Origin of the sequence: Maricaulis sp., from assembly GCF_030149235.1 — a bacterium.
Taxonomy (GTDB): Bacteria; Pseudomonadota; Alphaproteobacteria; order Caulobacterales; family Maricaulaceae; genus Maricaulis.
In genome coordinates, this window is sequence record NZ_JASBRW010000027.1 from 1 (window position 1) to 52,508 (window position 52,508).

Below are 52,508 nucleotides of genomic sequence, written 5' to 3' on the forward strand. Positions count from 1 at the left end.
CTATACCGCCGCAAACCTTGTCCAGGGCCTTTCAACACCGGGAGAGATGATGAGCCGCGCGGCCTTCACCTACGACTTTCCCCACCGCCACCTGATTTCGGTGGCTGACCTCAATCCCGTTGACATCCAGATGATCTTCGAGCGCGCCGAGCATTGGCGTGCAGTCAACAAGACCACGCAGAAGACATCCGATGCCCTCAAGGGCATGACGGTGCTCAACCTCTTCTTCGAAGCCTCGACCCGGACCCAGGGCAGTTTCGAGATGGCGGCTAAGCGGCTCGGCGCCGATGTGGTCAATTTCGCGATTGCCCACTCCTCCGCCAAGAAAGGTGAGAGCCTGTCTGATACGGCGCGCAACCTCGCGGCCATGCAGCCCGACATTCTCGTGGTGCGCCACAGCGCGACGGGAGCACCGCAATACCTGGCCGATCGCACCCATCTTGCGGTGCTCAATGCCGGCGACGGCATGCATGAACATCCCACACAGGGCCTGCTCGACGTTTTCACCCTGACCCGGCATTGGGGCGGCGTTGGCGGCAAGCGCATTTTGATTGTCGGCGATATCCTGCATTCCCGTGTCGCCCGCTCGAATATCGGCCTGCTCAATATTCTCGGCGCCGAGATCCGCCTCTGCGCCCCGCCGACCCTGCTACCGACCGATGTCGATCAATGGGGTGTGGATGTCTTCCATGACCTTGATGAAGCCATGACCGATTGTGACGCGGTGATGGCGCTGCGCCAGCAGAAAGAGCGCATGTCCGGCGGCTTCGTGCCGTCCGAGCGCGAATTCTTCCATCTGTATGGCCTGTCCCATGACCGGATCCGGCGGGCCAAGCCGGACGTTCTGGTCATGCACCCCGGCCCGATGAATCGCGGTGTCGAAATCCACTCCAGGCTCGCCGATGACCCGGAGCATTCCGTGATCATGGACCAGGTTGAAAACGGGGTTGCGGTGCGCATGGCCGCGCTGGAGCTGATCGGTGCCAATCTGCGCAAGGAGGACCGGGCATGACGAGCTTCGCCATCACCAATGCGCGTCTGGTGGATCCGGCATCGGGCTATGACGGCCCCGGCGGGGTTTTGATCGAGAACGGGCGCATTGCGCAGATCGGCGAGAGCCTGGACCTGAGCGGAGCCGAGACGGTGATCGATGCCGGCGGCAAGATTCTCGCTCCGGCCCTGATCGACCTGCGCGCGGCCAAAGAGCCCGCCCTCACCTCCGATGGGGAAACCCAGTCCAGCTTGGCGGCTGGAGCCGCCGCAGGCGGTTTTGGTACGGTCGTGCTCGCGCCCAACGAGACCTCACCGCTGGATGTGGCGGGTGGTTTCGCCGGCATGGTGCGGTCGCTCAGCCAGCATGGCGTGCGGGTTCATTCCGCCGCTGCGGCAACCCACCGCCTGCAAGGCGAAGCCATGGCCGAGATCGGTCTGATGGCCAAGGCCGGTGCGGTCTATGTCGGCCAGGGCGATCACACCATCGCCGATAGCCGCACCCTGCGCCGGGTGATGAGCTATGCCAGCCAGTTCGATCTCTGGCTCGCCCTGCGCCCGGAAGATGCCGAGCTGTCGCATGGGGCCGTGGCCACGGAGAGCGACTGGTCGGCGCGCATGGGCCTGCCGGCAGAGCCGACCATGGCCGAGCGCATGGCGATTGACCGCTACGCCTCGATTGCTGCCCTGTCCGGCGGCAAGCTGATGATCGACCGCTTGTCCACGCGCGACGGCCTCGAGGCCCTGCGCTCTGCACGCAAGCGCGATATCGAGGTTGCGGCCACGACGGCCATTGCCCATCTCAGTCTCAATGAAGTCGACGCAGGCGCCCTCGACAGCGCCATGCGCATGCTGCCGCCGCTACGGCTGGAAGAAGACCGGTGCGCGCTGATCGACGCGGTAGCGCGCGGCGAGATCGACGCCATCGTTTCCGATCACCGGCCGACCCCGTTTGATGACAAGGGCGAACCTTTCGCCATGGCCATCGCCGGCACCATGGCTCTGGAAACCCTGCTCGGCTCGCTTCTGGCCCTGGTCCATGATGACGAGCTGACACTGCTGGAGGCCCTGCGCCCCGTAACCTGCGGACCGGCTGATCTGCTCGGCCTGCCGCAGGGCCGGATCAAGGAGAATGCCCCGGCTGACCTGGTCCTGATTGATGGCGACAAGCCCTGGGTCTGCAACCCGGATGACTTCCACTCCCCGCGCGGCAACAGCTCCTGGGCCGGCCGCCGTTTCATCGGCCGGGCCATACAAACTTTTGTCGACGGGCAATCGATTTACAACTATAACGAGTAACGCCATGGATATCCTGTTTCTGACCCTGTCCGCCCTGGGCGGCTATTTTCTGGGTTCCATTCCCTTCGGCCTGGTGCTGACGCGCCTGGCGGGGTTGGGTGATATCCGCGACATCGGGTCCGGCAATATCGGTGCAACCAATGTCCTGCGCACCGGCCGCAAGGACCTTGCTGCCGCCACCTTGCTGCTGGACGCCGGCAAGGCCGGTATTGCCGCCGCGATATTCGGAGCGCTCTTCGGCACGGTTCCGGGGCTGGTTGCCGGAGCCCTGGCCTTTGCCGGTCATTGCTTCCCGGTCTGGCTCGGATTCAAGGGGGGCAAAGGCGTTGCCACCTTCGTCGGTACTATGCTGGTGGTCTACTGGCCGGTGGGGCTCGTTGTGATCGGCAGCTGGCTGGCGACCGCGGCCATATTCCGGGTCTCCTCCCTGGGCGCGCTGGTCGCTGCCCTGGCTGCGCCGTTTGCGGCGCTGGGCTTTGGCCGCACCGATGTTGCCATCATGGCCGGGACGCTGACGCTGCTGATCTACTGGCTGCACCGCGCCAATATCGGCCGCCTCCTCAAGGGCGAGGAGCCACGCATCGATGCCAAGAAAAAGGCGCAAGAGACGGAAGACGGGGCAGAAACGGAGGCGGATTGAACAGCCCGGACTTCACCGGCGAGGCTCGCCTCGCAGCCCTGAGACTGGCGAGGACCCAAGGGATCGGACCGGTCAACTTCAGACGTCTGCTGCAACGCTATGGCGATGCGGTCAGCGCCCTTGAAGCGCTGCCTTCGCTGACCGGCGCCAAACACCTCAAAATCATCCGCCGCGACACCGCCGAGCGCGAACTCGCAGCGATAGACCGTGCCGATGCCCGGCTCTTTCTCTGCGGCGAGGCTTCCTATCCCGAAATCCTCACCTTCATTGCCGATCCGCCGGCTGCATTGATCGCGTTCGGCCGGATCGAACTCCTGCACCGCCCCGCCTGCGCCATCGTCGGCTCGCGCAATGCCTCTGCCATCGGTCTGCGGCTCGCTCGCGATCTCGGTGCACCCCTCAGCGCCCAGGGCTTTACCATCGTGTCCGGCCTTGCGCGCGGCATTGACGGCGCGGCCCACCGGGGCGCGCTGGACACCGGGACAATCGCGGTTGTCGCTGGCGGCGTGGATCACATCTATCCGCCCGAACACGCGGGCCTTCATCAGGCGATTGCCGAGACCGGCCTGATCCTGTCGGAAACAGCCCTCGGGACACGACCAACCGCGCGGGATTTTCCGCGTCGCAACCGCATCATCTCGGGCCTCTCCCTGGGAATACTGGTGGTGGAAGCGGCGATGAAATCAGGCTCCCTGATCACCGCTCGATTGGCCGGCGAACAGGGGCGCGAGGTGATGGCTGTACCCGGTTCGCCGCTGGATCCGAGAGCCAAGGGCACCAACCATTTGCTGCGCGAGGGCGCACACCTGGTGGAAAGCGCCGAAGATGTCTCCCACATCCTGAGCCAGGTACGCTTGCCCTCTCCACCCGATACGGTTCGCGATCAGGAACTCGATTTCGACAGCTTCGCCCATCCGGACACCAGGGCGCGGCCTGTCGAAACAGCTGGCGGAACCGATAATGCGAAACCCGAGTGCTCCTCGCTGATGGATCTGATTTCACCAGTGCCGGTCTTCGTCGATGAACTGGCCCGTCAGGCCGGCAGACCGGCCGGGCAGATACAGGCGGAAATCCTGGAGCTCGAATCGGCGGGAGAGGTCGTGCAATTGCCCGGCGGCCGGGTTCAGCGTGTCTGAGCCTCACCTTCAACGACACCGACGCCCGCCTCAAGCTCCACCATCAATGCCGTGACCTCAATCAGGCTACAGCAGCGATCCAGCCCAGCGTGATAGGCCTCTTCGCTCAAGGCGCGCAACTGCTCCGCAAGCGCCAGCATGTCACCTTCGGCGTGGACCGCAGGATCAAGCGGTTGTCCGAACAGGTCATGGCCGGGCTTTGGCCGGACGGGCCGAAAACGGCTGGTAAAGGGTAGGCGAAGGTTCATCTCGATCTCTCCCACACCGAAAAATACTACCTATTGGTGTGCAGAGCAATCCCCGCCCGTTTCAGGATTTGTTCCTGAGTTGCTCGAGCAGGAGATCACGGGCCGTCTGCACCTGACGTGTCAGCTCGGCCGAGCCCTCCCCGGTATCGGGATGCAGCTTCTTCATCAGGCCGCGGTAAGCCGCCTGGATTTCACTCTCGTCCGCCCCGGCACTGATGCCGAGGACCTCGCGCGCCTGCGCGAGCGTCATGACCGGGCCTGCGTTCCGGGCCGAACTCCTCTCACCCTGCGGTCCCGGCCCAGCCCCCCCGCGAGACGCCGGGCGCACAATGTCGCGCATCATCGCGAGGCCGAACAGACCAATGGGAATACCCAGCGCGGGGACGCCACGAAGGGAGAGCACCACGCCGGCGATCAGGGCCCCAGCCATCAAGACCCACCGTGTCGCCCGTACCGCATCAGAGGTTTTCTGGCGGGCGAACCACCATCCTGCAGCAAGCAGGGCCATGCCGGCGAAAAGGCTGAAAAGCATGTTCATGATCAGAACGGGATCGTCGCGCCCTCAAGTTCGGGCAATTTGAGCACGATCAGCAGGTCGCGCAATTCCTGGCGGGCCGCGACATGGCTCATGGTGAAAGCGATGGTCGAGCCATCCTCGGTCAGGTCCAGCAGGGTGAGGCCGAGCGGGAATAGTTCACGATAGACCACGCGCTCGGCAAAGCCCGGGGCCAGACGGAAACCGATACGCTGGGACAGGCGTTTGAGCCCTTCCCCGACCCGCCGCTTGTTGCGCGCATCGAGCATGGACATGCGGTTTCGCATCACGATCCAGTCAATCGAACGCTTCTCCAGCGAGGCTTTGCGCTTGCGGCATTCCCAGACCATTTCGCTGTAAATACTCGGCTTTCCGACCTCATAACTCTCGGGGTCGATCTCCGCGAGCAGGTCAAAATCGACGAAACTGTCATTGACCGGGGTGATGATGGTGTCGGCGGACGCATGAGCGAGCCGCGAATAGTGGGTATCGGCACCGGGCGAGTCGATGACGATAAAGTCGTAATGCTGCTTCAGATCGGTCAGCAAAGCGGAGAAACGCTCGGTCTCTTCCATCTCGGCCAGGTCCAGATCGCGCTGCGCACTCGGCGCCAACCGGACTTCAGCCGGTTGCGGCAGCTCGATACCATGACGGTCGGACCAGTCGCGGCGGTTGGACAGATATCGTCCGAATGTTCGCTGGCGCAGATCGAGGTCCAGCGCTCCGACGGTCTTGCCCATGCGTAACAGGGCTACGGCCAGGTGCATGGCGACGGTCGATTTTCCCGCCCCGCCCTTCTCATTGCCAACGACGATGACATGGGCGGCCTTGGTGCCGGCGCGCGCACGTCCGATGGGTTGTGAAGGAAGCTTGAATGCAGAGTGGGTGGTCATGTCCCGAACATTATCTCGCACGCGCCCGCTTCAATAGCCTGAGGACGCATAATTGGCTGTTATTCGTGCGCCTCGCCAGCGACACGATCAAGCCCCTGCCCGGTAAAATCGCCAGCCAGACAATAGCCGCCGCCGGCTTCGATGTCTGCACAAAGCTGTCGGGCGTCGCCGGCATTATCGAAAGGCCCGGCCTTCAAACGCAGAAATGTCCCGCGTCCCTCGATCTCGCGCGCCTCAACACGCGCCTGCAGTTCCGCCAGGACCGGATACTGCGCCTGCAGCGTCTGCCAGCCCGCCACGGCATTGTGGGCGAGACGATAGGAAGCGATGTGCACACCATGCTGCAGACTCGGCGCGTCAACCATATCCGCAGGCGGTGCTGCGGGTTCGGCGGCGGCGGGCATAGCGGCCGGGTCGGGCCCGTCACCACGCGCCGTCAGCGCCGCGGCCAGGGCCATGAGTTCCGGTCCGACCTCTTCGATCTGCTGCGGATCAAAGCGGGCCAGATGCGCCAGTTCGCGCGCGGTGGCGTCAGCGAGCCGGGCATTGGCCGTCGGTGCAATCGCCACATCAACCGGCTCGGTTTCGGCCGAAGACAGGGTGGCGCAGCCCGCAAGCGGGAGAAGAAGCAGAGTAAATCCAGTGCGTGTCATGGCAATAGCTGTTAGCGCGAGTCGTGCCGCTTGCCTCCCTCATCGCTTATGAGTAAGCCGATATCTTGCCTGCCCCGGCTGTTTCGGATCCCCAGATGCTCAATCTACAAATACCCCATGCCACGACTGTTTCGGCGCTGCGCGCGCGCATTAAATCCTGGCGCGAGGACGGGCTGACGGTCGGTTTCGTGCCCACCATGGGCTCCTTGCATGATGGCCACCTCTCGCTTGTGCGCCTGGCCAAGGCCCAGAGCGATCGGGTTGTCGCCAGTATTTTCGTCAATCCGGCCCAGTTCGCCGAGGGCGAAGATTTCGATACCTATCCGCGCGAAACCCTGGCCGATGCGGAAAAGCTGGCCAATGCGCAATGCGATCTGATCTACCTGCCCGAGCGCGACGTCATGTATCCGGACGGCTTTTCGACATCGATTGCCATGGCCGGTCCGGCTGAAGGCCTGGAGAGCGATATCCGCCCGCATTTCTTCTCCGGCGTCGCCACTGTTGTGGCAAAACTCTTCAACCAGGTCCGCCCCGACATCGCCGTGTTCGGTGAAAAGGATTATCAGCAATTGCTGGTGATCCGGCAGCTCGTACGCGACCTCGATTTGCCGATCGATATCATCGCCGGGGAAACCGCGCGCGACCGCGACGGGCTCGCCTTGTCCTCGCGCAATGCCTATCTCAGCGAGATCGATCGCAAGCGCGCCTCCGCCCTGCCGCAAATTCTCAAGGCTCTGGCCGAAGCGCTGAGCGCAGGCGGCGATCTTGAGACCACGATCAGCGAAGCCCGCAGCGCTGCCGAGGCGGCTTTTGATGGCGTCGACTATCTGACGGTTCGCGATGCGGCCAGCCTGGCGGAGCTGAAGCCGGGGCAATTACAGCAAACCGGCCGCATTCTCGCCGCTGTGCGACTAGGCGAGACGCGGTTGATCGACAATATTGCTGCCCTGCCTTTCAAGGGCCCCAATCCGAGCTAGACTGACCACAGAATTTATCCCGGGGAGACGAGTTGATGGTGCGTTGGTTGACTTTGCTGGTGCTGCCCTTGGCCTGCGCACTGCCAGCTCAGGCCCAGATCGATATCGTCCGCCCGGAGATTGTCGCGACCTATCCGCATGATACGGGCGCCTTCACCCAGGGCCTCTTCATCTCCGATGGTCAATTGTTTGAGTCGACCGGTCAATTCGGTGAATCAAACCTGCGCCGGGTCGATCTCGAGAGCGGCGCCGTACTCGATCAGCGCGACTTGCCGGATGACGTGTTCGGCGAGGGCAGCACGCGCCTGGGCGATGAGATCTTTGTCCTCACCTGGATGGCCCAGACCGGCTACATCTATAATGCCGAGACACTCGAGCTGGTCGACACCTTCACCTATCCCGGTGAAGGCTGGGGCCTGACGCATAATGGCGAGCACCTGATCATGAGTGATGGTTCGGCTGTGCTGCGCTATCTCGATCCCAGCGATATGAGCCTGGTCCGCGAGCAGACCGTGACGCTGAATGGCCGACCGGTACGCCGGGTCAATGAGCTGGAATGGGTCAATGGAGAGATCTGGGCCAATGTCTGGCAGCAGCCGCAGATCCTACGCATCGATCCAGACAGCGGCGCGGTGACGGGCGTCATCAATATGCGCGACCACATCCCGGCCAATATCGGCAATCCGCGCGATAATGTGCTCAACGGCATCGCCCATGATCCGGAAACCGGACGCACTTTCCTGACGGGAAAACGCTGGCCTGTGCTGTATGAAATCGCTCTGCCCGACAGCAGCGAATAGTCTACCAGGCGCCGATTTCCATCAGCTTGGCACGCAGATCTGCCGGCAAGTCATCACCACCCGCTGCCGCCCCGCCGAGATCGCGCGGTGCATCCTCGGGTTTGAGATAGCGCCAGCCCTGGAAGGGGCGCTTGGGCGATGGCGAGGTCCGGATCAATTCCGGCGACATGATGATGGCGCAGCGCTTGATCCCGTCATCACCCTGGACCTGTTCCAGCGCGACGATCTCGGAGCGGCACTGGATCGAGCCATTGATCACCCAGTAGAGCGATCCGCCATTCTCAACCTCGTCCTTCTTGGCCGGCATCATCCTTGTGACATGGACAATCAACTCCGGTTCGCCAGCGGCACGGCGACGGGCGCATTCCTTTTCACGCCAGGCTTCGAGCTGCTCGATTGAGCTGATACCAACGCAGAGTTTGACGAGATTCATGACCATGGCTCTGAGTTAGTCCGACTCAGCGTCCGGGTCAAAGCGGTGCGCACGCGATAGAGCGGCAAGCCGCCCCACCACCTAGGGGCCGCATCTATATAAAAATACTGTTAAATCAGCTCACACTCGGCGCCTAGTGCCGGTCCTTTCGGAACGGGGGTCGCATTCGTGTTCGACCGCAGCGCCATATCGCCATTCAGCCGCACGACAAGGGCCGTCGCCCTGTTCTTCGGGCCGCAGGCTTTCATCCTGCTTTATGTCGGTGTTGCCATACCCGTATTGGTTTCGGGCCTGTGGCCAGAAAACCTGATGGGGATGGATGGCGCGAACATGGTGCGCAACGCCTCGCCCTTCACGCTGGGCGGCGTCTATGTCCTTCTGGGGCTGACGATTTTAAGCCTGGTGCTGTTGGTGAAACGCTCGGCCTGGGTGTTTCTGACCTACACACTGGCCGTTGTCGGGCACGCCGCGGTTTGGGTGTCCAATACCACCAACCCGTATTATCACGGCGAGATCGGCTTCTTCATCTTCATGATCGAAGTGCCGGCTGGCATTCTCCTGGCCTGGGACTTCCGACCCAAACCCCAGCCGGCCTAGGCCGCCTCGCGGTCCACGAAACCGTCCTGCGCCGCCGGATCGACCTCGAACGTGCGCTCCGATTTCGGCATCGGCTTGACCTTCGCAGGCAGCACCTTCTGCTTCAGCTTCCACATACGGGTCAGCCAGAGCTTGGCTTCGGCGCCAAGACCCGTCTCGGCCAGCGAAGTGGGGTTCATGCCGAACTGACGACGCATCAAGCCATTGGCGAAGTGGATGGCATTGCGGCGGCGCGATTGCGGCGTGGAAATTTCGAACGGCACGGACACATTCACGCCGGACTGGTTCTCGATCCGGTGCGGACCGTGCAACGGCCAGTTGGCGGCCATGCCCGGGTGCAGATCGACCGTGAAGGCCGCCTCGTCCCACTCGGTCTGGAAGGGAATATCCTCGGTCTGCTCATGGTGCAGGATGGCTTCCATGTATTGAGACTTCAGATAAGGCTCTTCCACCGGATAGGTGCGGAAGCGCTTCACACCGCGCATATGCCAGAGCATGGTCTCGGAGACGTCGGAGTGCAGGAAGACCTGGGCCGACGGTGAGGAAATCAGGATGCCCGCCTCGGCGGTCAGCGGCCGGAAGCTCGGATCAGCAGCGCGCATGTCACGCATCATCGCCTCGAAGATCGGGCGGTATTGCTCGTCCTGGTCCATGGCGTGACGCAGATTGATCCACAGCTTGCCATTGCGTACCGCATCGATCAGTTCCAGCCCGGACAAGTCACCCGCCTCGCCGGCACGCCAGCTATCACGGGCGGTGGCATCATCCCCCATCGTGCAGATATCGGTCAGTTCGCGCGGATGCCGCTCGATCAGTGCCGCCAGAGCCATATCCGAAAAGGCCTGGTGCTCATGGTAGTTGTGCCGGACGACCACCGGACGGCTGCGGAAGTCCTGCAGTGCCGTTTCGGTCCAGGTCGAGGAGAACTGTTCCATATAAGTGTCGCGCATTGATCCGTCTCCGCATGGTTCGCGGTCCACGGAGCAAGACGCGTGCCGTTTTCCCCTGAGGCGGGAAGCTAGTCCTCGGCCTCGTCGGCCAGCATCACCAGCACATCACCCTCGGCCACCTGAGCGCCGGCGACGGCTCCCAGTTCACCGATCACGCCATCGCGCGGTGCCGTCAGGGCGTGTTCCATCTTCATCGCCTCCAGCACAACCAGGGCATCGCCCTTGGCGACCGTGGCGCCCGCTTTGACATTGACGGCCAGGACCTTGCCCGGCATCGGCGCCTTGATGACGCCGCCCGCCTCTGCCGCGTCGGCATCCGCTTCGGGGTGCGGGAAGGCGTAGAGACGGGTGTCGCCGCGGCAGGACACCAGGAAACCGGCGTCCATGCGCAGCACATCGGCGCTCAGCGGGCCATCTTCGGCTTCGGCATCAAAATGATACAGGGCCGCGTCGAAATCGCCCTCAACACTGTTGATGCGCAGCTCCGCGTCCGCGGCAGACACCCGCATATCCGAACCGTCCAGGCGCAGACCGACCTCGACCGTCTCCTCGCCGACGACAAAACGGTTGCGCAAGCGCGGCGCCGCATTCAGGCGCCAGCCATCGGCGATGGCAAAGGGGTCGACATCATCGCCCTCGCCTGCCTCGATCATGCTGGCCAGAGCGGCAAAGCCCAGGCCCTTGAGATCGAGCCCCGCCGGAACCAGGGTTTCCAGGCGCTGCTCGATGAATCCGGTATTGACCCGGCCGGCGAGGAAATCCTCGTCCAGTACCGCGCGACGCATGAATCCGGCATTGGTCTTGACCGGGTAGACGCCCACTTCATCCAGGGCATAAGCCATCATATAGGCCGCGCCCTCGCGATCCGCGTCGAAGGTGATGATCTTGGCGATCATCGGATCATAGAAAAGCGACACCTCGCCGCCTTCGGCAACACCTGTATCAATCCGGGTGTGCGCGTCTTCTTCCGGCAGGCGGAGGATGTCGAGCGGTCCGGTGGATGGCAGGAAACCGGCGTCCGGGTCCTCGGCATACAGCCGCGCTTCCATGGCATGCCCACGGATCGAGATCTGGTCCTGCAGCGGTACGGAGCCGCCGGCCGCGACGTGCAGCTGCAGCTCGACGAGATCCAGACCGGTGATCATTTCGGTGACCGGATGTTCCACCTGGAGACGGGTATTCATCTCCATGAAGTAGAAGCCGTCCTCGCGCAGCTCACCGGAGCCGTCGACAATAAACTCGACCGTGCCGGCACCGGTATAGTTGACCGCCTTGGCCGCATTGATCGCCGCGGAACACATGGCCGCCCGGACATCAGGCGTCATGCCGGGTGCCGGAGCCTCCTCGATGACTTTTTGATGCCGGCGCTGCAACGAGCAATCGCGCTCATACATGTGTACGACACGCCCATGGCTGTCGCCAAAGACCTGAACCTCGATATGGCGCGGGCTGGTGATGAATTTTTCGATCAGGACGCGGTCATCGCCAAAGCTCTTGGCCGCCTCGCGCTGACAGCTCTCCAGAGCATCAGCGAACCCCTCTGCCGCTTCGACCTTGCGCATGCCCTTGCCGCCACCCCCGGCGACCGCCTTGATCAGGAGCGGATAACCGATCGTGTCGGCCGCCTGTTTGAGCACAGCCGGGTCCTGATTCTCGCCATGATAGCCCGGCGTCACCGGAACGCCGGCGTCTTCCATCAGCGTCTTGGCCTGGTCCTTCAGCCCCATGGCCCGGATGGCCTGCGCCGGCGGGCCGACGAAAATGATGTCATTGGCCGCGCAGGCCTCGGCGAACTCGGCATTTTCCGACAGAAAGCCATAACCCGGATGGATCGCATCCGCGCCGGTGGCCTTGGCCGCTTCAATGATCTTGTCAGCTAACAGATAACTCTCTGCTGCCGGTGCCGGTCCGAGATGGACGGCATCATCAGCTTCGCGCACATGCAGCGCATCGGCATCAGCATCGGAATACACCGCGATACAGCGGATCCCCATGCGATGGGCGGTGCGGATAACACGGCGGGCAATCTCGCCCCGATTGGCGATCAGAAGCGTCTTGATCATGTCGGTCTTGCAATCCGTTGGAGTGGTTGGCGCCCGTATCGCACACTCCGGGCCGTGAGGGAATGTCCCCGGCCGGGCCCGGCGCAGGTTCAGTTTTTCTCGCGCCGGTATTGGACGGCCGCGACGAGGACGAAGCTGATAATCATCAAAAGGTACCAGGAGCCCAGCTTGGCCAGGGACACCATGTGCCAGCCCGCCTCCTGGCCCGGATAGGTCCAGGCCCGGGCGAATGTGCCGATATTCTCGGCGAACCAGATAAACAGGGCCACCAGGACGAAACCGATGACCAGGGGCATCGGCCGGTGCGCCTCGTCCGGCCGGAACCAGACCAGGCAGCGCCCGTAAATCGCGACCGTGGCGGCAAACAGCGCAAGCCGGATATCGGCCAGATAATGATGGGCGAAGAAGTTGACATAGATCGCGGCCGCCAGCCCCCCCTGTAGCCAGAGCGGTGGAAAGTCGACGAAGCGGAAGTCGAAAATGCGCCAGACCCGAGCCAGATAGGAGCCGACGGCGGCGTACATGAATCCGGAAAACAGCGGCACGCCAGCAATCTGCAACACGCTGGCCTCGGGATAGACCCAACTGCCGACCTGCGTCTTGAAAATCTCCATCACCGTGCCGACCACATGAAACACGGCGATCACCTTGGCCTCTTCCCAGCTTTCCAGCCGGGTCGCAATCAGTGTGATCTGGATGGCCAGGGCGGCCAGGGTAAGGAAGTCATAGCGCGCCAGCACGAAATCGGCCGGGTAGAAAAGATAGGTCAGCAACAGCAGGGCCAGCATCAACCCGCCGAACAGACAGGCCCAGGCCTGCTTGATCCCGAAGGCCAAGAACTCAAACACGCCCTGGGTCCAGGGACCGCGGACAAAGGCGGCGCGCAAGGCTTCACGGCGGTCGTGAAGGACGGTCTTGGGATCGAAACCGTTCAGCAGAGGCCTACTCCGCCCAGTCTGGCTTGCGGCGTTCCAGGAACGCTGTCAGCCCTTCCCGGCCCTCGTCCGACGAGCGACGGCGCGCAATGCCACGGGCGGTGTGGGTCATGAGCTTGTGATCGATTTCCTGGCCGAAGACATCATCGACCAGGACCTTGGCATCGTGAATGGCGCCCGGCGCACCGGCAAAGGCGAGCTTGGCCAGGTATTCCTCCAGCTCCTGCATCTCGTCTAGGCTGGCCACATCATACTGGGCCAGGCCGATCTTCACCGCGAACTCGCCATCGAAACGTTCACCCGTGGCAAAAAGGGCCCGGGCCCATTTCGGACCGATGGCGCGCACCACGAAAGGAGAGATCGTCGCCGGGGTGAGGCCCAGCTTGACCTCGGAGAAGGAGATCTTGGTGTCCTTCATGACGACACCGACATCGCAGGCCGCCAACAGACCAGCCCCGCCGCCCATGGCCGCACCATGAACCAGCGCCACCGTCATTTGCGGCAGGTCGTAGAGCCGCTTGAGCATGGTGGCGAGGTTGAAGGCATCCTCGAAATTATTGTCTTCGGTGTAGTGGGCGGCCGCCTTCATCCATTCCAGATCGGCACCGGCGGAAAAGCTGGGACCATTGCCGCGCAGGAAAACGACACGGACTTCATCGAGATTGCCGCGCAGGGTCTCGAAAATATCCGACAGGCGCGCGATCGTGTCGGCATTGAACGCATTGTGCTTTTCAGGGCGGTTCAAAGTGACGACGGCGACACCGGCGCGGGACACGTCGAGGAGTACGGAATCATCGGACATGGCGGGAGGCCCTTCTCAAGCGAAGCGTGAACGGTAGTACAGGCTTAGCTTGCCCCCGCCCCGTCGCCAAGAGGCGCGTTGCCGCGGCTTATGCCCGGAGCGGTCCTGCGCCGGGTGAATAAGAAAAGGGCTGCGAACATCCGCTCGCAGCCCCCGACAGTCTCGGTAATTGTGTCAGAGCAAGTCGCCCGGGCTTAGTCGCCGCGGAAGAAGATGCCCTTGACGATCGACAGCACGATGATGGCCAGGAAATAGCCAACCGCCAGTGCGCCGAGATAGAGGAGATAATCCTGCTCCAGGAATTGCTGGCCGAAAGCAGCAGCGTCGAAACCGTCAGCACCGCCACCGCGCACCATCGGCATGACCACGTCGACAATGACGTGGATGATAACACCGACCACGGTGAAGATAAGGATGGCGCCAAACTCGCGCATCAGCAGGGCCAGCACCAGGGCGATTACACCCAGCTGAATGCCCAACTGCATCCAATTGACAGCCGCACCGTCACCCGCGTGCACAAGCAGGCCCGGCATAAAGAACTCGAGGGCCATGTTGATGTAGCCCATGATCTGATCCAGAATTTCCATTCGCGGTCCCCTCCCGCAGATAACAACTCAGTGCACCTTACCCCAAGACACACCGTTAATGAAAACTTTCTTCGAAAATCCAGCGTTGAAAAGCGAGTTCTCCTCTCAGGCGAATTTTCTTAACCTTTGATCACTACCCGCTTGACGGCGAAGAGAATTCCCACGGCGATCAGATAGCCGACAAAAAGCAGCCCCAGATAGCGCCAGAAGTACGGTTCAAGCACTTCCGGAAGGCGCAGCGGGCCCACTTCGGCAAACACCGGAGACAGCACATCGAGCGCGACATGCGCGACGACGGCACTCACGGCGACGAAAAAAAGTCGTCCCCAATTGGACATAGCCAAAGCCGCGACGACGGCGACCACCAGCCCCTGGACCGCATTGACCTCATCGAACCCCGCCCGAGCGAAATCGAGAGCGTCACGCAACACATCTTCCATGGATTTACCCCCTTACCCGGAACAACAGCCCGGGATCCACTCAACCATTAACCGATTTTAACATTTGCGTCACGGGCAGAAATGGCGCGCAAATCGGGGAGGTTTGGTGGTGTTCCGGCTCGGTTGCAGAGGAATTCGCGCCAGAAACCGGAGCGATTCACGCCGAATGGGCGCGCTGTTCGAGCGCAAACCCGCGATTAGCCGACGCGAGCGACCTCAAACATCACCTCATTGCGACGGAAGGGCGTCGGCACCCAGGGCGGATCATAACGCGCATACATCGCCGTCGAGACGATTTCGAATCCCTGGGCTGTGAGGTAGTCGCGCAACTCCTCGGTCTTGGCCATGAAACGCGCCTCATTGGCCCCGCCGGAAAAACGGATGGCGGCGACCAGGCGTTCCGGCTGCTCAACCAGCTCGACGCGGGCATCGTCCGGGATCGGCAAAGTGTCCATGGTCCATTCCGGCGGCATCACAAAAGCCACCCGCCAGCTTTCATCGCTGGTCGCCTGCTGTATGACAGGGGTGGTCATGGCGATTTCCTGCGAGCGCTGCTGCATGACCGGTGTCGTCATGGCGATGGCGTTGGATCCGTCGCCGGAGCGGGCTGTATTGCCGCCGAATATGTAATTGCCCAGAGGTCGAAAACCGCGATTGCCAGCGGTCCGCATGGAACCGGTCACTTCGACCTCGGCCAGGATCATCGGGGCGTAGAGCCGCAGCTCGATATTGCCGTCCCGGCCCAGAATGCGGTGCGGCGGTTCGTCAGCCGCCATGGCCGTCGGACCGCCGAAGACCAGAAGAAGGACAGCAGCAATTATGCGAATCATCGGCAGGGCTCCTTGGGATCATGACAGGAGTACGCCGCCAGGCCTGGAACGGATCAGGCTAGAGTGCGCGTTCGCCAAGTTTTTCCACGCGCTTCAGCACGCGGGCCCGGCCCTTGTCACCCAGCCCTTCGACCATGCCGATAATGGTATGGCGTACCGGGTTAAAACCCGCGATCTTCATGATGCCCTGCTCCGTCGCCTTGAGCGAATGCGCCCCGAACAGGAAGCGATAGGCCAGGCCGGGCATGCCCATGGTCACGATCAGGCGGGCCGACTTGCCTTTCATCCGGCCAACCGGAAACGTGTTGGGATCATCCATCTCGCCCAGAAAAAACCCGCCCGCCGCCGCCGCTTCAAGGAAGGCCTTGAGCTTGGCCGGCAAGGCGCCCAGCCAGAGCGGATAGATCATCACCAGATGATCGGCGGCGGCGATTTTCTTGCGTTCACTCAGGACCGGCTCGGCCGGGTCGCGATCAAACTCCTCCGGTGTGCGCAGGAAACCGAGATCCATGGGGCCGATATTGATCCGGCTGACACTGTGGCCTTCCCATTGCGCACCTCGCGCATAGGCGTCGGACAAGGCATCACAGAAATGCTTGCCACCGTTTTCCGGATGCCCGTTGAGAATGCAGATCGACTTTGACATCGCAAATACCCTTTATCGAAGTAAGGGTATTGCAGACTCGCGATGATTTCAGTGTGGCAGGAGCGCGCAGGTCAGCCCGGCTTAGGCCCCATGCATGGTCGCCAAGGCACTGGAGATCAACTCTTCGAGCGAGCCTTCAGCGCCCTCGTCGATATGAAAGCTGATCCATTCCAGCGGGATAATCACGGCCGTGGCCTCTTCCTGCTCACGCGCGACAGCGGGCAGAACCTCGCCATCCGTCTCAACCGCGACCCAGTCATAGCCATGCTCGCGGGCGATCAGATCGCCCATGCCGATGGAGACGCTTTCCAGCAGCTGCATCGCCTCTTCCGGAGCCTCAGGGTCAATGCCGTTATCGAGCACGCCAAAGAAAATCCGGTCGATATCCGCCCAACAGGGCGCGGCACCCTCCGAGAGTTCCGCCGCCTCGAGCAGCACGCCGCGCAGACGCTCAAGGCCTGCACGATCGTTATCATTCATGTCGCGGATCGAGCCCGCCTCGCCGCCCGATTCTGCGCCGGTCTCATCGGATTGGTTATCCATCAATCAATCTCCGTTTCGGCGCAGCCAGGGTCAGGCTCACGGCAAAATTACATCCGGAACACGCCGAACTTGGTTTTCTCAATCGGGGCGTTGAGGGCAGCCGACAGCGACAGCCCCAGAACACGGCGCGTGTCGCGCGGGGCGATAATGCCGTCATCCCACAGGCGCGCCGTGGAGAAATAGGGATTGCCCTCCTCCTCATAGCGCTCGCGGATCGGTTCCTTGAAGGCGACCTCTTCCTCCGCCGACCACTCCTCGCCGCGGTGCTCCATGGCATCGCGCTTCACGGTCGCCAGGACCGACGCCGCCTGCTCGCCGCCCATTACGGAGATCCGAGCATTCGGCCACATAAACAGGAAGCGCGGGCTATAGGCGCGCCCGCACATGCCGTAATTACCGGCACCATAGGAGCCGCCGATGATGACGGTGAATTTTGGCCCGGCATAGGTCGACACCGCAGTCACCAGCTTGGCGCCATCCTTGGCGATGCCGCCCGCCTCGTATTTCGAGCCGACCATGAAGCCGGTGATGTTTTGCAGGAAGACGAGCGGAATACCGCGCTGGGCACAGAGCTCGATGAAGTGCGCGCCTTTCTGGGCGCTTTCGGAAAACAAGATCCCATTATTGGCGATAATCCCAACCGGCATGCCGTAAAGCCGGGCAAAGCCGGTCACCAGCGTCTCGCCATAAAGTTTCTTGAACTCGTCGAACTCTGAATTGTCGACGATGCGGGCGATCACTTCGCGCACATCATAGGGCGCGCGAATATCGGCCGGGATCACACCGCCCAGTTCATCGGGGTCATAGGCCGGGTCACGGGTTTCCTTGACGTCCAGATCAATCGACTTGACCGAGTTGAGATTGGCGACCGCGCGGCGCGCCAAAAAGAGCGCGTGCTCATCATTGGCGGCGTAATGGTCAGCGACGCCCGAGGTGCGGGCGTGAACATCGGCCCCGCCGAGATCTTCAGCGGAAATGATTTCACCTGTCGCCGCCTTCACCAGCGGCGGCCCGCCGAGGAAGATCGTGCCCTGTTTGCGCACGATGATCGTTTCATCCGACATAGCCGGCACGTAGGCCCCGCCAGCCGTGCACGAGCCCATGACAACAGCGATCTGGGGAATGCCCTGCGCCGACATATTGGCCTGGTTGTAGAAGATGCGGCCAAAATGCTCCCGGTCAGGGAAGACCTCGGCCTGATGCGGCAGGTTGGCGCCACCGCTATCGACCAGATAGACGCAGGGCAGACGGTTCTGCATTGCGATTTCCTGTGCCCGCAGATGCTTCTTCACCGTCATAGGGTAATAGGCGCCGCCCTTGATGGTCGGATCGTTACACACGACCATGACCTCACGGCCCTCGACCCGGCCGATTCCGGCAATCACGCCGGCACCATGAACATTACCCTCATACATGCCGTTGGCGGCCAAGGCGCCGATCTCGAGGAAAGGCGCCCCCGGATCGAGCAGACGCTCAACGCGGTCACGCGGCAGCAGCTTGCCTCGGGACAAGTGTTTCTCGCGCGAGCGCTCGGACCCACCCAGTGCTGCCTGCGAGGTCTTCGCTTGCAGCTCCTCGAGCAAACCGTCCATGGCGGCGGCGTTCTCGCGGAAGCTGTCGGAATTCGTATCGATGGCGCTGGTCAGCTGGGACATGAAAAACCTGCTTGGGAAAAAGCGGTTGAGGATGGGGCGTTGCGGCGCTGATTAACCCGGCGCACCGGGCAAAGGCAATCAATCTTGCATCCAAAGCCGGCCGGACACGCATCGAAGGATCGTAACCAAAGGGAACCGACATGATCCGACAAACCGCCCTCCTCCTGCTGTCCTTCGCCATAACGACCAGTGCCCTGGCCCAGGACGTCACTGCCCCGCCACAAGTGATGGTGCTGGGCACATTTCATTTCAATGGCGGCGGCGAGGACATGATCAATCCGGAGGTAGACGACTTCCTGTCCGATACCCGGCAGGCGCAAATCGGCGAGGTTCTCGATCGCCTCCAGGCCTACCAGCCGACGAAGATCTTCGTGGAACTTCGGCCCGAGTTTGAGGAGCGGTTCATTCAGCGCTACCAGGCTTTTCGCCGCGGCGAGAGCCAGCTGACCGTGAATGAGCGCCAACAGCTGGGAATGCGGCTGGCCGGTCGGCTGGGACATGAGCGCCTCTGGGCCGTCGATCACCAGGGCGGGATGGATTTCAGCGCCATGATGGAGGCCGCGAGCGAAGCCGGCCAGACCCGGCTTCTAGCCGATTGGGAGGCTCATATCGGCCCCCTCCAGACGCGCCTGGAGAACCCCGCTGTGATGCATCAGTCAGTCCTCGACCGGCTGATCGATAGCAATACCCAGCAGGTGCGCGATGATCACGCCCTCTATCTACTCCTCGCCCAGATGGGCAGCGCGGAAAACCCCTCAGGGGTCGAGGAAATGACCAATTGGTGGAACCGCAATATGCATATCTACGCCAATATCGCCCGCCTGGCTGAACCCGGCGACCGGATCTTGGTGATCTATGGCGCCGGTCACAAATACCTGCTCGACCAGTTTGTCGATGAGGCGCCCAACCTCACCTGGATCGATCCGCTCGATTACCTGACACGGTAAATAAAATATTCCGCCCAGCCTCCCCAGCGCCCGGGCGGGATGGCCGGCGCCTTATCCTCAACCGGGTAAGGCGCCGACCACTTTCCTGAAAAATCTTAGCGACGGGGACGTGAAGTTGCCACGTTTGACAAGCCGTGTCGCAGTAGGCGAATTTGAGGAGAAATGCGCCGCAGATGTTAACGTCTGATTCAGAGCCGAGGCGCACGCTGACCCGTGAGATGAGGTCCGAAACGGGCCCGACTGGGAGGTGTTCATGCGTCACTGTCTAGCACCGGCAACCCTTGCCATATTGGCAATCTCGCCGGTTACACATGCCGCGCAATCCGTCGACAGCCTGGCCTGGCAGGCCGCCGCCGAGGAAAGCGAAACAGCTACGAATCTGCGCTGGCGTGTTAACGCTGAGTATATTGACCCAACCGGTGTTCTATTGCGTGAAAACGACGACGAAGGCGAACTCGCCGCTGTCACCGGGCAAATCGAGTTTCACCCCTTTGGTGACGAGTTCTACCTGTCCGCTGGCGCCCACCAATTGTTGATCGAAGGCGAGGCACCGGACTGGACCCTGCTGGTCGATATGGAACCGGCGGACCGCTATGCCACCGCCCATCTGAGCGAGATCGACACGACCGGCCGGCTGGAAGAGCTGACCCGGTATTTCGGCGCCGGCTTCACCGTGCGAACGCTGGATGACTGGTCCTTGACCGTTGAGGGCGGTGCCTATTTCCAGGACACAGCTTCGACCCGCATGGAATTACTCAACGACAATACCGGTGAACGGGTATTGCTGCTCGATGATCTCGACAGCATGGACAGCGGCTTGGTCCGCAATACCGATACCCGCTCGGTGAAGCCGGTTGGACACCTGGTGATCCGGCGGCGGTTCTAGCCGCGCAAGAGGTTAGCGCGACTCCGTCCCGCAAATCGAATAGGCGATCCCATTCGCCCGGTGATTCGTCCCCCGCTCGGGGACCGGAATGAGGGAGACATCACCATACCTCACCCCTTCTCCTTACCGGCGAAGCGTCCTAACCTCGGTGCCAATTCAGCTGCTTCACACTGGTCATGGCGCTCAACCTTTCCTTTCTTCCCTTTCTCAGCCGCGTCGAGAAGGCTGCCATCAAGGCGGTCGAGCATGAAGTGGAGTGGTTCTGCCTGCCGGCCGGACAAATGCTCTTCCGCGAGGGCGATGATGCCGATGCCTTCTATCTGGTGCGCTCCGGCGCCCTCGCAGCATTCCGCAATGGTGCGCTCGGACGGTCGGATCTGATCGGCTATATCCGCGCCGGCGAACCCGTCGGCGAGATGTCCTTGCTGGATGAAAGCCCGCACTCCGCCAGTGTCTACGCCCTGCGCGACACCGAACTGGTCCGCCTTCCCAAGGCCAGCTTTGAACGCCTTACCCGCAAGCATGCCAGCCTGATGCGCGAACTTGCCCGCATGATGCTGGCGCGGCTGCGTGGCTATAACCGTCAGACCGGGTCCGAGCCGAAGATCTTCGCCCTCGTCTCCACCTCCCCGACCATCGATCTCGATTTTCGCGCCGGAGAGCTGAGCGCTGCCCTCAAGCGCCTGGGACTGACCTGTTTCGTCGGCGATGAGACTTGCGCGGACTGGTCCGGCCAGAAACTTGATGCGGTTGAGGCCGAACACGACATCGTGCTTCTGATCGCCAAGATGAGCGATCCGGGCTGGGCCCGGCGCGCGATGGGGCGCGCAGACCGCATGTGGGTCTTCGCGAGGGCTGATGCCCGGCCCTCCACACCGCTCCTGCCGGACGATCCCTCACCGGCCACCAAGCTAAAACTGCTCGATATTGTCTTGCTGCACATGGGTGGCATCCGCCAAGCCGCGAAACCGCAGGAATGGGTCGATGCGGCCGATGCCTCGAGGCTGTTCCACTGGCGCCAGGACCATGCCCGTGCCGATTCTGACCGGCTCGCGCGGACCCTCGCCGGCCAGTCGGTCGGGATCATCCTTTCGGGTGGTGGCGCCCGCGCATATGCCCATTTGGGCGCGGTCCGGGCCCTGCGTGAAGCCGGCATGCCGATCGACTTCGTGGGCGGCGCCTCGATGGGCGCGATCATCGCTGCCGGCATCGGGCTGGAATGGTCTGATGACGAGCTCCAAGAGCGTATTCGCAAAACCTTTGTCGACAGCAATCCGCTCGATGACTGGGCCCTGCCGGTCGTCTCCCTGGCCAAGGGCGAAAAGGTAGACCAGCGCCTGCTCAATCATTTCGGGGATGTCGAAATCGCCGATCTTCAGCGCCCCTTCTTCTGTCTCTCCTCCAACCTCGCCACCGGCCGCCCGCATGTGCACCGGAGCGGCCTGGTGCGCGAGGCCTTGCGGGCCTCCATCGCCATACCCGGTCTGTTGCCTCCAGTGGTCGATGGCAATGACATCCTCGTCGACGGGGCGGTCTTCACCAACTTCCCGGCCCAGCAGATGCGGGCCTATCATCGCGGCGCGGTCGTCGGCATCGACGTGACCCGCGCCCAGGGCCTCAACCCGGCCGATTTCATCGACCCTCCCAGCTTTCTCGGCTGGGTGCGCAAGAATGGTCTGAAATCCCCGCCCCCGATTGCCTCGCTGCTGATGCGGGCCGCCACAATCGGTGTGGCCGATCATCGTGATGTTGGCCGCAGCGCCGCAGACATGCTGATCCTGCCCGATACGCCGGTGGATATCCGCGACTGGGGCGAGTTCGAGAGCGTGATCGAGGCCGGCTATGTCGCCGCCCAGGACATGCTCGCCGGCCTGTCAGACAAGATGCGCCGCCGCCTGCACCTGTCGCAGGTGATGCTGTAGCTAGTCCGGCAGGTCCGTCTGCTCAATCAGTTCCAGCGCCCTGTGCCCGGTCTTGTCGAGCATGCAGCCAGCATGGATGATGCGAGCGATTGAACCCCCCTCATAGACCGAGGCCAGATAGGCGCAATCGCTGTCCCGGAAGCTGATCCAGGCCTGCTGGGCTTCCTGGATGGCGTCATGCGCGGCTTGTCCCTGATAACGGTTGCGCAAGACCTGGTAAGCCTGGTTGAGCTGGGCATCCCAGGCCTCAGCCTCCTCCATCGAGCACTGCATCATGCCGACCGTAGTCTGACCGCCCTCGCGATAGGTCATGCAGGCCTCGGCGAACTGGCCGACACACTCCATGCGTCGATCGGCCAAGCCCTGATGCGCGCGCAGACAGGTGCTGATCGTGTCCGGTGCCGACAGGACATCCATCGCCGGCGAGCCCATCGGCTTGGGCTGGATTGCGAGTAGAGCTGCGCTCAGGGCGAGGACGAGCATGGCGGTCTCCTGTTTGACACCGGTCGGAGCCTAGCCAGCCTCGAGGCAACAAAAAAGGCCTCCCTGCTCGGCAAGGAGGCCTTTTTCAATTCTTTGCCCCGGCGGCTACGCCGTTTCGGTGAACAGTTCGCGGCCAATCAGCCAGCGGCGAATCTCCGACGTGCCGGCGCCAATCTCGTACAGCTTAGCATCGCGCAGCAGGCGGCCGGTCGGGTATTCATTAATATAGCCATTGCCGCCGAGCAGCTGGATCGCATCCAGCGCCAGCTTGGTCGCGGTTTCAGCGGCCAGCAGGATGGCACCGGCGGCGTCCTTGCGGGTGGTTTCACCGCGGTCACAGGACTGGGCCACCGCATAGACATAGGCGCGAGCCGCATTGGTCTGCACATACATGTCGGCCAGCTTGCCCTGGACCAGCTGGAACTCGCCGATCGACTTGCCGAATTGCTGACGCTCGCGGACATAGGGCTGCACCACATCGAGGCAGGCCTGCATGATGCCGATCGGGCCGGAGGCCAGGACCGCGCGTTCATAGTCGAGGCCGGACATCAGAACTTCGACACCGCGATTGAGCGGGCCCATTATGTTCTCCTCGGGCACTTCGCAGTCTTCAAACACCAGCTCACCGGTTTCCGACCCGCGCATACCGAGCTTGTCGAGCTTTTGCGCGACAGAGAAGCCCTTGAAGCCCTTCTCGATCAGGAAGGCCGTGATGCCGCGCGAATGCGCCTCCATATCGGTCTTGGCGTAAACCACGAGCGTATCGGCAGCCGGCGCATTGGTGATCCACATCTTGGAGCCGTTGAGGACGTAGCGATCGCCCTTCTTCTCGGCCTTCAGGCGCATGCCGACAACGTCGGAACCAGCGCCCGGCTCGGACATGGCCAGCGCTCCGACGTGCTCACCGGAGATCAGCTTGGGCAGGTAGCGGGTCTTCTGCTCGGGCGTGGCCCAGCGGCGGATCTGGTTGACGCAGAGATTGGAGTGAGCGCCATAGGACAGGCCGACCGAGGCCGAGGCGCGGCTGATCTCTTCCATCGCCACGACGTGCTCGAGATACCCCAGGCCAGAACCGCCGTCTTCCTCGCCGACGGTGATGCCCAGAAGGCCAAGATCACCCATCTTCCGCCAGAGGTCCGGCGGGAAGACGTCACTTTGGTCGATCTCGGCTGCGCGCGGCGCAATCTCGTCGGCTGCGAAGGAACGGACAGTGTCGCGGATCATGTCCGCGGTTTCGCCCAGGTGGAAATTCAAGGAGGGATAGCTGTTCGGTATCATGCCGCGCGATGTATCACGGCATCAAATCCCGTCAAGGCAAGGCGGGTCTGCACGCCGCCGGCGCGGCGCGAAAACCCTTAGGAATTACCCTTATCCTGCTGTTTTTCCATCCAGATGGAGAACAGCTGCCCCGCAGAGGCAAGGAAGACCAGCGTGCCGCCGATAAACATCCACGCTTCCATGTTGAGCTGACGCTCGCCCCAGATCTGGTCCAGGCTCGGGAATGCGGCCACGCCGCCAATGCCCGCAACCACCAGCCCGGCAATCAGAGACAGGACAAACATGATGGTCGAACGGTCCTTGGGCGCCGCCGCCGGTTCGGTCCCGGTGAAGACATCTTCCCCCGCAGCCAGATCTTCCGGCGAGAAATCATCATCAATGACCGGGTCACGGCGTTCATCAGCAATATCATCGACCAAGTGAGCCGCTGCACGCTCGACCGACGGGTCCGCCTCGACTTCGCCGAGCATGCCGTCCGCCGCGTCGACCGGATCGAAAGTCGGGTGCGGCGGCGGCGTGTCGTCATCAGCTGCAGCAATGACTTTCTCGACCACATCATGCACTCGGGCCGTTACGGCCTCGGCAACATCATCGGTAGTCTCATCACTTTCAACCGGCTGTGTTTCAGGCTCGGCCTCAGCCTCCACCGGTTCCGCTTCGACCGCCTCAGCGTCAACCTCAGACGGCTCAAGCTGGACAGGCGCCCGGGGCTCACTGTCCTCGTCGACATCGGCCATGGCCTCAGCCAGCTCGGCGAGTTCGGCCTCCACCGTGTCATCAACAGCCTCGGTGGCGGGCTCTTCATCGATCTGCGGAAAATGTGCAGCCAACTGACCGGCCAGGACGAAGCCCAGCGTGGCGCCTTCCGGCAGGGACTCGTCATAGGTCTGGATCGCGGCACGGCCGGTGACCGGACTTTCCGCATCCATCTGCACATGCCCGATTTCCTGGCTCATGCGCGCCACGACCTGGGCCGCCGCGGCTTCACTGCGTACCGTATCGGCGGGCGTCTCGGCCACAGCGTCGAGCGCTTCGGGCAAAGGTGTCGCCTCCGGCTCCGCCGGCCGGGCCAGATCGAGCGGAACGGTGGGAATGTTGGAAACGAACCCATTATGGGTGTTCGCCAAGCGCCGCGGTGCCGGGCGGGGGCGGGGCTCACCGATCGGCATTTCGGTATTCGCCGCCGGCGCGTCCTCTTGCGGTGTCCCCGGCTCATCGGACTTCAAGTCGACAACCGTCTCCACCGTCGCCTCAAGCTCGGCTTCGGCTTCGGCTTCGGCTTCGGCTTCGGCTTCGGCTTCGGCTTCGGCTTCGGCTTCGGCTTCGGCTTCGGCTTCCGGAGTTTCCGTCTCGAGCGTTTCAGCGGCAAGCTGCGGCTCTGCCACAGCGGCTTCCACCGCCTCGACTTGTGCCAAAGCGGCTTCAAGAGCGGGGTTGGTCTCTTTCGCTACAGTCGGCTGCGGCGCGACTACCGGTGCCGGTTCAGGCGTGATTTCGGGAGCGGCCTTGGGCGCGCGCATCTCGATCGGCATCTCACCGACGACGGCGAGGATGCGGGCAATTTCGTCTTCTGCTTCACGGCGCGCTGCGATCTCGCGTGCGGAGGGCGGCGGAGCGATCTCATTACCGGGGGCTGAACCAGCTGCATCCGCAGTCTCCAGGACCGGTACCGGCGCTTCTACCGGCGGCGCCATGGGCGCCTCGCTGGGATGTTCGACCTTGATCACCAGCTCAACCGTCGCGTTCTCGCGTTCCTCGGCCTTTTTCGAAGCCGGCGGCGCGAAGGAGGTCATGAACAGCGCGCTCTCCGCCTCACGCCTGTCGAGCCGGCTGTCACCATAAATCGCCAGCGCCTCTCCGGCCGCCATGGTGCGCCCCTCGAACAGGTAGCGGGCGACATCAGAGCGCTTGAAAGCAGTATTGCCAATATCATGCACAAACGACACGAGCGCATCACGCTGGGCCGGTTTGAGCGGGGAGTTCACCACATCTTCAATCGCCTGCTCGGCCTGGAGCACGTCGTAGATAAGCAGCAGGTCGGCCTCGTCCTGGCTGACCTTCGCGCCTTCTTTGGCAGCAGCGCGGTGCCCATAGCCGACAATCCAGCGGCCATTATCGGCGCGCACGGCCGTATCCCGAAACGGTTCAAACCGTTTGATGAGGTCGCGCGCAGCGCTGGTGGATTTCAGTTGCGGTTTCATAGTGTTCAGTTTTGACACGCTGATTTTTGATCCGACTGCGTCCCTGCAAGCCTGACGCCGCGCGGCGATCAGCTCGCGTCTTCACGGAAGATGTCGGTATTGTCGATGGCCGTGAAGGGCGAGAAAAACCCACCACCCGAACCGCCGCCCACGAGGTAGAGCGCCCCCTGCAAGGCCGCCGCGGCCGCATTGGTCCGAGGGCTCGGAAGAGCCGCCTCATCACGCCAGCCGGACTCTCCAGGAGCCCAGGAGGTGTGCAGGTCCAGCGTTGTATTATCCGCGCCGCGACCGCCGAAGACATGGATACGCTCACCGTCTCCGGCGACGGCCAGCCCGCCCCGGGGCTGTGGCAGAGCCACGCCGTTCGTCCATTCACCTGACTGCGGATCGAACACATCCACCCGGTCCAGCGGCCGTCCGGCCGAAAACCCGCCGATGACGTAAATCCGTCCGTCAAAGACGATCGTCGCAGCTGCGCTTCGGGTGATCCCCTCCGGAGTCGCCATCACATCCCAGCTGCGCGCGTCCGGGTCGAACACGAAAATCTCGCCGGCATCGCGCTGCCCGCCGACCGCATAGAGCTTGTCATCCAGCGCCACCAGGTCGAAATCGGCTTTCGGGGCCGGCATGGCGACCTCGCTCTGCCAGACACCGCCCTCCACCGACCAGGACCACATGCGGGCACTGGGCGCGACGCGTTGCTCGCCAATCGTCTGACCATCTGACCAGCGATCACCGCTCCAGCCGTCTCCGCGCACCGATCCACCGACCGCATATCCGCCGGCGACATAGATGCGCCCGGCCACAGCAGCCATGCCGAAACGTTCTAGACCGCGCGGCAACGGGGTTTCCGGGAACCAGCGATCGATCTCGGCGTCATAACTTTCAAATTCCACCCGCGGTGCCGTCACGCCAGCGCCGCCGGCGGCATAGAGACGGCCTTCAAGCACGGCTACGGCCAAGCCGGCGCGCGGCGCATCAAGGCGCGCAGCGCTGCCCCAGCGACCGTCTGCTTGTGCAGCAGGCACGACACCACCGGCCGGGACCATGACCGTCGAGGCCAGGCCCGCCGCCATGGCGAGCATGAGACTAAGTTTGCGCACGTATATCACCACCTATCGCACCCCAGCGCGACGCCGATATCATCACAGAAGGACGAGTGTCGCCAACCCCAGGAATGCAAGAAACCCGACGACATCAGTGACCGTCGTCACGAAAACAGACGAGGCGACGGCCGGGTCTGCCCCGGCCCGCATCAAGCCCAAGGGTATGAGAATGCCCGACAATCCGGCGCAGGCCAGGTTCAACACCATGGCAATCGCGATCACTCCGGCCAGCTGCAGATCACCAAACCAGAGCAGGGTTGTCACGCCCATCACGACGGCGAAGATCAAGCCATTGAGCGTCCCTGTCGCCAATTCACGCCAGATCACCCGGACCGAGTTGGCGGCGGTCAGATCCCGCTCAGCAATAGATCGCACGGCAACAGCCAGCGATTGCGTCCCGGCATTGCCGCCCATGGATGCCACGATCGGCATCAAGACGGCCAGGGCCACGATCTGCTGTATGGAGCCCTCGAACAGGGCGATCACGCCGGAGGCGAGGATGGCGGTGGCCAGGTTGACCAGCAGCCACGGCGCACGCGAGCGAACCGATTGCAGGACGGTATCGGCAAGACCGGCTTCGTTCACGCCGGCGAGCGCCAGCATGTCTTCCTTGTTCTCGTCCTGGATGACATCGACGATATCATCCAGGGTCAGCATGCCGGTCAGCCTGCCCGCGGCGTCGACCACCGGGGCGGAGACGAGGTGGTATTTCTGGAACAGGTAGGCGACCTCTTCCTGGTCGGTTTCCGGATCGACCTTGATCCGGGGCTGTTCCATGATTTCGGTCAGGCGCGTAGCCCGTGCAGCGCTGAGCAGACGGCATACCGGGATCTCGCCCACCGGCCGGAAGCCGGCATCGATGACAAACAGGTCGTGGAACTTGTCCGGCAATTCCTCATCGGTCGCCCGCATATGATCGAGCGCGTGCCCGACCGTCCAGAAACTCGGCGCAGCCACAAACTCGCGCTGCATGAGACGGCCGGCGGTCTCATCGTCAAAGGCCAGTGAGAGTTCGACAGCCTCACGGTCCGGAGCGGAAATCTCGGCCAGAACCGCTTCACGCGTATCGACATCGAGTTCCTCGATGACCTCGGTGGCGTCATCACTGTCGAGATCTGTAATCGCCGCCGCGAGATGCGAGGAATCGAGATGCCCCAGGACGACCTCGCGGGTGTCCGGCGTAATCTCGGCCAGAACCTCGCCGGTATAGACATCCGGCGTCAGCTCGGCGATGCGCTCCAGCCTGGAAGCAGACAGCTGCTCGAACACGTCCGCCGCATCCGCTTCGTGCAGGGGTGCAACGAGACGACGGATACGATCTTCATCGCTATCGTCGATGGCATCCTTAAGGTCGGCAACGAAGGCCGGGTCCGTATCCGCCCGGGCCGGCGCTTCCGTGAGGAGTTCGTCTTCAAAAGCGGCTTCGCTCATGGCCTCCTCCCTGGCGTTTATTGCGGGCAAATCAATCGGTTCGCCGCCAGCCTAAAACGCCCGCGCCGCAAAGGCGAGAGCGTGATACGCGACCAGGGAGAGAAATTTCAGGAACGGGACCGTCAGGCCAGATAGCGGCCGAACCAGCTCAATGTCCGCGACCAGGCCAGCTCCGCCGCCGCCCGGTCAAAGCGCGGCGTGGAGTCATTATGGAAGCCGTGATTGGTGCCGGGATAAAAATGCGCCTCATGCTCGACGCCGTGCGCCTGCAGTGCAGCCTCGTAATCGGGCCAGCCCGCATTGATACGCGCATCATTCTCCGCAAAGTGCAGCATCAGGGGCGCGCGGATCTGCGGCACATCCTCAACCGCTGCCTGACGGCCGTAGAAAGGCACGGAACAGGCCATGTCCGGATAGGCAACAGCCCGCGCATTGCAGACCCCGCCGCCATAGCAGAAACCTACGGCGCCAGCCTTGCCGTTCGAGCGGTCATGATCCCGGACGCATTCAAACCCGGCAAAGAAATCCGAGAGCAATCTCGTCGGATCGAGCGAGCGCTGCATTGTCCGCCCCTCCTCGTCTGATCCCGGGTAACCGCCCAGCGAGGTCAACCCGTCCGGCCCCAGCGCCAGGTAGCCCGCTTTGGCGACGCGCCGCACAACGTCTTCGATATAGGGGTTGAGGCCGCGATTCTCGTGCACGACCAGCACGGCACCGACGGGTTCGGTCATGCCCGCGGGCCAGGCCATCAAGCCATCGACAGAGCCATGCCCTTCGAGCGAAGCATAGCTGATCCGCTCGGTCACGATCTCCGGATCATCCGGAGCGACCTGTTGAGCCATGGCATAGTCCGGGCTCAGCTGGGCCAGCGCGACCGCGCCGCCTGCCCCGGCCAATTTGAGAAAATCCCGCTTGGACACGCGGCCATGCACATAGCCGTCGAACAGGTCGAGAATACGTTGATCGAAATCAGCCGCAGTCTTGCGCATGCCGGGCTCCCTCCCTCAGCTTCGAGAGAGAGTAGCGCCCGAACCCGCCAGGACAATCCGCAGCGTTTGACGGTGCTAGTCGCGAACCGGCGCACCATTGTCGAAGGCATCCCAGACATCCGCCCGCCAGTTAGGGTCCGGACGCTCGGCGCGAACTTCGAAAATCATGCGATCGACACGGGTTTCGCCATGCCGGTCGGTCGCCGTGACCGTGGCCACATGCACACCCTCGGGCAGAGTTTCAGGCAAGCGGTAGCGCCAGAGGTGCATATTCCGGTCGGCAATGGAGCGCTGCGGCTGGGCCGGGCCCAAGGTTGACGCATAGCGGGCATAGGGCGTCACACCCTGAGCATTGGGGTTGCCGGACCGGCTTTCAAACGCATGACGGGCGACGGTGAACTGGCGCTGGATGGCGAATGGATCGGCATAATCTGCACCGATCCGGGCCGCTTCACCTTCAGCCTCCTGGGTCCGCACCATGGCTTCAGCCGGAGCATCATTGATCACCAGGGAGACCTGGGTATCGCTATCACCGATCCAGACATTGGCGGTGATGAAGCTGCCCCCGGCGAGATCGTCCGGCGTGAGGAGTTTGACGTCCGGCAGGTCATAGAAATTCAGCGGCGGGACCGGATCACGGGTTTCGCGATCTTCCGCGCGCCAGGCGTTGATGGTCTCATACCAATGGCGAAAACCCGGTGTGTTGACCGACAGCCACATGGCGCGATCGCGCCCCATATTCGAGGCGATATAGCGCTCGGAGTACTCGCCCTCCCCGTCAAAGGCGAGTTCGACCCAGCCGCGCGGCGCTCCCAGACGGCTGAGGGACATCGGCGTACCATGCACATCCAGATCACCGCTGAACCAGGCGCCTGAAACCGCCCCGGCGATGATGTGACGGAAAGGCAGGCTGTCGACGCCGACGGCCTCGGTCCAGCCCTCGAAATGATCGCCCTCGGTGAGGTTTTCGATCGCATGCGTGTGCCCGGAGAGCGAGATGGCCTCGCGGTCGCCGATCAGCGTGTACAGATCTGTGACATTGTCGGTCTGGTGTGCCGTTGCGGTCTGGTCAACAAAGGAGACAAAGGGGATGTGGTGGGCGAAGACGAAGGTATCATCCTCGTCGGCATGGCTCAGCACACCCGCGACGAAGGCCATCTGATCGTCTGTGATCCGGCCATTATACCGCTTGCGTTCCTCATCGAGGCAAAACTCACGGCCCGCCGTCTGTGCATCAATCCCGGTGCAGGGATAGACGACATTGTCGAGCAGGATGAAGGTCACCTCTCCCATCTGGAAGGCGTAATAAGCCGGACCATAGAGATTGCGCCAGCTGTCGGCACTGTCGGCATCGAAATCGGCATCGAAATCATAATCATGATTGCCGTGGGCCCACCATTGCGGCACTCCGACCGCGCCCCAGATTTCCGCGACGCGCGGAATGAGACCAAGATCATCGCCCATCACATCGCCGACCGCGAGTAGGCAATCGACTGCTCCCGGGCCACGGTCGATAATATCGTCGACCGAACTGTCGCGCATGAAACCGACCTCGGTATTGGCGTAGGTCTGCACATCGCCGAGTATGGCGCAGGTGAATTCCTCATCGACCGCGCTTTCGATCAGCGGGAAATTGATCGCTGCCGGCAGTGGGCCGGTCGGCGGCAAACCGCCGAAACGCAGGGGCTTCGGGCTGCCGTCGGGTTTGTGTTCATAGGCAAATTGCGGCACCCAGTTTTCGTCGGTCGGGACCCGCCAGCCCGAGGGCTGGATGACGAAGACCGACATGTCGTCTCGCACCGGCAACTCATACCGTCCCTGCCGGTCTGTGGTCACAACCTCACGGCCATTCGACACCATCACTCCGGCAACACCGCGCTCGCGGCGCTGGTGCACTCCGTCGCGATTGCGATCATTGAAAACGCGCCCCGTCACCGTCTCGCGCACCTGCGCGCCCGGCTCGGCGGGAATCACCTCGATGTCAGCCAGATACGCCTCTTCCTGTGCCTGCGCCTGACCGGCGAGACAGAGAGAGACGGTGAAAACCCCACCGAAACGCAAAACCGAATGGATCATGATATCGCCCTCAAACCAATTGTCCGGGATTGGCTAGCAAGCGAATATGACGGCGGTGCTACACACCCTGCCGGAAGTTTAATGGGGTTTTGAGGAGAGCCAGATGGCTTGCCATCCAAGACCCGGGCTTGCCGGGTGAAGAATGGTGCGGTCGAGAAGACTCGAACTTCCACGGGTTTTACCCCACAGCGACCTCAACGCTGCGCGTCTACCAATTCCGCCACGACCGCACGTGTTGGAGGCGCGGGAGATAACAATATCCCTGCGGCTTGTGAAGCGGAAAATGCGGTGGCTTATGCAGCGGCGAAGAATTCGTTGGCGTCGGCCGGCCCGGTGATGGACACGGCGATGCGATCGCCCTGGATGACGACTTCACCGCGGGCAATGGGATGGTTGTTGGCGAGAATCCAGACTTCCTCGTCCTCACCCGAATCGAGCGGGATCACGGCTCCCCGGCCCATGCGCAGGAATTGCTGGATCGGCATTTTGGACCGCCCCAGCAGCACAGCTATTTCAACGTCGACTGCGCCGATCTGACTCAACACTCACTCCCGGACTTGCCGTTTGGGATTCGTACCACGATGTTTGCGCGATACGGTTTCAGCTCTGTTAAGACAAGACACAATGAACAAACCCCGGACCGAATGGGCGGTTTCGCCCGGCCATGTGCCCTATCCTGAGGCTGTCGCCTTTATGGAGGCGCGCGCCGCGGCAATTGCGGCCGGCGAGGCAGACGAGCTGGTCTGGCTGCTCGAACACCCGCCGCTCTACACGGCCGGCACCAGTTCCAAGCCGGAGGACCTGCTCTATCCGGATCGCTTCCCTGTCTATAAGACGGGCCGCGGCGGGGAATACACCTATCACGGCCCGGGACAGCGCGTGGCCTATGTCATGCTGGATCTGACCCAGCGCGGCCGCGATGTACGCAAGCTGGTGTGCAATCTGGAAGACTGGCTGATACGTACCGCCGCCGGCTTCGGCGTCACCGCAGAACGGCGCAAGGGCCGGGTCGGCGTCTGGGTGGATCGCTCCGGCGGGCGCGAGGACAAGATCGCCGCCATCGGCATCCGCCTGCGCCGCTGGGTCAGCTTTCATGGCATCGCCTTCAATGTCGCACCCGACCTGTCGCACTTTGGCGGCATCACCCCGTGCGGCATCTCCAACCCTCTCTATGGCGTCACCAGCCTGAAGGATCTCTCCAAACCGGTGACGATGGAGGATTTCGACGCCGAGCTTCACCTCGGCTTTGAGGAGATTTTCGGACCGGTCAGCCGCGCCGAACCGCCGGTCCTAGGCGAAAGCGCCGCCTAGTCGGTCTTTTTCGGCTCGTCTTCGGCGGCGGCATCCGCATCCGTATCGGCTTCAGCAGCCGGCACATCAGCGTCCTGTGCCTCATCAGCCGGTTCAGGCTTGGCCGGGGCTTCCGCTGCGGGTTCTTCTGCCGGCTCTGGTGCGGATTCCTCTGCAGGTTGAACCGGGGCCTCCTCACTGGCAGCGGGCTCCGGCGCCGCAGCCGGTGCGACAGCGGCAGGCTGGTACAAGGACGGCGTATCATCCATACCCTCGAGCGCGCCGCCGCGTCGCTTCATCTGCGCAAACCAGATACCGAAGGCCACAATGGTCAGCCAGAAGCCGAAATAGAGCCCAGTCTGGGCGCTGGAGACAATCGCCTCGCCAATGGCTTCATTGGCTTCGATATGCGCGGTGAAGGCATCGGTGAAAGCCGGATCCTGGACGGCCTCTGCAAAGGCCTGGTCATCTTCGACATCGACACCGTTTTCCGCCGCGAAATCACGCATGGCGGAGATCACGCCCGGCATGAAGGCGACGATGGCGCCAATCCCACTCACGACCCAGCCAACAACGACCGGGAGAAGACCCAGGGCCCGGCCCCGTTCCGCATGGGCCCGGCGATTGGCGTGAATGGAAAAGACGAAGAAACCGACGAGCAGTGCTCCGGCCCAGCCGTTGAGATGCATGATACCGGACTTCATCCGCCAGAAATCAAAGATCGCCAGCACAACCAGGCCCAGGATGTAGGCGGTGGTGGATGCACGGAAGGTCGGCAGGAAGAGCACGCCCGGATTCATGTCGATTCCCCTTAACTGGATACTTGGCGTATTACCCATAGAGGACCGGGATGCGTCAACGCTCAGAAGACGCCAATTTCACCGGGGTGATTGGGAAGACGGGTCTCAGGCCGGATCGACCGGCTTGGCCTCGCCCTCGATCACCGGGGCCGAACCATAGGCATTCTCGCCGGTATCACCCTGGGCCAGCCCGACCCAGAGCGTGTAGGCAACCCAGACGAAGGTATCGAGCAGGCCCAGAAGCATCACCGCGCCACCGGCCGAGGCCAGGGCCCAGGGGTCGACATCGCCATTGCCCAGGATGATGGAGAGCAGTGTTCCGCCCATCACCATGCCGACAATGGCCCCGACGATCAGCCGGATCACCCAGGGGATAATGTGCAGGACGGCGCTGCGGCCGGCATCATGCAGGCGTTTGCCGTAAACGCAGAAGCCGACATAAATCAGGCCGAGCCAGATCAGCCCGCCGATCAGGGGAATGAAGCTGAGCAGTAGGTTGGCGCCGATAATGACGAGCACGCCTTTCCAGAAATCATTCTGGCCGATGCGGCCGTTTAGATTGAAGAGCAGCGTCTTCCAGTCCGTCATCCCCGCACCCTCCACTAGGCGAATTCGATCATCAGCTCATCTGCAGCGACCGAAGCGCCCGCTTCAACATTGACCGATTTGATGGTGCCGTCCTTTTCCGCTCGGATGACGTTTTCCATCTTCATCGCCTCGACCACGAGCAGCGCCTCGCCAGCCTTGACCTCCTGGCCCTCTTCGACGTCGACCTTGACGATCAGTCCGGGCATCGGGCTGATCACCAGCTTGGCGGTATCGGCCTTTTCTTTTTCCGGCAGCAGGGCATGCAGCTCGGCCGAGCGCGGCGTGCAGACCAACGCGGTCACGGAGTAACCGCGATGACGCAGGGCATATCCCTCGGTCTTATTGGAAAAGACGACGGCATAGTCCTCACTATCAATGCGCGCCTCGAACAGAACGTTGCCAGGCAGCCAGGCCGTTTCCAGCGTGATGCGTTCCGGACGCAGCGACGGGATCCACAGGCTCGCCTTGCCCAGAGCGGACATTTCCACCTCGACCGGAATATTCCGGCCATCCATCAGCACAACCCATTCGCGCGTCACCTCGACCGGCGCATCGGCCAGGCGGCCGTCGGTCTGCGCCGCGCGCCGCTCCATCACCTCGTGCACATAGGACGCGGCGGCGGCGATGTAGACCAGCTGGTCCTCTCGCGGCGCGGTGCCGTTGAAACCCTCTGGGAAGTGCTCGGCGATATAGCCGGTATTGATCCGGCCGGAGCGGAAATCCGCCTCGTCAAGAACGGCCGACAGGAAAGGGGCATTGGATTGCAGACCTTCCACATGCAGGCGATCGAGGGCCGCGGCCAGGGTATCGATCGCGGCCTCGCGGGTCTTGGCATAACCAATCACCTTGGCAATCATCGGATCGTAGAAGAGCGAGATCTCATCGCCTTCGCGCACACCGCTGTCGATGCGCAGCGTGCCCCCGGCGAGATTGCCCTCTTCCGGCTCGGTAAAGCGCTTGAGACGACCGATGGACGGCAGGAAACCGCGATACGGGTCCTCGGCGTAAAGGCGCGCTTCCACGGCCCAGCCGTCGATCTTGACCTCACGCTGGGTCAGTTCCAGCTTCTCACCGGCCGCCGAACGGATCATCTGTTCAACCAGGTCGAGCCCATGCGTCATCTCGGTGACCGGGTGCTCCACCTGCAGGCGGGTATTCATTTCCAGGAAGTAGAATTTGCGGTCCTTGTCGACGATGAACTCGACCGTACCGGCGCTGTCGTAGTCCACGGCCTTGGCCAGTGCCACGGCCTCGGCCCCCATGGCGTCGCGGGTCTTCTTGTCGAGGAAGGGCGACGGGGCTTCCTCCAGGACTTTTTGATTACGGCGCTGGACTGAGCATTCACGCTCGTCGAGATGGATGACATTGCCGTGTTTGTCGCCCATCACCTGGATCTCGATGTGGCGCGGCTCGACGATGAATTTCTCGATCAGGATGCGGTCATCGCCAAAGGAGGTGCGGGCCTCATTGCGGGCCGCCTCGAAACCCTCGCGGACCTCGGTCTCGTCGTGGGCAATACGCATGCCCTTGCCGCCACCGCCGGCCGAGGCCTTGAGCATGACCGGATAACCGATCGCCTTGGCCGCTGCCACGGCGGTATCGGCATCATTGATCTCGCCATCCGCGCCCGGAATGGTCGAAACGCCGGATTTGGCGGCGAGCTGTTTGGAGCGGATCTTGTCGCCCATCGCCTCAATGGCGTTCACATTCGGCCCGATCCAGGCCACGCCCGCCTTTTCCAGTTCGGCCGGGAAAGCCGCGTTTTCCGACAGGAAGCCGAAACCCGGGTGAACCGCGTCAGCGCCGGTTTCCTTGATCGCCTCGAGGATCTTGTCCATGCGCAGATAGCTGTCGCCAGGAGCCGGCGGGCCGATGAAGACGGCCTCATCGGCCATCTCGACCGCCATGGAATCAGCGTCGGCCTCGGAATAGACAGCCACGGTGGGAATACCTAGGCGGCGGCAGGTCTTGATAACCCGGACTGCGATCTCGCCGCGATTGGCGATCAGGATCTTTTTGAACATTGAGGCCCCAAATCGGAAACGGACAGGACGTCCAGCTGGTGTCAGGGTTTAGCGTGGCTTCGCGCGCTGCAGCAAGTGCGCGCCTGCGTCTTTGCCACTACGCGTCTAATCGTCCTCATCGGGAAGCCGGTCCAGCCAGTCGAATTCGATCGCCCGCAAACGCCCAACCACAGTAACCAGGAAGGCGGTTGACCAGCCGATCAGCAGGAAGCCGTTAAAACCCTCAATGGCCGCCACAAGGCGCCACTGGCTCTCGATATAGACGTCGCCCATGCCCAGCGTGGTGAAGGTCGAGATCGAGAAATACAACGCCTCCTCGAAGGTCGCGAACTCGCCGAGGCCGTAATAGAGCACGGCATAGGCCCACATTTCGATCGAGTGTATAAAGAAGAGACCGAGCACGACTATCAGGATGAAGACGGACTGACGCAAGAGGCTGCGGCGCGGATGCAGGTGATTGGACCGGGCTCGCATTATGCCCATCAGCACCATCAGGCCGAGCATGTGTATGATCACCGTGCCGACCGCCATCAGGCCGGATACCAGTAATGCCGCGCCCATATGCCCCTCCTGGCTGCATCTTTGTCCTTAGCAACAATAAGGAAATCGCGCGAATCTGGCCTTCCGGCAAGACTGCGTTAGTGTCGCGCCTGAACTGAGGGGAATCAGATGAGTCGTCCGATCTACAAGATCTCGTCCATTGCACGTCCGTTGGAGCCGAAATACCCGACCAATCTGGCCGTGCTGATCCTGCTGCCGATCGCCGGCCTGATTGTGGGGGCCGCCGCCTGGGAATTTCGCGATGCCAGCATGCTGGAAGCCGCCGCAACAGGCGGCGAAGGCGCTCTCGTCGCTTTCATCGCATGGGCGTTGGGCCGCGAGCTCGACCCCGACCGCAATGAGGCCGCCTTCATCGGCATGGCCCTCGCGGTTGCTGTGGTCGCGATCGGCTGGTCGCCGGCGGTCTGGTCACTGGCCCTCGCCCTGATGGCCACGCGGATTGTCAACCGCACCGTGGGACAGCCGGCCAAGGCATCAGACCTGGTCCTCGTGCTTGGCCTCGCGGCAGCGGCGGTGTTCCGCGATGGAGTCTGGCTGATGGGCGCGGTTTTCGCCCTCGCCGTCATATTCGACGTCATGCTCGATCGGACGCGAGTGCTCAGTCTGATCTTCGCCTTCCTCGGGGTTGGCTTGTCGGTTTTTGTTCTGGTCGAGCGCGGCGGAGAGCCGATGGCCCTGATCGAGGCCGGGCTGGCGGCGGTGGAGATCGAATGGATGATCACCACCGGCATCGTCGCTGCCATATACGCCCTGATGCTGCTCAGCCTGCCGCCGGTCGAGAGCGTCGGCGACGCCACAGAGGCCCCGCTCGATCGCATCCGCATACGCGCCGGCGGGCTGATCACGCTGCTGGCCGTGTTCGCGTCCCTCGCCGAAGGCCAGGACGCGCTGCTGGCCAGCCTGCCAATCTGGGCCGTGATCGCCGGTGCAATCCAGGCGCGGGCCATGCCCAAGGCAACGGGTCGCGCCAGCTGAAACACCGACTCTGAGCCCCGACCGCCCGGCTCGACGCTATTGGACGCCCGGAATGGGCGTGGCGGATGATGTATCGGAAAATGCCGAAACTTTTAAACCGAGCTCACCACTCACCGCCCCAGGTCATTGGTTTGTTAGGCCTTTGCCACCTGACGCCAAACACAACGCAATCCCCCACCGCCCCGTTTAGACCGCCAAAATGCTCCTGAACCGCATGCATTGACCTTACGGAATGCTGCCCGCCCCGACATCAGACCGGGTTAAGCGACAAAGCGGGGTCGGCCTAGGGCATAAGCCGCCAACGCCCCGGCCGGACCACCCCAGGGCGGGCACGGGTCGGCGCCACGAAGAGCCGACTTTAAGCCCACTGCAAGGACATCCCTCTATTGCATTGTTTTTATTTCGACCTGCCGGTTAGTTCTCATAGCAAATGGGGCACCCTATTCGCCCCGGGCCGGAGCCCAGGCGAGCCCGTCTGGCTCGTCACCGGCCACGACTCGTCCGCTCACGGTGAGGCTCTCCGGGTCGATAATGGTGACGAAGTCATCCTGGGTATTGGCGACGAAGACGCGGCTGCCATCCGGCTGCATCAAGATGCCGACCGGGACAGCTCCGACCCCCACTGATCCAATCGTCTGACGGCGCTCTGCATCAATCACCGCGACGGCGTTTGAGGCCGCATTGGAGACATAGACCTGCGCGCCATCAGGCGTGAATTTGAGCCGGATCGGGAGCTCGCCGCCACTTGGCAGACGAGCAATTTCAGTCATGTCTTCAGTGGAGTAGACGCGAATCTCATTGTCCTGCCTCATCCCGACCCAGAGTTCTGAGCCATCCGGCGACACATCAATGGCCTCCGGGCCATTGCCGCTTTCAATGATCGAAACCTCATCGCGCACCAGGTCGATCACGGTGATCGACTGGCCGGAGAGATTGGCGACATAGATGGCGCTATTGTCCGGCGCCACGGCGAGCTGGTGACTGCCCGGCCGGCCGGTATCCCAGCTGCGCGAGATCACACCCGTGGCGGTGTCGAATTCAACGATCCGGTTGGTACGCTCCGCAGTGACCCAGACATGGGCGCCATCATTACTGGTCCAGATGCCGTGCGGACCGCGATATTCCCCGAGCGACCAGGTCGCAATCGCGCTGTCGGTTTCCAGGTCGATCACCGTCAGGCTGTCGCCATAGGACCCGCCATAATCGGAGACATAGGCGAACCGCGCATCGGGTGAGACATGCACTTCATGCGGATTGGGCTGGGTGGGGATAACCGCCCCCTCTTCCAGCGTCACAGCGTCGACCAGGGAGACCGTATTGGCGGCCTTATTGACCACGACCAGACGGTCTTGAGCCTGGGCCCCGGCACCCAGCGTCAGGGCCAGCACCAAAGCGCTCGTGCTCATCCAATTCTGCAGCGTCGTCATCGCTATCCTCCCCGATCTTGCGATACCAGCAGGTCAAAGCCCGTACTGTTGGCCGGCGAATTACGCCGCTCGGGTCATTTGGAAAGGCACAGCACTGATGCGCGGTCAGGACTCAGTCGCCTTCCGGCTCGGCATCGGCCAGCAGGAGGTCGACAGGCGGGGCCTGGATGGCATGGTCCTCGACCCAGCCCCAGCGGCAATCGCCATTATAGGTCCGCATGCGCTCGGCCTCGACATCCAGCGCGCACTGGTCGAGATCAAAGCCGTAGACAACACCGACCCAGTCGGTCGGAACCGCTTCGGTCTGTCGATTGGCCCGGCGGCAGGCATAGGCCGCTTCACCGGCGAGTGCCGTGTCGATCGGGGCGTAGGACGCCCCCGGCCCCGCCCAGACAATATGCACTTGCGGCCCGTTGCGCGGATCATGGTCGGGGTCACGGGCAAACTGGCTGGCCACGCAGAGCGACAGGCCGTCATCGCGACCATAACGGACTGGTTCGGTGGCGATATTCACACGCACCGGCTCGGCCTGATCGCTCGCCGCCGCAACCGCATTGATCGGTAGCAGGGTGAGGATCGCAGCCGCAGGCGCGAGAATGAATGCCGTTACCAGTCGCCACATCGGGCTATTACCTTTGCGATTCGGATGGGCGAAGCGTTAAGACCGCCCAGCCGGCTCAACATGCCCACGCCACTGCATGCGCAGAAGAGGGATCAGCGGCGGATTTATACCGCTTCCTCACGGCATGAGTGTGATAACCGTCACTGAGAATGATCTTTACAGCCTGTCCGTGTCCTACCGGCCACATATTATCTAGGGAGTTGGTGTGGCTTTGCGCGCGCTCCGAGTAGGCGTAAGCTTGCCGCCATGAAACTGTCTGATGCCCTGTCTCGCGAGGAATTGCGCGCCCTGTCGCAGGCCTCGAACTGGCGCGGCGGCCTGATGCTGGGCGGCAATCTTGTCATGCTCGCCGCGGCCCTGGCGCTTAGCGCCGTGGAGCCGCTTTTCGCGCCGCTCTCCATCCTGCTGATCGCCGGTCAGCAGCTGGCCTTCGCTATTGTCATGCATGACTGCGCTCACAAGGCGCTGTTCCGTACGCCCTGGCTCAACGAGTTTGCCGGCAAGTGGATTGGCGGCGCCGCGATTGATGCGCCTTTCCTCGCCTATCGCGCCTATCATTTCGAACATCACAAGCATGCCGGCACGGACCAGGACCCGGACCAGGGCCTGGTGAAGCATTATCCGGTGAGCCCGGACAGCCTGCGCCGCAAGTTCATCCGCGACCTGACCGGTCAAACCGGGATCAAGGAAGTCATGGGCAGCTGGCGCGCGCCCACCTTTGCCGCCAAGGCGCCCTTCCTCGCCTTCCACCTCGCACTGGTCGGCCTTTTAGCTCTGACCGGCGCGCTCTGGACCTACGCCCTGTGGTGGGCGGCACGTATCTTCATCTTCCCGGCAATAATGCGTATGCGAAATATCGGTGAACACGGCGTCGCCCTGGACCGCTATGACATCGAACCACGCCGCAATACCCACACCACAAGGGCCCGCTGGTGGGAGGTACTTACCGTCGCGCCGAACAATGTGAACTACCATCTCGAGCACCACATGTTCGCATCAGTCCCGCCCTATCACCTGCCCAGGCTGCATCGGCTGCTGGCCGAGCGGGGTTATTATGACGGGTATGACTGCGTGACGGAAGGGTATCCGGCGATGCTGCGGAAGGCTGTGCGGGGATAATTCCGCCCGCCCCTAGAGCGGTATATTATCGTGCTTCTTCCAGGGGTTTTCCGCCTTCTTGTTCTTCAGCGTGCGTAGCGCTGCGATCAGGCGTTTGCGGGTGTTGCGTGGCATTATGACGTCATCGATATAGCCGCGGCCGGCCGCAATGAAGGGGTTGGCGAAACGGTCTTCGTATTCCTTCACATGCTCGGCCATCTTGTCGGCATCACCGAGATCCTTGCGGTGAATGATCTCGGCCGCACCCTTGGCGCCCATGACCGCGATCTCGGCGGTCGGCCAGGCGTAGTTCACATCACCGCGCAGATGCTTGGAGCTCATCACATCGTAAGCACCGCCATAGGCCTTGCGGGTGATGACGGTGAGCTTGGGCACGGTCGCTTCGGCATAGGCGAAGAGGAGTTTGGCGCCGTGCTTGATGAGGCCGCCATATTCCTGCTTGGTGCCCGGCAGGAAGCCCGGCACGTCGACGAAAGTCACCAGCGGAATGTTGAAGGCGTCACAGAAGCGCACGAAGCGGCCGGCCTTGCGGCTGGCATCGATGTCGAGCACGCCGGCCAGGCTCATCGGCTGGTTGGCAACAAAGCCGACAGGCTGACCATCGAGGCGGCCGAACCCGACCACCATGTTGGAGCCGTAGTCCGGTGCGATCTCGAAGAAATCGCCCTCATCCGCCACCTTCTCGATCAGCTCCTTGATGTCATAGGGCTTGTTCGGATTGGACGGGACCAGCGTATCAAGGCTCGCCTCGGAACGATCGGCACTGTCATAGCTCGGGCGCTTGGGCGGGTTTTCGCGGTTGGAGAGCGGTAGGAAATCGACCAGGCGGCGCAATTGCACCAGGGCCTCAAGATCATTCTCGAACGCGCCGTCAGCGACACCGGATTTCTTGGCGTGCACGGAAGCGCCGCCAAGCTCTTCGTGGGTCACTTCCTCATTGGTGACGGTTTTGACCACGTCCGGGCCGGTCACATACATGTAGGAGGTGTCCTTCACCATGAAGATGAAATCGGTGATAGCGGGCGAATAGACATCACCGCCGGCACAGGGCCCCATGATCATGGAAATCTGCGGCACCACGCCGGAGGCCAGCGTGTTCTGCAGGAAGATATCGGCATAGCCCCCCAGAGAAGCGACGCCTTCCTGGATGCGGGCCCCGCCGGCGTCAAAGATACCGATCACCGGGGCGCCATTCTGGATCGCGGCCTTCTGGATCTTGACGATCTTCTGGGCATGGGTCTCCGACAGCGAGCCGCCGAAGACGGTGAAATCCTTGGAGAAGAGATAGACCAGGCGGCCATTGATCGTGCCATGACCGGTGACAACGCCATCGCCCGGGATCTTCTTGTCGGCCATGCCGAAATCATTGCAGCGATGCTCGACGAACATGTCCCATTCTTCAAAGGAGTCATCGTCGAGCAGCAATTCGATCCGCTCACGCGCGGTCAGCTTGCCCTTGGCGTGCTGGCTTTCGATACGCTTCTCACCCCCGCCGAGGCGCGCCTGGGCGCGTTTCGCATCGAGTTGTTCCAGCACGTCTTTCATGGCGTCCGCCCCGTAAAACTGAGTCTTCTACCCCGCTCGATAGCAGAGGCGGCGTGGGCGAGGCAATTCGCAGCCGCGTCCGCGCTGCATCCAATCGGGTATCGATGCGCATCCAATCCACAAAGAAACCAGGCTTGGAGTTCCCGCCGCCATGATGAAACAGGTCTTCGCCGCCGCTGTCAGCGCACTTGCCCTCAGCACCGCCGCCCTCGCCCAATCGCCGAATGACCCCGATAGCTGGAACGGTTCAGTTTGGCAGGCCCGCGGTGAAGCCGCTGTGCAGGCTGGTGATATTGCGACCGCGCGCGCCGCCTTCCGGCACCAGCGCGCACTCGGCCATGACAGCGCCCAGGCCGCCGTGGAGCTGGCTGGGCTGGCCGCACGCGAAGGCGATATCGAATTGGCGATGGGCTGGCTGGATCAAGCGGCCAATGAAGGCTTTGGCCAGTTCGAATATTTTGCACTACAGCGCCCAGATATCCAGCTGCTCATGGCCGATGCCGGTTTCCGGGCTCGCTTCTTCCCGTTACTCGGCCCGGATGCGAGCCAGGCCGAGCGCTGGCGCACCGATATCGCATTCCTGGACCGGCGCTATCGCCAGACCCATATGGCCCCCTTCCGACATGTCAGTGAAGCGAACTGGGAAGCCGCGATCGCCGAGCTGACCTCCCGGGCTGCAACAGCCAGCGAGGCGGAGATGTCGGTTGGTCTCATGGCCCTGATGGCCCTCGCCGGTGATGGACACACACGCGCCATCGCCCCCATGGGGCAAAGTCTGTTCGGCATCGTCGATGTCCCGGCACATTTCAGCTTCGCGCCTTTGCAAACCTACTGGTTCGGCGAAGAGCTACGCGTAATCGGTACCGGTGCAGGGGATCACGACCTTCTGGGTGGACGGGTTGTTGAAATCGGCAATCTGCCCGTCGCCGACGCCGAGGCCGCGGTCCGTCAGGTCATCGCTGTCGACAATCAGATGAATTACCCGTGGCTGAGCCCGCGCCTGCTCTCCACGCCGGAAGTGCTCGCCGCGCTTGGCGTCTCAGACCACACCGATGCTGTTCGCTTCGTCATCGAAACGCGCTCCGGACAGCGCCTCGAACGCATCGTGGAGGCGCGCCCCTATGAAGACCGTGACTTCAACAGCGCTCTGCCGGACTACTCGGCGCGAGTGAACGGCCAGCCGCCGCTGCACCTGGCTCATATGGGGGACAGCTTCCATATCGAATACTTGCCGCAGGACAGCATGCTCTTTGTCCAGGTCAATGCAGTCGGTAATGTGCCGCAGGAGAGCTTCGCCGATTTTGCAGCGCGTGTCGGGGCGGCGCTCCGCGAACACCGTCCGCAAACCCTGGTGCTCGATCTGCGTCACAATTCCGGCGGCGACAGCGATCTCAACGCTGATCTCGTCAATGTCATCGCCGGCAGCGAGGTCGACGCTCCCGGACGGCTCTATACCGTGATGGGACGACGCACCTTTTCGGCCGCGATCAACCTGATCTCGGACATGAAGCGCTTTACCGACACCCGCCTGGTCGGAGAGCCGTCCGGCTCAAGCCCGAATTTTGTCGGCGAGACCAATATGATCATGCTGCCGAATACGGGGATGTTCGTGTCCGCCTCGAGCCGCATGCATCTCGGCCAGCAAAGCCATATGCGCGACATCTGGTGGGCGCCAGACCTTCCCGCCCCGCCCAACTGGGCAGACTATGTGGCTGGCCGCGACCCGGCGCTCGAGGCGATCCGAGCCGAACTGACCGGGCGCACCTAGCGCGGCGGCCGCGTATTGATCTCGATGTCTTCGGCGAACTGGTAGAAGGCGTACAAGGCCGGCAGGAGATAGCCGGTCTGGATTGTACAGCGGATCAGGACCAGGTTTTCGCGGCCGGAGATCGACACCTGCATGGCTTCAAAGCCCTGGTTCTCATAGGCACCGGCCCACAAATTCCGCATGGCCGGGCGGTCGTGCAGGGTGATGACCTCAGTGAGATAGCCCTGACGCCAGTCCACGCCCTGGGCGCGCAATTGCGCACCGACCACGGCCGGATCGGCACCGTTGAAAGCCTCCAGCCATTCCTCGCGGGTGGCTTCAACCTCGGTCACCTCGACATTGCAATTGGCGCCGGCAACAGCGCCGCCTTCCGGGATCCAGGTCGGCAGGCCAGCGCCCTCCGTGCCCTCCTCGCTATAGCTCCAGCCCTCGATATTGCGGCCGTCATAAACTCCGCGGACGCGATCCTGGGCATTTGCTGTCACTGGAAGTGCCGCGGCCAGGACGGCGGCAAGAACTGCGTATTTCATACAAACTCTCCCCGATATCGCCTGACTATCGCCGCAAACCCCTGCAATGAAAACCCATGGAGGCCGGGGCGGCCCCTGGCTTGCACAGGCAGGGGTAGAAGGAGACGCCAATGGCTCGTGCCACTCTTAGTGCCCAGCTCGCAAGGATCGACGCGCTCAGCCCCCGCGAACGCCAGTATTGGCAAGGGTTTTGTGAAGAAACCCCGGAGCTTGCCTCGCCCTACTTCACACTGGAATTCGCCGAGTTGTGTGCCGCCGCGCGCCGTGACACGCGGGTCCTGACGATAAGCCAAAACGGAACACCTTTCGGATTCTTGCCCCTGCATGTGTCCCGAACCGGGCTGTTCCGGCCGCTGGGCGGGCCGATGGGCGACCATCACGGAGTGATCGCCGCTGACGGCGATATCGATATTTCCCAGGCGCTGAAACTGGCCGGACTCGGCGGGGTTTTCTCGTTCAATGGCGCGCTGGCCAGCCAGGCCGGCTTCGCCCGCCTCAGCGACACATCAGAGCCTTCCTGGGTCTGTGACATGTCTGACGGTTTCGATACCTATTGGGACGGCCGCCAGGCGGCAGAGGCCAAGGCCATGCGCAATCTGCGGGCCCGCGAGCGCAAACTTGCCGAGGCGGGTCATGACATTGTCTACCGCATCGATGATCGCCGCGTCGAAGCGCTCGACTGGCTCGTGGCCACGAAGCGCGCACAATATGCTGCGACCGGTGCCACGGACGTGTTCAGGGCGCGCTGGGCCCGCACCCTCGCCTACTCGCTGATGATGGACCGCTCCGATGCGCTGGGCGGCATCCTGTCGACGATGGAGATCGACGGTCAGATGGCGGCCGCCCATTTCGGCATGCGCTCGGCCAGCGTCCTGCACTACTGGTTCCCGGTCTATGACCCGGCCTATTCCACGTTCAGCCCGGGCCTGATGCTGTTCCGCGAGCTGCTGCGCGAAACCAGCCAGGACGGGATACGCGAGGCCCATCTCGGGCCCGGCAGCTATGACTTCAAGAAGCGTTTCGCCAATGCCAGTTTCGACATTGCCCAGGGTTGTGCCTGCAATCTGTCGCTCACCGGGGCCGTTGTGCGGATCGGACGCGGGATCGACCGCATGGCCCAGGCTCTGCCGATCGGACCACTGTCGGAACTGCCTGGCAAAGCGATGCGCCGGCTCGACCGGATGACCGCGATCTACGGCATTTAAAGCGCTGCGAGCACGTTTCCGACGCTGACCACTTCGGTCTTCAATCGCTCGAGGCGTTCAAGCGCCTCGGCATCCTCGCCCCACTGGCTGAGCTGGAAATGCTCGTCGATTGTCGACAGGGCAAACGCCTGCTCCGCGTCGATCCGCCCCTCAAGCAGGGCGAAGCCCAGTACCGCTGAGCCACAAAGCGCCGTTGAATGGGCCAGAGCGGTCAGACGGATCGGGTCGAGATCGCGGGCGCGGCCATGCAGCACGGTCAGAGCCACGGCATCCTGGTCAACCGGCAAAAGGCCCGTCGAGGCGACCAGCTCAATCCCCAGCTCATCCCTGGCCCAGGCCAGCAGCGGATCCCAGGCGGCGCTTTGCGCCGCGATCAGCTCGGCCGGTTCCGGCGCGCGGAAGCACAACAGGTCGGTGGAGGCATATTTGACGATTTCCGCGGCCGTGGCCTCTCGCGTCTCCGCCATCCGGTCCAGGGCCACGAAGCACAGCCGGGTGGCCGGCATGTTGGGCGCATCGATACGCTCGCCCTGCGCCGCCCACTCATCGGCGATCAGTTGCGCCAGGGCCTGGCTGGGCAGGCTCACCGTCTGTTTCGCCGGCGTCCTGATAGCGCGCCCGTCGAGCAGGATGCGCCAGCCATCCTCGGCCTCGTCGACACTCACCGCTTCGTAAAAACGCTTGGGCAGGCTGTCTTCGCGCGAGGGAATGCGCACACCGGGCTTGGTTTCGTAGTCTTCACTCATGATGCCATATCCTCTACCCGCGCGCCGAAGGCATCGAGCGCGGTGTTGAGCGTGTCGAACCCGTCATGCAGGTCATGCGCGCCGCCTTCGCGGATTTCGTCCGGCGTGTGGAAGCCCCAGCTGACGCCGAGCGTATGCACCCCGGCATTGCGGCCCATTTCCATGTCAAAGCGGGTATCGCCGATCATCACGGTCTGGATCGGGTCCGTGCCGGTTTCCTTCATCGCATCGAGCACCATGCGCGGATGCGGCTTGCCCAGCCCGCCATCGACGGTCTGGAAGGTGTCGAAATAGCGGTGCAAATCGTGATGCCCGAAGACGATGTCGAGCCCACGCCGCGCCTTGCCGGTCGCCACGCCCATCAGCCAGCCCTCATCGACCAGACGCTCAATCGTCTCGCGCGCACCGTCATAGAGGGGCTCTTCAAAGCCGGGCTCCGCGCGCTGCTCGACGAAGGCTTCCTTGTAATAGGTGGCGAGGCGCGGAATGCGCTCGGCCGGATAATCCGGTGGCGCCAGGCGCAGGATGGCTTCGGTCAATTCCAGCCCGACAATGGTGCGCGTGCGATCATACTCGATCCCGCCCAGCCCGGCGCGCTCGAAGGCGCGATTCATGGCGCGCTGGATAATCTTGCGGCTGTCGACAATGGTGCCGTCGACATCCCAGACGGCGAGTTTGAGCGGTGCGGTCATGGCAGGGCCTTGTTCGGTGCTGCCCGGGGAGTAAGGGCGCCAAGCCTGTGAGGCAAGAGCGGGGGCTGCGTCTGGCGGCCTAGGCCAGCTGCTCCTCGATCTCCTCCTCATCCGCATCCCGCAGATTGAAGCCGAGCATGCCGAAGATCCGGTTCATGTGCTTGGGCAGCGGCGCTTCGATCACCAGCGTCTTGCCATTGGCGCGCGGCAATTCCAGCCGGCGGGCGTGCAGACAGAGCTTCTGGTCGAGATCTTCCGGCGCCGGCCGGTGGCAGGGATATTTCTTGTCGCCTAGGACCGAGGTGCCCATGGCCTGGAGATGAACCCGCAGCTGGTGGGTACGACCGGTCACCGGGCGCAGGGCGACCCAGCTGGCCTTCTGTCCGGCTTCAGCAACGACTGTATAGCGGCTCAGCGCGTGCTGGGCGCCCTCCTCGCCATGGCGGGCGCCGGTCATGACTTCACGATCAGGGTCCCCGCCGGCACCGGCGGTCTTCTTCAAGAAGCCCTTCACCTCGCCCAGATGCGGCTTGGGTACGCCGATAGCGATAGCCCAATAGGTCTTTTTCGTCTTGTGCGACTGGAAGGCCTTGGCCAGGCGCGCCGTCGCGGCCGGAGATTTGCCGACCACGAGCACGCCGGACGTATCCTTGTCGAGCCGGTGCACGAGGCGCGGGCGTTCAAGCCCCTCACCGAAAGCGTCCAGAAGACGGTCAAGATGCTGCTTGGTCTTGGAACCGCCCTGCACGGCGAGGCCGGAGGGTTTGTTGAAGGCGATGATGTCCTCATCCTCATAAATGACGAGGGAGCGGACATATTCGATATCGCGGTCCGACAGGCGGTCGAGCTTCTTGATCTCCTGCGCGTCGGGCAGCGGCGGCACGCGAACTTCCTGGCCGGTCTCCAGCCGGGTGTCCGGCTTGGCCCGGCCGCCATCGACGCGGATCTCACCCTTGCGGCAGAGCTTTTGCAACTGACCCTGCTTGATATGCGGGAAGCGGCGCTTGAACCAGCGGTCCAGGCGCGCGCCCGTCTCACCCTGCTCAACGATGATTTTCTGTACCCGGCTCATCCCTGCAGTCTCCGTGCGATCATCAATCCGGCCATCAAGGCCAGGACGGCGATGAGGACGGATGCGAGGGCATAGCCCATGGCGCTGGCATAGTCGCGCCGCTCGATCATCAGTACCAGCTCGAGCGAGAAGGCCGAGAAGGTCGTGAAGCCCCCCAGAAAGCCGACCGCGGCCAGCAGCCGGATGGAATTTTCGTCGGCGCGCTCGACCATGGCCAGCCAGCCGACCAGCAATCCCATGGCCAGACCACCGATGATATTCACCGCAAAAGTGCCCCAGGGCAGTCCCGGCCCCATCAGCCGCAGCGCCGCCTGGCCGACGAGATGGCGCGAGATGGCGCCGAATGCGCCGCCGGCACCGATAAGAAGAAGCTGGTTCATGAAAAACTGGTTAGGCTGCATGGGCTTGCAAGGCAAGAAACCCCGTCATCCAGGATCACCGGGCTTGCTCGCAAATCGCTACCCCCGCCCGGACTCGCCTGCCATAGCACATAATTTCTGGTGAGCACCTGTCTCATGGCTGAGGCCATGCCCCAGTTGGAAGATGAACCCCCCGTAATTTCATTACTCAAATGTAAATTCATGCATTTTTGCAATGGTGGTTTGGTCAAACGTGCCTTCAGTTCCGGCGGTAAGCCCTTATTTACCATCGCGTATCGCAGGACGGCCTGCGGTCACTAACCGAAAGGACACTCTCATGGAACGCTTCACGCAATCCCTGGCTACGGTTGTCAATGTCCTGTTCGTCGCTGGCGTCTTCGGCGCCATGACGGTCGCACTGGGCAGCGCCTTCGCATAAGCCGCCTATTGCTTACGGGGCCGGCCCCAAACCGGCCCCAGGCAGAGGCAAAACAAAAAAGCGGGATGAGCCACACGGCCGTCCCGCTTTTGTTTTTTGGGTGCTTCCCCCTCCTCCGAACCGCGCTAGACTGGTGCCTCAGCCCAGCTGCGGAGTCGTTTCATGGTCCTGACCGCCCTTGCCCTAAGCCTTGCCCTGCAGGACGCCGAGCCGGCCATGGTGCCGGATGGTGCGCCGACGGATGATGCGGTGATCGACGAGACCATGCTCGACGGGGCGGAGGAGGAGTTGCCGCCCCCGCCGCCGACCGATGCACCGACCCTGATCGCCCAGATCGACGGGCAATGGGCCGCCTATGGTGAGCTGGCCGCGGAACTGGCCGCCCGTCGCGCCCGCGAGCGCTTCTTTGCCGAGCTGATCCTGCCGGTGATTGCCCGCGATGATCTTGATGATGGCGCTCAGGGCGAGATCCTGCGCGAGACGCGCGACACCTCGACCCTGATCGAGGAGGCCAACACGCAATGGGCCGTCGCGCAGCTCGATCCGGAGCAATTCCCGGTCCTCTACCTGGAACAGTCCCGCCTCGCCCGCCAGATCCTGCGCTGGGCCGAGCGCGACCGCGCCGCCGAGCAGCGCATCCTGATGGCGCTGGAACCGGTCGCCTTTGCCGGCGCCATTGACGGCTCGGTCTATGCCCAGCGGGTCGATGTCTATCTGACCGGCCAGAATCTGGCCCAGCTCTATGGGACGCAGGCGTTCTGTATCGAGGGCACGTTGCAGCCGGGACCGATCGACCAGGCCGAAACGCTCGACGAACGCCGCACGGCACTAGGACTGGCACCCATGGAGGAGGCCTGGACGGATCGCCTGGGCGCAGAGTGCGAGATGCAGGCAGAGGCCGACTAGCTGCCCCGGCGCTTCTCGCGCAGGGCCCGCCAGCGCTCCAGCCGTTCCTTGATCGCGGCTTCGCGGCCAACCGGTTTGGGATCGTAGAAGACCGGGCGGTCGGGCATGTCCTCTGGGAAATAGTCCTGGCCGGACACCCCTCCCTCGACATCATGGTCGTATTCATAGCCTGCCCCATAGCCCTGCTCCTTCATCATCTTGGTTGGAGCGTTGAGGATATGCGCCGGCGGCATCAGCGAACCGGTCTGACGGGCGGCCTTCTGGGCCCGCTTGAAGGCGTTGTAGACGGCGTTGGACTTGGGCGAGCACGCCAAGTGCACGACCGCCTGGGCAAGCGCCAGCTCGCCTTCCGGTGAGCCGAGGAATTCATAGGTGTCCTTGGCCGCCAGGGCGCTGTGGATGGCGGCACTGTCAGCCAGGCCAATATCCTCCACCGCCATGCGCACAATACGCCGGGCCAGATAGATCGGCTCCTCGCCGCCATCAAGCATGCGGGCGAGCCAGTAGAGCGCCGCATCCGGATCGGAGCCGCGCACGGACTTATGCAGGGCGGAGATGAGGTTGTAGTGCTCCTCGCGCGACTTGTCGTAAGCCGGCGCGCGCTTGGACAGGCGCTCGGTCAGCCCGGCCGTGTCGATCGGCTGCACGGTTTTGAAGCTGAGCACTTCCTCAACCAGGTTGAGCAGGTACCGCCCGTCTCCATCGGCCATGGCACGCAGCATGGCGCGGGCGTCCTCATCCAATGGCAAGTCCTGGCCGCGTTCCGCCTCTGCGCGGGCCAGCAGGGCCTCAAGAGCGTCGTCATCGAGGCGTTTGAGCACCAGCACCTGGCAGCGCGACAACAGGGCGCCATTGAGCTCGAAAGAGGGGTTTTCCGTCGTCGCTCCGACAAGGGTAACAACCCCCTCCTCCACGACCGGCAGGAAACCGTCCTGCTGGGCCCGGTTGAAGCGATGGATCTCGTCGACGAAGAGGAGCGTGCCACGGCCGGCCTGGCGGCGCGCCCGGGCGCGTTCGAACACTTTCTTGAGATCGGCAACACCGGAGAAGACGGCCGAGAGCGGTTCAAACTCCAGCCCGCTATCCTCAGCCAGGAGGCGGGCTATGGTGGTCTTGCCGACACCTGGCGGCCCCCAGAGAATGAGCGAGGCCAGACGCCCCTGCTCGCGCATGCGAGCAATCGGCCCCTCGCCCTTGAGCAAATGGTCCTGGCCGATCACCTCATCGAGTGATTGCGGCCGCAGGCGTTCTGCCAGGGGTTTGGGAGCCTCGGCCTCAAGCCCGGCCGATTCGAACAGCGTGGTCATGGGCCCAGTCTAGGCCGCACGCCGGGGCCGCTAAAGCCCCAGCACACGCCACGATCAGTAGAGCTCGATCTCGGTCTCGTAGAGACGGCCACGGCGTTCCACGGCCAGCGGCCAGACTTCGGCGCCATCATAGATCGACAGGATTCGGTCGAAATCCTCGACGGTCTCGATCCGCTCGCCCATCAGCTCGAGCAGTTTATCGCCCGGGCGAAGACCGAAGCGGGCCGCGACAGAGCGGCGGCGCACATTGGTGATGATGACCCCGTCAGCGAAAGCATCAATGCCGACGGTCTGGTTGAAGGCCGGACTGAGGGTCAGGAAGGTCGCCCCCGCGAACGGGTTCGCCCCGTCGGCGAAGAACGGACTGGGCTCGGCAACGCCCGGTGCAGGCAAAACCGGAACATCCAGCTCCATCTCACGGCCATCGCGCAGGATGGTGAAGCGCGCATCCTCGCCCGTATTGTGCGTGGCCAGGCGGAACAGGATGCCGCTGTCATTATTGACGTCATGACCATCGACGGCGAGGACGATATCGCCCTGCTCGAAGCCGGCATCATCCGCA

General features: G+C 62.8%; 53 protein-coding genes and 1 tRNA gene. 16 read left to right on the forward strand and 38 right to left on the reverse strand.

Features of this window, described 5'->3' with window-relative positions; genetic code table 11:
* Positions 1 to 130: 130 nt before the first annotated feature.
* From Q1V51_RS04135 to dprA, 4 genes are read left to right on the forward strand one after another with little or no spacing between them, the layout of a single operon-like run.
* Positions 131 to 1,012, forward strand: a complete 882-nt coding sequence (locus tag Q1V51_RS04135) for an aspartate carbamoyltransferase catalytic subunit (RefSeq protein WP_366522700.1) — start codon at positions 131 to 133, stop codon at positions 1,010 to 1,012.
* A complete protein-coding gene (locus Q1V51_RS04140; RefSeq protein ID WP_300553252.1) occupies positions 1,009 to 2,289 on the forward strand; it encodes a dihydroorotase in 1,281 nt (426 codons plus the stop codon). The genes Q1V51_RS04135 and Q1V51_RS04140 overlap by 4 nt, the downstream gene beginning before the upstream one ends.
* A gap of 4 nt (positions 2,290 to 2,293) precedes the next feature.
* Positions 2,294 to 2,929, forward strand: coding sequence for a glycerol-3-phosphate 1-O-acyltransferase PlsY (gene plsY, locus Q1V51_RS04145; RefSeq protein WP_300553255.1), 636 nt, complete (start codon positions 2,294 to 2,296; stop codon positions 2,927 to 2,929).
* Positions 2,926 to 4,065, forward strand: coding sequence for a DNA-processing protein DprA (dprA, locus tag Q1V51_RS04150; protein ID WP_300553258.1), 1,140 nt, complete (start codon positions 2,926 to 2,928; stop codon positions 4,063 to 4,065). The genes plsY and dprA overlap by 4 nt, the downstream gene beginning before the upstream one ends.
* Here dprA and Q1V51_RS04155 read toward each other — a convergent pair.
* From Q1V51_RS04155 to Q1V51_RS04170, 4 genes are all read right to left on the reverse strand, one after another.
* Positions 4,053 to 4,313 carry a hypothetical protein gene (locus Q1V51_RS04155; RefSeq protein WP_300553260.1) on the reverse strand — a complete coding sequence of 87 codons (261 nt, stop codon included), beginning with the start codon at positions 4,311 to 4,313 and terminating at the stop codon, positions 4,053 to 4,055. The genes dprA and Q1V51_RS04155 overlap by 13 nt on opposite strands.
* A 61-nt stretch (positions 4,314 to 4,374) precedes the next feature.
* Positions 4,375 to 4,845 carry a J domain-containing protein gene (locus Q1V51_RS04160; protein ID WP_300553263.1) on the reverse strand — a complete coding sequence of 157 codons (471 nt, stop codon included), beginning with the start codon at positions 4,843 to 4,845 and terminating at the stop codon, positions 4,375 to 4,377.
* 8 nt (positions 4,846 to 4,853) lie between these two features.
* The gene (locus tag Q1V51_RS04165) at positions 4,854 to 5,741 is read right to left on the reverse strand and encodes a division plane positioning ATPase MipZ (RefSeq protein ID WP_300553265.1); all 888 of its coding nucleotides are present in this window, start codon (positions 5,739 to 5,741) and stop codon (positions 4,854 to 4,856) included.
* Between the two features lie 59 nt (positions 5,742 to 5,800).
* Positions 5,801 to 6,394 carry an SPOR domain-containing protein gene (locus Q1V51_RS04170; protein ID WP_300553267.1) on the reverse strand — a complete coding sequence of 198 codons (594 nt, stop codon included), beginning with the start codon at positions 6,392 to 6,394 and terminating at the stop codon, positions 5,801 to 5,803.
* A gap of 95 nt (positions 6,395 to 6,489) precedes the next feature.
* On the opposite strand from Q1V51_RS04170, the gene panC reads away from it, so the two are divergent.
* Together panC and Q1V51_RS04180 are read left to right on the forward strand one after the other, a co-directional pair.
* Positions 6,490 to 7,371 carry a pantoate--beta-alanine ligase gene (gene panC / locus Q1V51_RS04175; RefSeq protein ID WP_300553270.1) on the forward strand — a complete coding sequence of 294 codons (882 nt, stop codon included), beginning with the start codon at positions 6,490 to 6,492 and terminating at the stop codon, positions 7,369 to 7,371.
* A 35-nt stretch (positions 7,372 to 7,406) separates the two neighbouring features.
* Positions 7,407 to 8,171 (forward strand): glutaminyl-peptide cyclotransferase, encoded by a 765-nt coding sequence (locus Q1V51_RS04180; RefSeq protein ID WP_300553272.1) that lies wholly within the window; start codon positions 7,407 to 7,409, stop codon positions 8,169 to 8,171.
* A gap of 1 nt (position 8,172) precedes the next feature.
* On the opposite strand, the gene Q1V51_RS04185 is transcribed toward Q1V51_RS04180, so the two are convergent.
* Positions 8,173 to 8,610: a DUF1489 domain-containing protein gene (locus Q1V51_RS04185; protein WP_366522699.1), complete on the reverse strand. Its 438-nt coding sequence runs from the start codon at positions 8,608 to 8,610 to the stop codon at positions 8,173 to 8,175.
* Positions 8,611 to 8,772: 162 nt separating this feature from the next.
* Here Q1V51_RS04185 and Q1V51_RS04190 point away from each other — a divergent pair, with 162 nt between their 5' ends.
* The gene (locus tag Q1V51_RS04190; protein WP_300553276.1) at positions 8,773 to 9,201 is read left to right on the forward strand and encodes a hypothetical protein; all 429 of its coding nucleotides are present in this window, start codon (positions 8,773 to 8,775) and stop codon (positions 9,199 to 9,201) included.
* Here Q1V51_RS04190 and Q1V51_RS04195 read toward each other — a convergent pair.
* The 10 genes from Q1V51_RS04195 to Q1V51_RS04240 all read right to left on the reverse strand — a co-directional run bounded on the left by Q1V51_RS04195 (position 9,198) and on the right by Q1V51_RS04240 (position 18,652).
* The gene (locus tag Q1V51_RS04195) at positions 9,198 to 10,151 is read right to left on the reverse strand and encodes a hypothetical protein (RefSeq protein WP_300553279.1); all 954 of its coding nucleotides are present in this window, start codon (positions 10,149 to 10,151) and stop codon (positions 9,198 to 9,200) included. The genes Q1V51_RS04190 and Q1V51_RS04195 overlap by 4 nt on opposite strands.
* 68 nt (positions 10,152 to 10,219) lie before the next feature.
* Complete coding sequence (locus Q1V51_RS04200) at positions 10,220 to 12,214, reverse strand: acetyl/propionyl/methylcrotonyl-CoA carboxylase subunit alpha (RefSeq protein WP_300553282.1); 1,995 nt, start codon at positions 12,212 to 12,214, stop codon at positions 10,220 to 10,222.
* 89 nt (positions 12,215 to 12,303) lie between these two features.
* Positions 12,304 to 13,062, reverse strand: coding sequence for a DUF817 domain-containing protein (locus Q1V51_RS04205; protein WP_300553284.1), 759 nt, complete (start codon positions 13,060 to 13,062; stop codon positions 12,304 to 12,306).
* A 94-nt stretch (positions 13,063 to 13,156) separates the two neighbouring features.
* Positions 13,157 to 13,951 (reverse strand): enoyl-CoA hydratase-related protein, encoded by a 795-nt coding sequence (locus Q1V51_RS04210; RefSeq protein ID WP_300553286.1) that lies wholly within the window; start codon positions 13,949 to 13,951, stop codon positions 13,157 to 13,159.
* Between the two features lie 194 nt (positions 13,952 to 14,145).
* Positions 14,146 to 14,538, reverse strand: coding sequence for a hypothetical protein (locus tag Q1V51_RS04215; protein ID WP_300553289.1), 393 nt, complete (start codon positions 14,536 to 14,538; stop codon positions 14,146 to 14,148).
* Between the two features lie 119 nt (positions 14,539 to 14,657).
* Entirely contained in the window at positions 14,658 to 14,978 is a 321-nt protein-coding gene (locus Q1V51_RS04220) for a hypothetical protein (protein WP_300553293.1), read from the reverse strand.
* 197 nt (positions 14,979 to 15,175) lie between these two features.
* On the reverse strand, positions 15,176 to 15,808 hold the full coding sequence (locus tag Q1V51_RS04225; RefSeq protein WP_300553296.1) for a heme-binding protein: 633 nt from the start codon (positions 15,806 to 15,808) through the stop codon (positions 15,176 to 15,178).
* A 58-nt stretch (positions 15,809 to 15,866) separates the two neighbouring features.
* Positions 15,867 to 16,454: an NAD(P)H-dependent oxidoreductase gene (locus tag Q1V51_RS04230; protein WP_300553298.1), complete on the reverse strand. Its 588-nt coding sequence runs from the start codon at positions 16,452 to 16,454 to the stop codon at positions 15,867 to 15,869.
* Between the two features lie 81 nt (positions 16,455 to 16,535).
* Positions 16,536 to 16,997, reverse strand: a complete 462-nt coding sequence (locus tag Q1V51_RS04235; RefSeq protein WP_300553301.1) for a DUF3806 domain-containing protein — start codon at positions 16,995 to 16,997, stop codon at positions 16,536 to 16,538.
* A 47-nt stretch (positions 16,998 to 17,044) separates the two neighbouring features.
* The gene (locus Q1V51_RS04240) at positions 17,045 to 18,652 is read right to left on the reverse strand and encodes a carboxyl transferase domain-containing protein (RefSeq protein WP_300553304.1); all 1,608 of its coding nucleotides are present in this window, start codon (positions 18,650 to 18,652) and stop codon (positions 17,045 to 17,047) included.
* 140 nt (positions 18,653 to 18,792) lie between these two features.
* Between Q1V51_RS04240 and Q1V51_RS04245 the strand changes: the two genes are divergently transcribed.
* The 3 genes from Q1V51_RS04245 to Q1V51_RS04255 all read left to right on the forward strand — a co-directional run bounded on the left by Q1V51_RS04245 (position 18,793) and on the right by Q1V51_RS04255 (position 22,407).
* Positions 18,793 to 19,599 (forward strand): DUF5694 domain-containing protein, encoded by an 807-nt coding sequence (locus Q1V51_RS04245; RefSeq protein WP_300553306.1) that lies wholly within the window; start codon positions 18,793 to 18,795, stop codon positions 19,597 to 19,599.
* 253 nt (positions 19,600 to 19,852) lie between these two features.
* Positions 19,853 to 20,485 (forward strand): hypothetical protein, encoded by a 633-nt coding sequence (locus tag Q1V51_RS04250; protein WP_300553309.1) that lies wholly within the window; start codon positions 19,853 to 19,855, stop codon positions 20,483 to 20,485.
* A gap of 176 nt (positions 20,486 to 20,661) precedes the next feature.
* Positions 20,662 to 22,407 (forward strand): patatin-like phospholipase family protein, encoded by a 1,746-nt coding sequence (locus tag Q1V51_RS04255; RefSeq protein WP_300553312.1) that lies wholly within the window; start codon positions 20,662 to 20,664, stop codon positions 22,405 to 22,407.
* Here the strand turns inward: Q1V51_RS04255 and Q1V51_RS04260 are convergent, their stop codons facing one another.
* The 9 genes from Q1V51_RS04260 to Q1V51_RS04300 all read right to left on the reverse strand — a co-directional run bounded on the left by Q1V51_RS04260 (position 22,408) and on the right by Q1V51_RS04300 (position 32,513).
* Positions 22,408 to 22,890 (reverse strand): lysozyme inhibitor LprI family protein, encoded by a 483-nt coding sequence (locus Q1V51_RS04260; RefSeq protein WP_300553315.1) that lies wholly within the window; start codon positions 22,888 to 22,890, stop codon positions 22,408 to 22,410.
* 105 nt (positions 22,891 to 22,995) lie between these two features.
* Positions 22,996 to 24,168, reverse strand: coding sequence for an isovaleryl-CoA dehydrogenase (locus Q1V51_RS04265; protein WP_300553317.1), 1,173 nt, complete (start codon positions 24,166 to 24,168; stop codon positions 22,996 to 22,998).
* A gap of 77 nt (positions 24,169 to 24,245) precedes the next feature.
* A complete protein-coding gene (locus Q1V51_RS04270) occupies positions 24,246 to 26,369 on the reverse strand; it encodes a glycoside hydrolase family protein (protein WP_300553320.1) in 2,124 nt (707 codons plus the stop codon).
* Between the two features lie 68 nt (positions 26,370 to 26,437).
* Positions 26,438 to 27,472, reverse strand: a complete 1,035-nt coding sequence (locus tag Q1V51_RS04275; RefSeq protein ID WP_300553323.1) for a kelch repeat-containing protein — start codon at positions 27,470 to 27,472, stop codon at positions 26,438 to 26,440.
* A 42-nt stretch (positions 27,473 to 27,514) separates the two neighbouring features.
* The gene (gene mgtE / locus Q1V51_RS04280) at positions 27,515 to 28,906 is read right to left on the reverse strand and encodes a magnesium transporter (RefSeq protein WP_300553326.1); all 1,392 of its coding nucleotides are present in this window, start codon (positions 28,904 to 28,906) and stop codon (positions 27,515 to 27,517) included.
* A gap of 122 nt (positions 28,907 to 29,028) precedes the next feature.
* A complete protein-coding gene (locus tag Q1V51_RS04285) occupies positions 29,029 to 29,895 on the reverse strand; it encodes a dienelactone hydrolase family protein (RefSeq protein ID WP_300553329.1) in 867 nt (288 codons plus the stop codon).
* Positions 29,896 to 29,970: 75 nt separating this feature from the next.
* Positions 29,971 to 31,971 (reverse strand): calcineurin-like phosphoesterase family protein, encoded by a 2,001-nt coding sequence (locus Q1V51_RS04290; RefSeq protein WP_300553332.1) that lies wholly within the window; start codon positions 31,969 to 31,971, stop codon positions 29,971 to 29,973.
* A 143-nt stretch (positions 31,972 to 32,114) separates the two neighbouring features.
* Positions 32,115 to 32,201 (reverse strand) — tRNA-Leu (locus Q1V51_RS04295).
* Between the two features lie 63 nt (positions 32,202 to 32,264).
* On the reverse strand, positions 32,265 to 32,513 hold the full coding sequence (locus tag Q1V51_RS04300; protein ID WP_300531849.1) for a FliM/FliN family flagellar motor switch protein: 249 nt from the start codon (positions 32,511 to 32,513) through the stop codon (positions 32,265 to 32,267).
* An 82-nt stretch (positions 32,514 to 32,595) separates the two neighbouring features.
* Here Q1V51_RS04300 and lipB point away from each other — a divergent pair, with 82 nt between their 5' ends.
* Positions 32,596 to 33,282 (forward strand): lipoyl(octanoyl) transferase LipB, encoded by a 687-nt coding sequence (lipB, locus tag Q1V51_RS04305; protein ID WP_300553335.1) that lies wholly within the window; start codon positions 32,596 to 32,598, stop codon positions 33,280 to 33,282.
* On the opposite strand, the gene Q1V51_RS04310 is transcribed toward lipB, so the two are convergent.
* The 4 genes from Q1V51_RS04310 to Q1V51_RS04325 all read right to left on the reverse strand — a co-directional run bounded on the left by Q1V51_RS04310 (position 33,279) and on the right by Q1V51_RS04325 (position 37,234).
* The gene (locus Q1V51_RS04310; RefSeq protein WP_300553338.1) at positions 33,279 to 34,061 is read right to left on the reverse strand and encodes a hypothetical protein; all 783 of its coding nucleotides are present in this window, start codon (positions 34,059 to 34,061) and stop codon (positions 33,279 to 33,281) included. The two genes, lipB and Q1V51_RS04310, sit on opposite strands and share 4 nt — an antisense overlap.
* A gap of 105 nt (positions 34,062 to 34,166) precedes the next feature.
* Positions 34,167 to 34,649, reverse strand: coding sequence for a DUF805 domain-containing protein (locus Q1V51_RS04315; protein WP_300553340.1), 483 nt, complete (start codon positions 34,647 to 34,649; stop codon positions 34,167 to 34,169).
* Positions 34,650 to 34,663: 14 nt separating this feature from the next.
* A complete protein-coding gene (locus Q1V51_RS04320; protein ID WP_300553343.1) occupies positions 34,664 to 36,673 on the reverse strand; it encodes an acetyl/propionyl/methylcrotonyl-CoA carboxylase subunit alpha in 2,010 nt (669 codons plus the stop codon).
* A gap of 105 nt (positions 36,674 to 36,778) precedes the next feature.
* Positions 36,779 to 37,234 (reverse strand): potassium channel family protein, encoded by a 456-nt coding sequence (locus Q1V51_RS04325; protein WP_300553346.1) that lies wholly within the window; start codon positions 37,232 to 37,234, stop codon positions 36,779 to 36,781.
* A 108-nt stretch (positions 37,235 to 37,342) separates the two neighbouring features.
* On the opposite strand from Q1V51_RS04325, the gene Q1V51_RS04330 reads away from it, so the two are divergent.
* Positions 37,343 to 38,209 (forward strand): hypothetical protein, encoded by an 867-nt coding sequence (locus tag Q1V51_RS04330; RefSeq protein ID WP_300553348.1) that lies wholly within the window; start codon positions 37,343 to 37,345, stop codon positions 38,207 to 38,209.
* A 440-nt stretch (positions 38,210 to 38,649) separates the two neighbouring features.
* Here Q1V51_RS04330 and Q1V51_RS04335 read toward each other — a convergent pair whose 3' ends face one another.
* Together Q1V51_RS04335 and Q1V51_RS04340 are read right to left on the reverse strand one after the other, a co-directional pair.
* Positions 38,650 to 39,636: a YncE family protein gene (locus Q1V51_RS04335; RefSeq protein WP_300553350.1), complete on the reverse strand. Its 987-nt coding sequence runs from the start codon at positions 39,634 to 39,636 to the stop codon at positions 38,650 to 38,652.
* Between the two features lie 112 nt (positions 39,637 to 39,748).
* On the reverse strand, positions 39,749 to 40,258 hold the full coding sequence (locus Q1V51_RS04340) for a hypothetical protein (protein WP_300553353.1): 510 nt from the start codon (positions 40,256 to 40,258) through the stop codon (positions 39,749 to 39,751).
* A 246-nt stretch (positions 40,259 to 40,504) separates the two neighbouring features.
* Here Q1V51_RS04340 and Q1V51_RS04345 point away from each other — a divergent pair, with 246 nt between their 5' ends.
* Positions 40,505 to 41,377, forward strand: a complete 873-nt coding sequence (locus tag Q1V51_RS04345; protein WP_300553356.1) for a fatty acid desaturase family protein — start codon at positions 40,505 to 40,507, stop codon at positions 41,375 to 41,377.
* 12 nt (positions 41,378 to 41,389) lie between these two features.
* Here the strand turns inward: Q1V51_RS04345 and Q1V51_RS04350 are convergent, their stop codons facing one another.
* The gene (locus tag Q1V51_RS04350; protein ID WP_300553358.1) at positions 41,390 to 42,922 is read right to left on the reverse strand and encodes an acyl-CoA carboxylase subunit beta; all 1,533 of its coding nucleotides are present in this window, start codon (positions 42,920 to 42,922) and stop codon (positions 41,390 to 41,392) included.
* 151 nt (positions 42,923 to 43,073) lie between these two features.
* Between Q1V51_RS04350 and Q1V51_RS04355 the strand changes: the two genes are divergently transcribed.
* Entirely contained in the window at positions 43,074 to 44,690 is a 1,617-nt protein-coding gene (locus tag Q1V51_RS04355) for a hypothetical protein (RefSeq protein ID WP_300553360.1), read from the forward strand.
* Here the strand turns inward: Q1V51_RS04355 and Q1V51_RS04360 are convergent.
* Positions 44,687 to 45,220: a hypothetical protein gene (locus Q1V51_RS04360; protein ID WP_300553362.1), complete on the reverse strand. Its 534-nt coding sequence runs from the start codon at positions 45,218 to 45,220 to the stop codon at positions 44,687 to 44,689. The two genes, Q1V51_RS04355 and Q1V51_RS04360, sit on opposite strands and share 4 nt — an antisense overlap.
* Before the next feature lie 110 nt (positions 45,221 to 45,330).
* On the opposite strand from Q1V51_RS04360, the gene Q1V51_RS04365 reads away from it, so the two are divergent.
* Positions 45,331 to 46,425 (forward strand): GNAT family N-acetyltransferase, encoded by a 1,095-nt coding sequence (locus tag Q1V51_RS04365; RefSeq protein WP_300553365.1) that lies wholly within the window; start codon positions 45,331 to 45,333, stop codon positions 46,423 to 46,425.
* On the opposite strand, the gene Q1V51_RS04370 is transcribed toward Q1V51_RS04365, so the two are convergent.
* The 4 genes from Q1V51_RS04370 to crcB form a co-directional block, all read right to left on the reverse strand.
* Positions 46,422 to 47,171 (reverse strand): ATP12 family protein, encoded by a 750-nt coding sequence (locus Q1V51_RS04370; protein ID WP_300553368.1) that lies wholly within the window; start codon positions 47,169 to 47,171, stop codon positions 46,422 to 46,424. The two genes, Q1V51_RS04365 and Q1V51_RS04370, sit on opposite strands and share 4 nt — an antisense overlap.
* The gene (locus Q1V51_RS04375) at positions 47,168 to 47,863 is read right to left on the reverse strand and encodes an HAD-IA family hydrolase (protein WP_300553371.1); all 696 of its coding nucleotides are present in this window, start codon (positions 47,861 to 47,863) and stop codon (positions 47,168 to 47,170) included. Before Q1V51_RS04375 ends, Q1V51_RS04370 begins: the two co-directional genes overlap by 4 nt.
* Before the next feature lie 79 nt (positions 47,864 to 47,942).
* Entirely contained in the window at positions 47,943 to 48,935 is a 993-nt protein-coding gene (locus Q1V51_RS04380; protein ID WP_300553374.1) for an RluA family pseudouridine synthase, read from the reverse strand.
* Positions 48,932 to 49,315 (reverse strand): fluoride efflux transporter CrcB, encoded by a 384-nt coding sequence (gene crcB / locus Q1V51_RS04385; RefSeq protein WP_300553377.1) that lies wholly within the window; start codon positions 49,313 to 49,315, stop codon positions 48,932 to 48,934. The genes Q1V51_RS04380 and crcB overlap by 4 nt, the downstream gene beginning before the upstream one ends.
* A gap of 580 nt (positions 49,316 to 49,895) precedes the next feature.
* Here crcB and Q1V51_RS04390 point away from each other — a divergent pair.
* Entirely contained in the window at positions 49,896 to 50,639 is a 744-nt protein-coding gene (locus tag Q1V51_RS04390; RefSeq protein ID WP_300553379.1) for a hypothetical protein, read from the forward strand.
* Here Q1V51_RS04390 and Q1V51_RS04395 read toward each other — a convergent pair.
* Both Q1V51_RS04395 and Q1V51_RS04400 read right to left on the reverse strand, forming a co-directional pair.
* Complete coding sequence (locus Q1V51_RS04395) at positions 50,636 to 51,946, reverse strand: replication-associated recombination protein A (protein ID WP_300553381.1); 1,311 nt, start codon at positions 51,944 to 51,946, stop codon at positions 50,636 to 50,638. The genes Q1V51_RS04390 and Q1V51_RS04395 overlap by 4 nt on opposite strands.
* Positions 51,947 to 52,000: 54 nt before the next feature.
* The coding region (locus tag Q1V51_RS04400; RefSeq protein ID WP_300553384.1) for a PDZ domain-containing protein at positions 52,001 to 52,508 on the reverse strand (508 nt) is incomplete at its 5' end.

Excerpts from the sequence above, each read along its gene's own strand:
- Q1V51_RS04135 (WP_366522700.1), top strand. The coding sequence starts at position 131 with ATGATCTTCGAGCGCGCCGAGCATTGGCGTGCAGTCAACAAGACCACG.
- Q1V51_RS04350 (WP_300553358.1), bottom strand. The coding sequence starts at position 42,922 with ATGAAAGACGTGCTGGAACAACTCGATGCGAAACGCGCCCAGGCGCGC.
- Q1V51_RS04310 (WP_300553338.1), bottom strand. The coding sequence starts at position 34,061 with ATGAATCCGGGCGTGCTCTTCCTGCCGACCTTCCGTGCATCCACCACC.
- Q1V51_RS04230 (WP_300553298.1), bottom strand. The coding sequence starts at position 16,454 with ATGTCAAAGTCGATCTGCATTCTCAACGGGCATCCGGAAAACGGTGGC.
- Q1V51_RS04185 (WP_366522699.1), bottom strand. The coding sequence starts at position 8,610 with ATGGTCATGAATCTCGTCAAACTCTGCGTTGGTATCAGCTCAATCGAG.
- Q1V51_RS04365 (WP_300553365.1), top strand. The coding sequence starts at position 45,331 with ATGGCTCGTGCCACTCTTAGTGCCCAGCTCGCAAGGATCGACGCGCTC.
- Q1V51_RS04325 (WP_300553346.1), bottom strand. The coding sequence starts at position 37,234 with ATGGGCGCGGCATTACTGGTATCCGGCCTGATGGCGGTCGGCACGGTG.
- Q1V51_RS04330 (WP_300553348.1), top strand. The coding sequence starts at position 37,343 with ATGAGTCGTCCGATCTACAAGATCTCGTCCATTGCACGTCCGTTGGAG.
- Q1V51_RS04360 (WP_300553362.1), bottom strand. The coding sequence starts at position 45,220 with ATGAAATACGCAGTTCTTGCCGCCGTCCTGGCCGCGGCACTTCCAGTG.
- Q1V51_RS04170 (WP_300553267.1), bottom strand. The coding sequence starts at position 6,394 with ATGACACGCACTGGATTTACTCTGCTTCTTCTCCCGCTTGCGGGCTGC.
- Q1V51_RS04290 (WP_300553332.1), bottom strand. The coding sequence starts at position 31,971 with ATGATCCATTCGGTTTTGCGTTTCGGTGGGGTTTTCACCGTCTCTCTC.
- Q1V51_RS04180 (WP_300553272.1), top strand. The coding sequence starts at position 7,407 with ATGGTGCGTTGGTTGACTTTGCTGGTGCTGCCCTTGGCCTGCGCACTG.
- Q1V51_RS04340 (WP_300553353.1), bottom strand. The coding sequence starts at position 40,258 with ATGTGGCGACTGGTAACGGCATTCATTCTCGCGCCTGCGGCTGCGATC.
- Q1V51_RS04355 (WP_300553360.1), top strand. The coding sequence starts at position 43,074 with ATGATGAAACAGGTCTTCGCCGCCGCTGTCAGCGCACTTGCCCTCAGC.
- Q1V51_RS04195 (WP_300553279.1), bottom strand. The coding sequence starts at position 10,151 with ATGCGCGACACTTATATGGAACAGTTCTCCTCGACCTGGACCGAAACG.
- Q1V51_RS04160 (WP_300553263.1), bottom strand. The coding sequence starts at position 4,845 with ATGCTTTTCAGCCTTTTCGCCGGCATGGCCCTGCTTGCTGCAGGATGG.
- panC (WP_300553270.1), top strand. The coding sequence starts at position 6,490 with ATGCTCAATCTACAAATACCCCATGCCACGACTGTTTCGGCGCTGCGC.
- Q1V51_RS04390 (WP_300553379.1), top strand. The coding sequence starts at position 49,896 with ATGGTCCTGACCGCCCTTGCCCTAAGCCTTGCCCTGCAGGACGCCGAG.
- Q1V51_RS04285 (WP_300553329.1), bottom strand. The coding sequence starts at position 29,895 with ATGCGCAAGACTGCGGCTGATTTCGATCAACGTATTCTCGACCTGTTC.
- Q1V51_RS04155 (WP_300553260.1), bottom strand. The coding sequence starts at position 4,313 with ATGAACCTTCGCCTACCCTTTACCAGCCGTTTTCGGCCCGTCCGGCCA.
- Q1V51_RS04255 (WP_300553312.1), top strand. The coding sequence starts at position 20,662 with ATGGCGCTCAACCTTTCCTTTCTTCCCTTTCTCAGCCGCGTCGAGAAG.
- Q1V51_RS04270 (WP_300553320.1), bottom strand. The coding sequence starts at position 26,369 with ATGAAACCGCAACTGAAATCCACCAGCGCTGCGCGCGACCTCATCAAA.
- Q1V51_RS04140 (WP_300553252.1), top strand. The coding sequence starts at position 1,009 with ATGACGAGCTTCGCCATCACCAATGCGCGTCTGGTGGATCCGGCATCG.
- Q1V51_RS04265 (WP_300553317.1), bottom strand. The coding sequence starts at position 24,168 with ATGATACCGAACAGCTATCCCTCCTTGAATTTCCACCTGGGCGAAACC.
- Q1V51_RS04220 (WP_300553293.1), bottom strand. The coding sequence starts at position 14,978 with ATGGAAGATGTGTTGCGTGACGCTCTCGATTTCGCTCGGGCGGGGTTC.
- crcB (WP_300553377.1), bottom strand. The coding sequence starts at position 49,315 with ATGAACCAGCTTCTTCTTATCGGTGCCGGCGGCGCATTCGGCGCCATC.
- Q1V51_RS04315 (WP_300553340.1), bottom strand. The coding sequence starts at position 34,649 with ATGACGGACTGGAAGACGCTGCTCTTCAATCTAAACGGCCGCATCGGC.
- Q1V51_RS04370 (WP_300553368.1), bottom strand. The coding sequence starts at position 47,171 with ATGAGTGAAGACTACGAAACCAAGCCCGGTGTGCGCATTCCCTCGCGC.
- Q1V51_RS04320 (WP_300553343.1), bottom strand. The coding sequence starts at position 36,673 with ATGTTCAAAAAGATCCTGATCGCCAATCGCGGCGAGATCGCAGTCCGG.
- Q1V51_RS04235 (WP_300553301.1), bottom strand. The coding sequence starts at position 16,997 with ATGGATAACCAATCCGATGAGACCGGCGCAGAATCGGGCGGCGAGGCG.
- Q1V51_RS04380 (WP_300553374.1), bottom strand. The coding sequence starts at position 48,935 with ATGAGCCGGGTACAGAAAATCATCGTTGAGCAGGGTGAGACGGGCGCG.
- Q1V51_RS04240 (WP_300553304.1), bottom strand. The coding sequence starts at position 18,652 with ATGTCCCAGCTGACCAGCGCCATCGATACGAATTCCGACAGCTTCCGC.
- plsY (WP_300553255.1), top strand. The coding sequence starts at position 2,294 with ATGGATATCCTGTTTCTGACCCTGTCCGCCCTGGGCGGCTATTTTCTG.
- Q1V51_RS04345 (WP_300553356.1), top strand. The coding sequence starts at position 40,505 with ATGAAACTGTCTGATGCCCTGTCTCGCGAGGAATTGCGCGCCCTGTCG.
- Q1V51_RS04260 (WP_300553315.1), bottom strand. The coding sequence starts at position 22,890 with ATGCTCGTCCTCGCCCTGAGCGCAGCTCTACTCGCAATCCAGCCCAAG.
- Q1V51_RS04250 (WP_300553309.1), top strand. The coding sequence starts at position 19,853 with ATGCGTCACTGTCTAGCACCGGCAACCCTTGCCATATTGGCAATCTCG.
- lipB (WP_300553335.1), top strand. The coding sequence starts at position 32,596 with ATGAACAAACCCCGGACCGAATGGGCGGTTTCGCCCGGCCATGTGCCC.
- Q1V51_RS04335 (WP_300553350.1), bottom strand. The coding sequence starts at position 39,636 with ATGACGACGCTGCAGAATTGGATGAGCACGAGCGCTTTGGTGCTGGCC.
- Q1V51_RS04245 (WP_300553306.1), top strand. The coding sequence starts at position 18,793 with ATGATCCGACAAACCGCCCTCCTCCTGCTGTCCTTCGCCATAACGACC.
- Q1V51_RS04215 (WP_300553289.1), bottom strand. The coding sequence starts at position 14,538 with ATGGAAATTCTGGATCAGATCATGGGCTACATCAACATGGCCCTCGAG.
- Q1V51_RS04165 (WP_300553265.1), bottom strand. The coding sequence starts at position 5,741 with ATGACCACCCACTCTGCATTCAAGCTTCCTTCACAACCCATCGGACGT.
- Q1V51_RS04200 (WP_300553282.1), bottom strand. The coding sequence starts at position 12,214 with ATGATCAAGACGCTTCTGATCGCCAATCGGGGCGAGATTGCCCGCCGT.
- Q1V51_RS04210 (WP_300553286.1), bottom strand. The coding sequence starts at position 13,951 with ATGTCCGATGATTCCGTACTCCTCGACGTGTCCCGCGCCGGTGTCGCC.
- mgtE (WP_300553326.1), bottom strand. The coding sequence starts at position 28,906 with ATGAGCGAAGCCGCTTTTGAAGACGAACTCCTCACGGAAGCGCCGGCC.
- Q1V51_RS04225 (WP_300553296.1), bottom strand. The coding sequence starts at position 15,808 with ATGATTCGCATAATTGCTGCTGTCCTTCTTCTGGTCTTCGGCGGTCCG.
- Q1V51_RS04375 (WP_300553371.1), bottom strand. The coding sequence starts at position 47,863 with ATGACCGCACCGCTCAAACTCGCCGTCTGGGATGTCGACGGCACCATT.
- Q1V51_RS04395 (WP_300553381.1), bottom strand. The coding sequence starts at position 51,946 with ATGACCACGCTGTTCGAATCGGCCGGGCTTGAGGCCGAGGCTCCCAAA.